This window comes from Planctomycetaceae bacterium (assembly GCA_041398825.1).
Taxonomy (GTDB): Bacteria; Planctomycetota; Planctomycetia; order Planctomycetales; family Planctomycetaceae; genus F1-80-MAGs062.
The window spans coordinates 57672-115342 of sequence record JAWKTX010000015.1 but is presented as its reverse complement, the minus strand read 5'-3'; the positions used below and the strand labels follow the sequence as shown (position 1 = coordinate 115342).

General features: G+C 54.2%; 39 protein-coding genes. 18 read left to right on the top strand and 21 right to left on the bottom strand.

Features of this window, described 5'->3' with window-relative positions; genetic code table 11:
• Positions 1-47 precede the first annotated feature (47 nt).
• The 4 genes from R3C20_22520 to R3C20_22505 all read left to right on the top strand — a co-directional run bounded on the left by R3C20_22520 (position 48) and on the right by R3C20_22505 (position 6404).
• Positions 48-3653: a DUF1553 domain-containing protein gene (locus tag R3C20_22520; protein ID MEZ6043281.1), complete on the top strand. Its 3606-nt coding sequence runs from the start codon at positions 48-50 to the stop codon at positions 3651-3653.
• Positions 3654-3699: 46 nt separating this feature from the next.
• Positions 3700-5196: a DUF1501 domain-containing protein gene (locus tag R3C20_22515; protein ID MEZ6043280.1), complete on the top strand. Its 1497-nt coding sequence runs from the start codon at positions 3700-3702 to the stop codon at positions 5194-5196.
• A gap of 537 nt (positions 5197-5733) precedes the next feature.
• The gene (locus R3C20_22510; protein MEZ6043279.1) at positions 5734-6045 is read left to right on the top strand and encodes a branched-chain amino acid aminotransferase; all 312 of its coding nucleotides are present in this window, start codon (positions 5734-5736) and stop codon (positions 6043-6045) included.
• 38 nt (positions 6046-6083) lie between these two features.
• Positions 6084-6404 (top strand): branched-chain amino acid aminotransferase, encoded by a 321-nt coding sequence (locus tag R3C20_22505; protein MEZ6043278.1) that lies wholly within the window; start codon positions 6084-6086, stop codon positions 6402-6404.
• 826 nt (positions 6405-7230) lie between these two features.
• Here R3C20_22505 and R3C20_22500 read toward each other — a convergent pair.
• A complete protein-coding gene (locus R3C20_22500; GenBank protein MEZ6043277.1) occupies positions 7231-8268 on the bottom strand; it encodes a hypothetical protein in 1038 nt (345 codons plus the stop codon).
• A gap of 200 nt (positions 8269-8468) precedes the next feature.
• Here R3C20_22500 and R3C20_22495 point away from each other — a divergent pair, with 200 nt between their 5' ends.
• Positions 8469-10007, top strand: a complete 1539-nt coding sequence (locus R3C20_22495; protein MEZ6043276.1) for a sulfatase — start codon at positions 8469-8471, stop codon at positions 10005-10007.
• 178 nt (positions 10008-10185) lie between these two features.
• On the opposite strand, the gene R3C20_22490 is transcribed toward R3C20_22495, so the two are convergent.
• The 10 genes from R3C20_22490 to R3C20_22445 form a co-directional block, all read right to left on the bottom strand.
• Positions 10186-10842, bottom strand: coding sequence for a LuxR C-terminal-related transcriptional regulator (locus R3C20_22490; GenBank protein MEZ6043275.1), 657 nt, complete (start codon positions 10840-10842; stop codon positions 10186-10188).
• 176 nt (positions 10843-11018) lie between these two features.
• Positions 11019-11660, bottom strand: a complete 642-nt coding sequence (locus R3C20_22485) for a LuxR C-terminal-related transcriptional regulator (protein ID MEZ6043274.1) — start codon at positions 11658-11660, stop codon at positions 11019-11021.
• 67 nt (positions 11661-11727) lie between these two features.
• A complete protein-coding gene (locus R3C20_22480; GenBank protein ID MEZ6043273.1) occupies positions 11728-12747 on the bottom strand; it encodes a hypothetical protein in 1020 nt (339 codons plus the stop codon).
• 176 nt (positions 12748-12923) lie between these two features.
• A complete protein-coding gene (locus tag R3C20_22475) occupies positions 12924-14990 on the bottom strand; it encodes an ABC transporter ATP-binding protein (GenBank protein ID MEZ6043272.1) in 2067 nt (688 codons plus the stop codon).
• A complete protein-coding gene (locus tag R3C20_22470; GenBank protein ID MEZ6043271.1) occupies positions 14953-15480 on the bottom strand; it encodes a helix-hairpin-helix domain-containing protein in 528 nt (175 codons plus the stop codon). The genes R3C20_22475 and R3C20_22470 overlap by 38 nt, the downstream gene beginning before the upstream one ends.
• A 97-nt stretch (positions 15481-15577) precedes the next feature.
• A complete protein-coding gene (locus tag R3C20_22465) occupies positions 15578-16537 on the bottom strand; it encodes a hypothetical protein (GenBank protein ID MEZ6043270.1) in 960 nt (319 codons plus the stop codon).
• Between the two features lie 286 nt (positions 16538-16823).
• Positions 16824-18923, bottom strand: a complete 2100-nt coding sequence (locus R3C20_22460; protein MEZ6043269.1) for a PPC domain-containing protein — start codon at positions 18921-18923, stop codon at positions 16824-16826.
• A gap of 230 nt (positions 18924-19153) precedes the next feature.
• Complete coding sequence (locus R3C20_22455) at positions 19154-21694, bottom strand: DUF1549 domain-containing protein (protein ID MEZ6043268.1); 2541 nt, start codon at positions 21692-21694, stop codon at positions 19154-19156.
• A 275-nt stretch (positions 21695-21969) separates the two neighbouring features.
• Positions 21970-23505 carry a beta-ketoacyl-[acyl-carrier-protein] synthase family protein gene (locus R3C20_22450; protein MEZ6043267.1) on the bottom strand — a complete coding sequence of 512 codons (1536 nt, stop codon included), beginning with the start codon at positions 23503-23505 and terminating at the stop codon, positions 21970-21972.
• Between the two features lie 139 nt (positions 23506-23644).
• Positions 23645-24667 carry a DUF1559 domain-containing protein gene (locus R3C20_22445; protein MEZ6043266.1) on the bottom strand — a complete coding sequence of 341 codons (1023 nt, stop codon included), beginning with the start codon at positions 24665-24667 and terminating at the stop codon, positions 23645-23647.
• Between the two features lie 297 nt (positions 24668-24964).
• On the opposite strand from R3C20_22445, the gene R3C20_22440 reads away from it, so the two are divergent.
• Complete coding sequence (locus R3C20_22440) at positions 24965-25915, top strand: histone deacetylase (GenBank protein MEZ6043265.1); 951 nt, start codon at positions 24965-24967, stop codon at positions 25913-25915.
• On the opposite strand, the gene R3C20_22435 is transcribed toward R3C20_22440, so the two are convergent.
• From R3C20_22435 to R3C20_22425, 3 genes are all read right to left on the bottom strand, one after another.
• On the bottom strand, positions 25902-26969 hold the full coding sequence (locus tag R3C20_22435; GenBank protein MEZ6043264.1) for a hypothetical protein: 1068 nt from the start codon (positions 26967-26969) through the stop codon (positions 25902-25904). The two genes, R3C20_22440 and R3C20_22435, sit on opposite strands and share 14 nt — an antisense overlap.
• A gap of 145 nt (positions 26970-27114) precedes the next feature.
• Entirely contained in the window at positions 27115-30660 is a 3546-nt protein-coding gene (locus tag R3C20_22430; GenBank protein ID MEZ6043263.1) for a DUF1553 domain-containing protein, read from the bottom strand.
• A 186-nt stretch (positions 30661-30846) separates the two neighbouring features.
• Positions 30847-32589: a hypothetical protein gene (locus R3C20_22425; protein ID MEZ6043262.1), complete on the bottom strand. Its 1743-nt coding sequence runs from the start codon at positions 32587-32589 to the stop codon at positions 30847-30849.
• A gap of 196 nt (positions 32590-32785) precedes the next feature.
• Between R3C20_22425 and R3C20_22420 the strand changes: the two genes are divergently transcribed.
• Both R3C20_22420 and R3C20_22415 read left to right on the top strand, forming a co-directional pair.
• Positions 32786-33199 carry a GNAT family N-acetyltransferase gene (locus R3C20_22420; protein ID MEZ6043261.1) on the top strand — a complete coding sequence of 138 codons (414 nt, stop codon included), beginning with the start codon at positions 32786-32788 and terminating at the stop codon, positions 33197-33199.
• 20 nt (positions 33200-33219) lie between these two features.
• Entirely contained in the window at positions 33220-34185 is a 966-nt protein-coding gene (locus R3C20_22415) for a hypothetical protein (GenBank protein ID MEZ6043260.1), read from the top strand.
• On the opposite strand, the gene R3C20_22410 is transcribed toward R3C20_22415, so the two are convergent.
• From R3C20_22410 to R3C20_22400, 3 genes are all read right to left on the bottom strand, one after another.
• Positions 34182-35936 (bottom strand): SulP family inorganic anion transporter, encoded by a 1755-nt coding sequence (locus R3C20_22410; protein ID MEZ6043259.1) that lies wholly within the window; start codon positions 35934-35936, stop codon positions 34182-34184. The genes R3C20_22415 and R3C20_22410 overlap by 4 nt on opposite strands.
• A 786-nt stretch (positions 35937-36722) precedes the next feature.
• Complete coding sequence (locus R3C20_22405; protein MEZ6043258.1) at positions 36723-36926, bottom strand: hypothetical protein; 204 nt, start codon at positions 36924-36926, stop codon at positions 36723-36725.
• A 60-nt stretch (positions 36927-36986) separates the two neighbouring features.
• Positions 36987-37439 carry a nuclear transport factor 2 family protein gene (locus R3C20_22400; GenBank protein MEZ6043257.1) on the bottom strand — a complete coding sequence of 151 codons (453 nt, stop codon included), beginning with the start codon at positions 37437-37439 and terminating at the stop codon, positions 36987-36989.
• Between the two features lie 897 nt (positions 37440-38336).
• On the opposite strand from R3C20_22400, the gene R3C20_22395 reads away from it, so the two are divergent.
• The 5 genes from R3C20_22395 (at position 38337) to R3C20_22375 (ending at position 44025) form a co-directional block, all read left to right on the top strand.
• Complete coding sequence (locus R3C20_22395) at positions 38337-39953, top strand: serine hydrolase (GenBank protein MEZ6043256.1); 1617 nt, start codon at positions 38337-38339, stop codon at positions 39951-39953.
• A gap of 87 nt (positions 39954-40040) precedes the next feature.
• On the top strand, positions 40041-41165 hold the full coding sequence (gene ppk2 / locus R3C20_22390) for a polyphosphate kinase 2 (GenBank protein MEZ6043255.1): 1125 nt from the start codon (positions 40041-40043) through the stop codon (positions 41163-41165).
• A gap of 222 nt (positions 41166-41387) precedes the next feature.
• Entirely contained in the window at positions 41388-42233 is an 846-nt protein-coding gene (locus tag R3C20_22385) for a glycerophosphodiester phosphodiesterase family protein (GenBank protein ID MEZ6043254.1), read from the top strand.
• Positions 42234-42691: 458 nt separating this feature from the next.
• The gene (locus tag R3C20_22380) at positions 42692-43897 is read left to right on the top strand and encodes a hypothetical protein (GenBank protein MEZ6043253.1); all 1206 of its coding nucleotides are present in this window, start codon (positions 42692-42694) and stop codon (positions 43895-43897) included.
• Positions 43882-44025 (top strand): hypothetical protein, encoded by a 144-nt coding sequence (locus R3C20_22375; GenBank protein ID MEZ6043252.1) that lies wholly within the window; start codon positions 43882-43884, stop codon positions 44023-44025. Before R3C20_22380 ends, R3C20_22375 begins: the two co-directional genes overlap by 16 nt.
• Positions 44026-44081: 56 nt before the next feature.
• On the opposite strand, the gene R3C20_22370 is transcribed toward R3C20_22375, so the two are convergent.
• Positions 44082-45722 carry an AAA family ATPase gene (locus R3C20_22370; GenBank protein ID MEZ6043251.1) on the bottom strand — a complete coding sequence of 547 codons (1641 nt, stop codon included), beginning with the start codon at positions 45720-45722 and terminating at the stop codon, positions 44082-44084.
• Positions 45723-46077: 355 nt separating this feature from the next.
• Between R3C20_22370 and R3C20_22365 the strand changes: the two genes are divergently transcribed.
• The 4 genes from R3C20_22365 (at position 46078) to R3C20_22350 (ending at position 51114) form a co-directional block, all read left to right on the top strand.
• Entirely contained in the window at positions 46078-46647 is a 570-nt protein-coding gene (locus R3C20_22365) for a hypothetical protein (protein ID MEZ6043250.1), read from the top strand.
• 56 nt (positions 46648-46703) lie between these two features.
• Entirely contained in the window at positions 46704-48413 is a 1710-nt protein-coding gene (polX, locus tag R3C20_22360) for a DNA polymerase/3'-5' exonuclease PolX (protein MEZ6043249.1), read from the top strand.
• Positions 48414-48417: 4 nt separating this feature from the next.
• On the top strand, positions 48418-49638 hold the full coding sequence (gene ribD, locus R3C20_22355; protein ID MEZ6043248.1) for a bifunctional diaminohydroxyphosphoribosylaminopyrimidine deaminase/5-amino-6-(5-phosphoribosylamino)uracil reductase RibD: 1221 nt from the start codon (positions 48418-48420) through the stop codon (positions 49636-49638).
• Positions 49639-49836: 198 nt separating this feature from the next.
• A complete protein-coding gene (locus R3C20_22350; protein MEZ6043247.1) occupies positions 49837-51114 on the top strand; it encodes a hypothetical protein in 1278 nt (425 codons plus the stop codon).
• Positions 51115-51125: 11 nt separating this feature from the next.
• Here the strand turns inward: R3C20_22350 and R3C20_22345 are convergent, their stop codons facing one another.
• Positions 51126-51533: a hypothetical protein gene (locus R3C20_22345; GenBank protein MEZ6043246.1), complete on the bottom strand. Its 408-nt coding sequence runs from the start codon at positions 51531-51533 to the stop codon at positions 51126-51128.
• A 280-nt stretch (positions 51534-51813) separates the two neighbouring features.
• Here R3C20_22345 and R3C20_22340 point away from each other — a divergent pair, with 280 nt between their 5' ends.
• Positions 51814-52791: an SIMPL domain-containing protein gene (locus tag R3C20_22340; protein ID MEZ6043245.1), complete on the top strand. Its 978-nt coding sequence runs from the start codon at positions 51814-51816 to the stop codon at positions 52789-52791.
• A 157-nt stretch (positions 52792-52948) separates the two neighbouring features.
• Here the strand turns inward: R3C20_22340 and R3C20_22335 are convergent, their stop codons facing one another.
• Both R3C20_22335 and R3C20_22330 read right to left on the bottom strand, forming a co-directional pair.
• Positions 52949-54217, bottom strand: a complete 1269-nt coding sequence (locus R3C20_22335) for a lactate racemase domain-containing protein (protein ID MEZ6043244.1) — start codon at positions 54215-54217, stop codon at positions 52949-52951.
• A gap of 286 nt (positions 54218-54503) precedes the next feature.
• Positions 54504-57389 (bottom strand): Calx-beta domain-containing protein, encoded by a 2886-nt coding sequence (locus R3C20_22330; GenBank protein ID MEZ6043243.1) that lies wholly within the window; start codon positions 57387-57389, stop codon positions 54504-54506.
• Positions 57390-57671: the final 282 nt, after the last annotated feature.

The window sequence follows — 57671 nt, the reverse complement described above, 5'->3', positions numbered from 1 at the left end:
CGTGATTTTCCGGTCTGCTGCTCAACTTCTGAAACGAAAGCTGTTTGATGCCGCCTGTCAATTGCAAGCCGGTTCAAATCCACCCGTTGCCCTTCCGGCGATTGTCTTCAACGCTCATCAGCAGACGTGCAGGTCGGGCATGTGGAGTGACCCCATCGGCGTCGTCCTTCCGATTCGGTGGATGGGCGGTTGCGTTTTGGGTGGCTATGGTCGTTCGACTGATGCCTGCTGTGGCACAGGACGTCCCCGTTGTGCAGTTCGAAGAACAAATTCGTCCGCTCCTCATTCAATATTGTGCGGACTGCCATGGGCCGGACGATCAGCAAAGCGGCCTGCGGCTGGATGCTCGCCATTCCGCATTCAGGGGAGGAAGCAGCGGGGCAGTCATTCTGCCCGGAAAGAGTGATCAGAGTGAATTAATTCGAAGAATTACCACCAGCGACTCCGACATGCAGATGCCGCCGGATGGAGAGCGACTTTCGCCGAAACAGATCAATCTTCTGAAGAGCTGGATCGATACTGGCGCGAACTGGCCGGAAACTGAGTACGACCGAGAAGCTGCCATCGACAAACGGCTCAGCCATTGGGCATTTCAGCCCATCGTGCCCGGTGAACCCCCGGCGTCGGACGATCCCCGATTCACTGCCGTGGACAGGTTTCTCGTGTCTCGTCTGAATGAGGCACGGCTTGAATATTCTCCCAGGGCGGATCGCCGGACACTGATTCGGCGAGCGTCAATCGTGCTGACGGGCCTGCTTCCTGCGCCGGAGCAGGTCGAAGAGTTCTGCAATGATCGCTCTGTGGACGCATGGCCGAGACTGATCGAACGTTTGCTTGCAAGCCCTCGCTATGGTGAACGCTGGGCTCAACACTGGCTCGATATTGTCCGCTACGCAGACACGCACGGTTTTGAGGTGAATACTCCCAGAGAAAATGCGTGGCCCTATCGGGACTATGTTATTCAGTCATTCAACGCAGATCTGCCGTACGATCAGTTTGTGCGCGAACAAATCGCTGGTGATGTGTACGGCGCTGATGCGGCCACCGGGTTTCTTGTTGCCAGCGCCGTGCTTTTGCCGGGGCAAATCGGAGCAGATGAAGAGTCGAAACGCGCTGCCAGGCAGGATGCGCTGGATGAAATGATCGTGGGAACAGGCGGAACCTTTCTTGGATTGACGATCGGATGCGCCAGATGCCACGATCATAAATTCGATCCCATCAGCGCTAAGGACTATTACTCGATGCAGGCGTTCTTTGCCGGCGTCGACTACGGGGATCGACCGATTCGAGATGCTGAAACTGAGCATCGACGACAACAGGCAAATGATCTTGCGGTGAAGATCAAAGAACTGCAGGATCGTCTTCTTCAATATGAACCCTTCGCGCTGAATGTTCGTACGCTGGTCATTGATGAACAGGACCCTCAGTTCACAACCATCCTTCAACCAGCCAATGGCCCGGGGACAAATCCCGGTGGTGTCCAGCGGGGATACCGAGACGATGGTGGGTCAAAGGAGCTTGTCGGCAATATCAGTGGCGGCCAGTACACATGGTGGAACAATCAACCCGGAAAAGACGGTCAGCCGGGCGCCGACATCATGACTTACAATCCGGGGGCTGCCGGTGTTTTTGATCTGTGGATAAGCTGGGGGGCTCACGGGAGCGGTGTGCACACTCGTGATGCTCGCTATATTCTGGATCTGGATGGCGACCTGCAGACGCTCGACGATCAGCGCGAGGTCGCAAGGATCGACCAGTATTATCTGGCAGGCATTAGCGAGGGAGATTCAGAAAAGAAGCCGCTGTGGAGCGGACTCTATCCCGTGGGACGTCTGGAATTGCAGCCTCGCTCGCGTTTGATTCTTCGGTCCGGACAAACCGGTAGCGGAATAACCGCGGATGTTATTGTCCTGCAGGAAGTTTCCCCTGACATGGCTGGTTCATTGCAAACGGCGCAGCCGATTCTGCGGCCGCCCTTGAACTTTGCAGCTAACTCGGAGCGATTCGCTCCCGTTGAAGCCAGGTTCGTTCGGTTCTCGATTCAGAACACACACAATAACGATCAGTACGAACCATGCCTCGACGAACTGGAAGTGTTTGCGTCGACCGATTCTCCTGACTTACCCGGCCAGAATATTGCACTCGCCGCTTTGGGGACAGAGCCGACCTCAAGTGGCAATCTTTCCGAAACCGGCCGCCATCAACTCAGGCACATCAACGATGGCTTGTATGGGAACGAACACAGCTGGATTTCCAATGAACGAGGTCGAGGGTGGGTCCAGCTGGAATTCCCGCGACCTTACCTGATCGATCGCGTCTCCTGGGGCCGCGATCGTACAGGCAAGTTTCGAGATCGATTGCCAGTTCGTTATTCGATTGATGTTTCTCTGGACGGCCAGGAATGGAACACCGTCGCGACAAACAGTGATCGCGCGGTAATGGATGCTCCATTTGACCTGGTGCAGGCGATGCTGCGTTCAAAATGGCTTACCTCCTCAGATGCAACAGCGACGGCCGATGGCTCAGTCACCGATCTCAATGCACTTTCGGAAGAACTGCGTCAGCTCAGTGAGCAGAAGTCCAGTTTGGAAACACCTCGCATGGTTTACGCCGGAGTGTTCCATGAGCCCGAAAAGACATTTTTGTTGCGTCGAGGTGATGCTGAACAAAGGCTCGAAGAGACAACGCCAGCGATTCCCGCGGTCTTTGTCAGTCATCCGGATGCCAAAGCGACGGGTATCGATGTGTTGATCGACCGGCAAACGCATTCTTCGCATTCGCTTGCTAAACCGCAGGTTGAGGAGTTTACTGCCGACCAGCAGCGACGATTCGCGCTGGCGAACTGGATTGGGTCAGGAAGAAATGTCCTGACCGCGCGGGTCATGGTCAATCGGATTTGGCAATATCACTTTGGTCAGGGGATCGTTGGAACCCCCAGTGATTTTGGTCTCAATGGAGAACGCCCCACACACCCGGAACTGCTGGACTGGCTCGCCAGCGAATTCATCCGCAGTGGATGGTCCGTCAAGCACATGCATCGCCTTTTGCTGATGTCCACAGCATGGCAGCAATCCAGTCATATTGAACCTGAAGCGGCAGCCATTGATCGGGGAAATCGATTGCTTTGGAGATTTACTTCTCGAAGGATTGAAGCCGAAGCGATCCGCGACGGAATGCTGCAGATTACCGGCGAGTTAAACCTTCAAACCGGAGGCCCGGGATTCAATTTCTTTAAGACCCGTGGCGGACTAAACGGCTTCCCTCCGGTTGAGAAGTTCACGCCCGATCATATGCGGCGTATGATTTACGCTCACAAGATCCGCATGGAAAAGGTGCCGGTCTTCGGGTCCTTCGACTGTCCGGACGCCGGCCAGGCAATGCCACGACGGAGTTTGTCTACAACGGCGATTCAGGCTTTGAATCTGTTTAACAGCCCGTTCGTCTACGATCGATCGACGAAACTGGCCGAACGAATTGAAGGTGAAGTTGGTTCTGACACACGGCAACAGATTGACCGCGCGTACTTGTTGACGCTTTCCAGGCTCCCCGGGGAATCCGAGTTTCAACGGATCAGTCCAGTCGTTCAGGAGCATGGATTGAAGACGCTTTGTCGTGTCCTGCTCAACAGCAACGAATTTCTCTTCCTGCCATAGCCTTCGTTTTACCTGATTGACCTTTGCCTCCAATTCGAGTTGCCGCATGAAATCGTCTTCAGAACGTATCACGAACGCTGGCCGTCAGCTGCTGGATCGGCGGAATTTCTTTGGCCAATCGGTTTCGTCTCTCAGTGGGATCGCATTAACGCAACTGCTTTCCTCACAGCAACTTCTTGCCAGCAATTCCGAAGATCGACCACAGCGAATCGAACCCAATATTGATCCTCGACATCCACACGCACCCCGGCACGGGCATTTTCAACCTCGCGCGAAGAATGTGCTTGTCGTTTTCTGTGCCGGAGCGTGTAGTCAGCTTGAGACCTGGGATTATAAACCTGAACTCATCAAGCATGATGATCAGCCATTGCCTGGAGGACCGTCTGTTACATTTCAGGGACCTGCCGGAAACCTGGCTCGGCCCCAGTATGGATTTCGGCCCCACGGGGAATGCGGCAAAATGGTTTCGGACATGATTCCGCACCTCGCCGAACTCGTTGACGATTTCGCTTTCGTTCATTCACTAACAAGTAAGTCGAACACACATGGCCCGGCGGAAAATTTCCTTTCGACTGGCTTTGTTCAGGATGGCTTTCCAAGTATCGGAGCCTGGGTGACATACGCCCTGGGAACCGAAAATCAGGACCTGCCAGCGTTTGTCGCTATCCCGGATCCTCGAGGAATCCCGCAGGCCAGTATCAACAATTGGGGCCCCGGATTTCTTCCGGCTGTTTTCCAGGGCACCGCATTCAACGCCAGTGATCCGATTCAAAACCTGACACCTCCGCCAACTGTTTCTCGCGACGCAGACATCGCTGCGCGGGATCTCCTGCGGAAAATCAACAGCGAACACCTGATGCAGAACCCCGGTGACAGTGAGCTTGCTGCCAGAATCGCCAGCTATGAGCTGGCCGCAAGAATGCAGCTTTCTGTCCCTGAAATCAGCGATCTTTCAACCGAGCCGGCCCACATTCTGAATATGTATGGTGCGGACGACACGGAAGATCGCCTGAAGGCCGACTATGCACGGAATTGCATTCTGGCTCGACGGCTGATTGAAAAGGGCGTGCGTTTTGTGCAACTGTTTAACGGAGCCTATGCGAGCGGTGGAAAACTCAACTGGGATGGACACTCCGCTCTGCGCGAACAATATGATGAGCATGGACGGATCATGGATCAGCCAACGGCTGCCCTCATTCGGGATCTGCGTCAACGAGGGCTACTCGACGACACTTTGGTCGTTTGGTGTACCGAATTTGGCCGAATGCCCATGTTTCAAAAAGGTGCGAAGGGAAGAGATCACAACCCCAATGGCTTTACCGCTGTACTGACAGGAGCCGGAATCAAGTCTGGTATCAGCCATGGTGCAACTGACGAACTGGGCTTCAAAGCCGTGCAGGACGTGCTCTCGATCCATGATCTCAATGCGACCATCCTCCATCTGCTGGGGCTTGATCACGAACGATTGACCTTTACCCATAATGGTCTTGATCGTCGTCTCACAGATGTTCACGGGCATGTGATTGAAGCCATTCTGGCGTAAACTCGCTGCAAAGTTTGCCAGCCTGATTCCGTTGATTCTGGCAGCTTCTCTCAATCGCCCCGTCTCTCACTCCTGTTCACGGCCGGGAATTGCCTGCCGCAGCCGGAAATGGCCGTGCGCGCTATCTGCACGGGACGCGACAGAATCCTGTCGCCTTTTCGCATCAGATGCTGCCGGGTGTTGCTTTTTCCCTAACGTGTTTTTGCACCTGAGTTTAACTGCTTTGTGCGGGAGTTCTTCCGGAAGTGGTGTTGCGTCGGGGCATCATGGCTTTGAACGGGCTGAACAGCTGGTGTTCAGGGTGTTGAGTTTTCTGGAATCTTCGCAAGTGCATTGTGGGTATGTGCTTGCGTCTCGCAAGGTGAGGCGTGGGTTTACATTTTGTAAAGCGATTGGCACTTTGGCATTCCGTCTGCTTTACAGATGAGGCATGAGCCAACCGTCACCGTGACGGTGGCCACCATCTGACTTCCTGATCCCGAAACAATCAGGTCGTCGCCGGACTGAAGAGTCCAGACCGATACAGGAGAACTCGACATGAACTTGCTGAATGCTTTGAAGAACGACAACAACGGTTTCGTGGTCTCTGCTGAACTGGTTTTGGTTGGAACGATCCTTGTCCTTGGGATGATCGTTGGCCTGACAGAACTGAGTTTCAATGTGAACCAGGAACTTGAAGACGTTGGTTCGGCGATCGGCGGTATCAACCAGACTTACTACTACACGCTTGCGAGCGGTCGCAAAGGTGAAGCTGTTGGCAGCACATTCCTTGACTTCGAAGACGAATGTGACAACGCATGCGACATCAACTGCAACTCAGTTGGTCAGCGTGAAGTTCAATCGTACTGATTTTCACACCAGAGTATTTTAGAAACCGGAGTCCGAAGATGAACTTGTTGAACAAACTATCGCACGACGAACACGGCTTTGTCGTCTCTGCCGAACTGGTCCTGGTTGGCACGATCCTTGTGCTTGGGATGATCGTTGGCCTGACCGAATTGTCTTATGGAGTGAATGAAGAACTGGAAGACGTTGGTTCGGCGATCGGCGGAATCAATCAGACGTATTACTTCACTCTTGCGAGTGGTCGTAAAGGTGAAGTGGTTGGGAGCACGTTCCTTGACTTCAGCGACGAATGCGACAGCCAGATGGATCTGACGTGCAACAGTGGGGCTCGCGGCGAAAAAACATACAGCCACACCTACTAACAAGGGCTCCGCCCTTAACCCGGATTCGAGCTATCGCTCGGATAAGCACTGACGCTTCCGTTGGTCGCTTGCAGGAATGAAGATGAACAGGATGTTCAGAACAAGGGCTTCGCCCTTGAACCGGATTCGAGCTACCGCTCGGATAAGCTTTGACGCTTCCGTTGGTCGCTTGCAGGAATGAAGATGAACAGGATGTTCAGAACAAGGGCTTCGGCCTTGACCCGGATTCGAGCTACCGTTCGGAAAAGCACAGACGCTTCCGTTGGTCGCTTGCAGGAAGAAGATGAACTGGATGTTCAGTGACGTCACGGGGGCCCGTTGAATGGGCCCCGTTGACGACTTCTCTCCGAAAGCTTGATCGAGAGCTATGAGATCTGCGATTTTCTGAATGGAAATCCTGGATCTGATGTCTCCGCGATCGACAACATAGTTCTGTCGAACAAAGTCCGTTAGTTACCTGAGCTGTCCCTTAAAAAACGGGGACAGGCACGCAGGACGACTGGAAACCATCGTGTTTTCAGGTCTCCCGTTCGAGCCAGTCCCGTTTTTCAACAGGCTGTTCGTGACATCATCGTTCAGTTGATCAGAGTGCCCCCGGAACCCTACTCTGAACTGAACACCGCTCAAACCCCCGAAACACCTGTGATCTCCTGTTTCGGAAAGCACGGCACACAGCAATCCCCGTCAAGGAAAACTGTGTGCCGTGTTTTTCTTTGCGCTGCATCAGGTCTGTCTGATTTCTGTCAGGTATCGGTGGCTGTGATATGTCGGGATTCGCTATTTGGGCAAGAGTGTGACGGAGCCTGGCGATTCGCCAGTGCAGACTTTATTTTCGGAGGTTCATCCGGCAATCAGGATCTGCAGCCGTCGGATCGCCGGTTTGATCCACAGGATGGTTGAACAGGTAGTGCCAGACCGCTTCGTGGACGAATTCGCCGGCTGTATTCTTCACGGCCGCACCACCCGGGACAACGGAACTGTGTGCGCGGCGAGTATCACCGCTGACGTCCGCATCTGTTATCAGGCTGCGTGAATTCATGAAAGGTGGCGACGTCTTGTCGACGTTGACAATCGGGCCAAATTCGTTGAGTCCCAGGAGTTGCCAGCTGCGGCAATAATGATCACCGCTCCACCCGGTATCCAGAACATGCGTAAACGCAAAGAATCGATTCTTTGGGGTCGCTGAAGGAAGCCCCTGCCAGCTTTCATATTGGTCTCGAGGTCCGCAGAACATTACGACTCGGTCTACTTTCTGGTGCTTGGCGAAACGCGCGGATGTTGTGGAACCGTGCGAGCTTCCTGCCATGATCACTCGATCCCATCGCAAACCATCCCCGGTATCGTTAAGGAACTGCCCCCATTTTCCTTCCGGGTTCTTGTCATCCAGCCAGCGGACAAACTGGAAAGCTCGTTCCATCATGCCATCTGGTTTGGGAATGCTGACCACTTCGCTGAAGTCTTCTCCCGTGGCGGCTTCGAGGCGAATCTTGCCCAGGAAAAATTCATCCGCCGGGGCCGGTTCCCGGCCAAACTGGCCAAACCAGCCATTAGCATAATGAACTCGAATGGCATGCAGTCCGTAGCCGGACACACGATCGAACAGAGGTTTACTATGCCCCATCATCCAAATCACGAGTTTTCCCTGCGAAGGAACTCTGGTATCAACAACAGCGTGCTGAAGGTCCTGCGGCTTGCCATCTTTCTCTAACAGAAAGTTGATTTCCTGATGGGACTGAGTGCGTGTGTCAATTTCACTCGCTCTGGCAGTGAATTCAAAGCGCTGTGGGGACTCTTCGAACGCATTGCTCACAGTTCCGGTTAATATCGCTCCCAGGACAGCCAGGCAGCAGACAACTGGTTTCATTTGAATTCCTCGCCATGTTTGTTGTTGAATAGGGTTCCAGGATCAGGGTGTGCAATGCCCCGGCGAATTGCCTGGACGATTTGAAGCTGCTACACCATTCGAAAGATCATGCCGAATTGTTGCGCATGTTGATCCCGTCTGGAACTATCAGAGGCGGGCAAAGACCTGCTGAACCTTGAGAATCCCGGAGGCACAATTTCATGAAAGCCAACATCGGTAGGTTGGTCCTGCCTGCTCTGCTCTGGAGTATGGCCTTGTCGTTCATCTCTGTCTGTTCTGCTGCAGAAACGCAGAACGCTCGGACTTTCAATCGCCCCAATGTGTTGTTTTTGATCTCTGATGACCTCAACAACTTCCTGGGATGCTATGGCGATCCTCGAGCCAGAACCCCGAATATTGACCGTCTCGCGGCCCGAGGAGTTCTTTTTCAGCGCGCGTATTGTTCCTATCCTTTATGTGGTCCCAGTCGAAATTCGCTGCTGACCGGGCTGTATCCCAACTCGACGGGTATCCTGAACAATGCTCAGATCTTTCGACAGACGATCCCGTCCCAGCAAAGCATGCCCCAGGCGTTTCGATTGGCTGGGTATTTTGCCACGCGAATCGGCAAGTTGTATCACTACAACGTACCGCTGTCCGTTGGCACGAATGGGCACGATGATCCCGGCAGCTGGGAAATGGAGATTAATCCGGCAGGTGTGGACCGACTTGAGGAACATCCAAAGATCTTTACTTTGACGGAAGGTCGGTGGGGCGGAACTCTTAGTTGGTATGCGTCGCCCAAAAGCGACGAATTTCATACAGACGCCATCATGGCGAAGGACGCGGAATGGGTTCTGGATCGTTGTGGAAAGGATCAGACGCGCCCTTTCTTTCTTGCCGTTGGTTTCTTCAGACCCCACACACCCTATGTGGCACCCGAAGTTCCGTATTTCGGGTACTACCCGGAGAACGAAATGCCTGTCGTTACCGGTGTGGAAGAAGACCAGGCCGATATCCCACCTGCGGGACTTGCGAGCTACAAAAAGGAGCAGGACAAGCTGACCGATGATCTGCGACGCAAGTGCGTACAGGCCTACTATGCGAGTATCAGTTTCATGGATGCTCAGGTTGGGAGAGTCGTGGGTGCACTGGAACGCAACGGCCTGGCCGACAATACGGTAATTGTCTTTACCAGTGATCATGGCTATCACATGGGAGAGCATGGTCTTTGGCAGAAGATGAGTTTGTTTGAAGAAAGCTCACGAGTACCCATGCTGATTGTCGCTCCTGGTGTGGGTACACCTGGAGGTGTTGTTGAAGCTCCCGTCTCCCATATCGACGTATTTCCGACACTGGCAGAACTCTGTCAGGTCCCGACGCCCGAAAATATTCAGGGGCAGAGTCTTGTTCCTATGCTGAAGGACTCAACCGAAGCCGGCCGCGGATGGGCGATCACGCAGGTTCGGCGCGGGGGACAGCCCGGCAATAAGTCTAATCCGCCATTCTTTGGGTACAGCCTTCGAACCAGACGATGGCGATACACGGAATGGGGCGAAGGTGCTCAGGGGCGAGAGTTGTACGATCACGATGCGGACCCGCGAGAACTGACAAACCTGGCCAGTCGCCCCGAAATGGCAGGTACGGTGAAAGAGCTTTCTGAAAGAGTTCGCGAAGCCACTCGGTCAACCTTCCCCGAATCCGGAGAAACTCCGCCGCTGCGAGATGGACTTTGGTCTCCGAATCTGACGGATCCTTAAGCGGTCCCGCGGGCAGGGCACAACTGCTGGCGGCCTGTTGAAAACGGGACTGGCTCGATCAGGAGACCTTAAAACAGGACGGTTTCCAGTCGTTCAGCGTGCCTGTCCCGGTTTTTCAGCGGATAGCTTTCTTCAACGGATAGCTAATGGGTGGACTGCAGAAATTCAGTTCACCCGTTTATGTTTGAATGGCAGGTGCGTTCGCTGTCAGCCAGATTCTGACAGCGTCCGTTATGCATCGAGCCCGTAGTTTCTTCATGGCACTGCCACGGTGTTTTTCAATGGTCTTGATGCTGATCTTCAGTTCGCGTGCCATCATCTTATTGGATGCCCCGTTGACCAGCATCTGCACGACGCTTGTCTCGCGTTCCGTCAGTGTTTTCAGTTGTTCCCGAGCATTCCGGGCATGGCAGATTTCGGAGTGCAGTTTCTGTTCGGCAGTGATATCCCGCACCAACATCCAAACTTCGTCATTGACCTTTGCCAGGCTCAACTGAAGAAACTGTCTATTGCAGGGAAGCGTTGCGTCAGGAATCCCAATTGTGCAGTCCTGCGGATCCGATGAATTGCGGCAGCAATTGAAGAACGTCGCGAAACGCGTTTGTTCTTCGACTGGCAGTATTGAGATAATCGCTGCTCCCGGACACAACGCACGTATCCACTGACCAGCGATTTCAGATGGGCTGCACATTCGTGCAATGCGGCCATGTGCATCAAGAACAATCACCGTTTGACGCCACTGCTGCATGATCTGCATTCCAATGGCACCTGCATCTCGCTTCTGACAACGACGGATGGGGTTCTTCTTTTCCGTTTCCCTTTCTATTACGGACATCGAATCACCTCGCTGAAATCTTAATCTTGATGAATTGCACAGATAGATCAGCAGCGGCCATTGGAGCTCGCCTGGCCGGGGACAACGACTACTGATGCCTGGCGCGCAATAGTAGTCAGCCTGACACAAAAGCGTACGACGGGTTTCCGACGGGTGTGCCCCGGAAACATCAAACGTCAGTCTGTGTTGCCCTGCCAGCGACGAATCCGGGTTAGCGAGGCGTCGGTGCTTTCCAGGCCTGCCGCCTGAACAAGACAAGCAATTTCGGCAAGAGTTGCAACGTGCAGTTTGCGGGCGATGTCGGTCCGGTACCGTTCTATCGTCCGCAGCGTAACTCCCAGCATGCTGGCAATGGTTTTGAAGGGGATACCATGCCCAATCAGTGCCATCACTTCCAGTTCACGCCGCGTCAGTACATCAAGTGGCCCAAGGTCAACCAGCCTGGATTCGATGACACGGTAAGCGACTCCCGGCTCGACGTCATCAATTCCCTGACGAGTGATCGCGATGATTCGGCGTTTCTGCCCTTCGACTTCACGCATGGGCCAAATCATGGACTCGGTATTACGGCCACCCCGAATATGCCGGATCTGGATGGGAACACCAGTCCGGATCACCTCGCGAATCAACGGCATCCGCTCCGAAGCAAACTCAGGGCCTTCTATCTCTTCAATGGTTTTACCGACGGGATCGAACTGACCACCGTAATAAATCTGCCGCGACTGCTCATTGCAGAACACGACAGACCCATCGATATCGATAATCAGGACACCAACCCCGGGCTGATTTTGCAGCAACTGCCAGAATTCGTCGTGCATGCAGCGTCACCCAGCCGGAAACAAGGTTCGCTTCTGGCGTACCAATCCGGACCTGTTCAGAGGCTCGTCAGGTCGTTGCTTTTCGAATGGCCCAGCCAATTCCGGAGGCGATCAGCGCGAACAGCCCAATGACTCCCCTGATCATACGCCCGGTCGAACGGACTGACGTCCCCGAGGTGTGCGACCCCGAACAGTTCGGACATGCGTCGCCCTGTTTGAGACCGCTGGAGGAATCAAACTCTGCACCACAGTTGTCGCATTGAAAGACCCATTCGAATTGAGGAATGTCGGGCATCTGTGGGGGAGCAGGAGGCTCAAACGACGGTGGAGCGAAGCCTCCTGAATTGCCCGATGGAAACCCTGAGCTTGCCGAAGGATCGTGGCTTCCAAATCCTCCGTCAGAGCCGAACTCGCCGGGCATGGGATCGACACCTCCGGAGAACGAGGATCCGGGAGGTTGATACCCCGGATTCATGTTACCTGGATTCATAAGACCCGGATTCATGTTGCCGGGCCCGGTTGATCCCATTCCGTAGCCGCCGCTCGATCCCGCGTCGTGTTCGCCGGACGAATAGCCACCAGACCCACCGGACGAATAACCACCTCCCGAATCATGACCGCTATTACCTGATGCCCCCGGAAACCCGGGAGGTATATTCCCGGAACTTGACGATCCACCGCTGGAGCCCGGGAAGCCTGGCATACCGGGACCATTCGGCATGGAAGGCATTCCGCTCGAGCCGGAAGATCCAGAGCCGGGAAAACCGGTACCCGGAAATCCGCTTCCCGGGGAGCCCATACCTGGCTGCCCGGTTGCGGGCGGTTCATCCTGAGGGATCACGTCCTTTTCATGAGCTTTGATCCATCGTCGATCCGTCGCGACAAAACCAGTCTTTGGGAACGGGCGAGCGGGCTGACCGTTGATCTTCAGCAGTACCTGATCACCCTGAACACCTGCGAACTCGGCCTTGATGCGATTGCCGAAGACATCGGTCCAGGTGCGAAAAAGTTCGTTGTCAGTCGACTGCCCGAAAGCATTCGTGCTGATCGCCGAACACACAACGATCGCAAGGATGGTGGATTTCATCTTGGTCTCTTCCGCCTCTGTTCGATCGGGTACGAAGATCGTCCGGTGATTGCTTTGCAGGCCAACGAGCGCTGCCAGTCTGCCAGAAACCCTGGTGTGCGTCAATATGCGGCTATTTAACAAAGTGTAAACCGAGTCAATTGGATTGTTTGTTCAGGTTTCGACGGATCAGAGCACTAACTCTGCGCCATGTTGCCGAGTGTCATTTGGACTTGCTGCTCGACCATGGATCGATACTTGCCGCCTTTCTCCATGAGCTCAGCATGTGTGCCAGTCTGGCTGACGTGACCGTTCTCGATCACAACGATCAAATCGGCCCGAGCGATTGTGCTTAGACGATGAGCAATCACGAAACTTGTACGTCCTGTCATCAGCTGACTTAAACTGTTCTGAATCAGCTGTTCACTGTCCGTATCCAGATTGCTGGTCGCCTCGTCCAGAATTAGTAAACGCGGATTTGCCAGAATGGCTCGAGCAATCGCAAGACGTTGTCGCTGCCCGCCACTCAACTTCACTCCCCGTTCACCAATCACCGTACTCAGCCCGTCGGGTAATCGTTCAATGAATTCCCAGGCGTTGGCTGCTTCTGCAGCCTCGCGGATCTGCTGCTCGGTCGCATCCTTTCTCGCATAGGAAATATTCTGCCCAATTGTCCCATCGAACAGAAAGACGTCCTGCTCCACGACACCCAACAGCGATCGAAACGATTCGACGTCGTAATCCCGAAGATCACGGCCATCCAGTAGAATACGACCTTGGGTCGGGTCATAGAATCGAGCGACCAGATTGCTGAACGTTGTTTTTCCGGCTCCACTGGGGCCAACGAGCGCAACAGTCTGCCCGGCGGCTACTTGCAGATTCACATCGCTCAGAGCCGCGTGATCTGTGCCCGGATAAACAAACGAAACGTCTTCGAACGTGATTTCCCCGCTCACCTGTTCGCGGATCGCACGAATCGACTGCTCAGTTGATTCCATCTCTTTTGGCTCAGCCAGCATGTCAAGAACTCGATCGAGCCCGCTGAGACTGTTCTGAAACTGTGTCGCACTTTGAGCGAGTGCAGCCAGTGGCTCCAGAAGCATCAGCAGATAAACCAGAAACATCATCAGATCGCCGACGGTCATTCGCCCGTCCAGGACCCGCCAGCCACCGTAAAACAACAGTCCCGCGCTGGCAATCGGAATCAGCGCCTCCCAGACCATTTCCACCGCGCGCATCCACCACCATGCGTACAGCTCCTGTCTGGCCATCAGATTGTTCTCAGTGGTAAATCGCCCGGCTTCGCGTTTTTGCCGACTGAATGCACGAACGATTCGCATGCCGGCAAATGACTCAGCGGCACCCGCATCAATTTGTTCTCGCTGCTTTCGAATGGCTCGAAACTGAGGGCGAATATTATTGATCCAGGCGCGATGGGTGATGACAACCGTTGGCAGCAGGATCACGGCGCCCAGCAAAAGCGTCCAGTCGACCCACGCGAGAATCACAAGGCTTCCCAGCAGCTGAATGATGGCTCGCCATGGATTAAACATCATTCCGAAGACAAGTTCACCGACACTTCCGCCGTCTTCGCGAAGAATGGATGCAACACCTCCGGACCGCAGCTCCTGAATGCGATGCAACGGCAATCGAACGGCATGCTCAAAAACGTGTCGACGCACATCCAGCTGGATTCGCTTGGAAATGCGAGTCGCGTACCATCGCCCCCAGATGTGGATGATGATCTTGAGCATCGACACAATCGAAACCGCAATCACTGTGACCAATAACAAATGCCTGGGCTGGGACAAGGCGGGCATTTGACGCAAAAGCCAGTCAGGAACGGCCTCTCCATTCAGACCGTAGTCAATAATGAACTTTGTGCCAGCGGGCGGAATCAATCCAATCAAAGTCGACAGGGTGACAGAAAGGAGAATACCTGCAATCTGCCATCGCCACGGTTTGAGCAGTGCAAAGAATTCAAACACCAGCTGTGTTGCCGTTCGCACACGCTCTTTCGCTGTGCGCGCATGTCCGGTGGAATGGATACTTCCTCCCGGAAGTTTTCTCTCGCGGACTTTTTGTCGATAACGATTGAAACGCGTGTGGCTTGACCGGAAGAGGACATCGGTGTCTTCCACGTCCCGCGGGCGTGATCCGGAAGACACTGGCCCGGCCGAATCGGATGCTGGCCCGGCCGATTCGGATGCTGGCTGGCCCGACTGTTTATCTGGCAAATTCTGGATAGGTTTCTTCGTGTTCATGGCTGATTGTAAGCCACGGACGGATTTGTTCGAGGGTTCGTTCACCGATTCCGGAAACTCGCCTCAGGTCGTCAACCGAAGTAAATGGCCCGTTCAGTTCCCGGTCCGCAACGATGCGATGCGCAAGCGTAATCCCGATTTGTTCCAGTTGCATCCATTCGATCCATGATGCCGTATTCACATTCACGCGAAACGCATCTTCGAACTTCGCTCCCCGTTCGACGTCCAGAACCGTTGGTTGGTCGCGTGTCGCCATAAGCCACTGACAGCCAAACACCGCAGCAAACACAGTCAATATGATTCGCAGAAATCGAAGATCTGCGGCCGCTGGCGCGTCTGGATTCTTGTCCGAGGAGATCGTTGATGTGTCACTGGATTCGGGAACAAAATGTGGGACCGGGTTTTCGTCGCTGTCGGCAGTGACGTCCGTTGCCGAATCTGCCTGCAAATTGCTCGATACTGCATTGTTCGACACTGCATTGCTCGACACGGGGATTCCTCCGGAATGGCCGCAGCGACGCTGCCTGGCCAGGACCGCCGAAGTCTGGTTCGTTTCCTGGTGCATCAACCAGCGATGCTCGCCTGTCTCAGAACAGACGACTCTTGCGGCTGCGCCACGGCTCTTCCAGTTCCTTCAAGTTCTTCTTGAAGAACTCTTTGATCAGCCGAATCGTTGTTTCTGCTTCTTTACCTTCAATGAATTGTTCCGCCGACTGAGCGATGGGGGCTCGAGTGATCTTGCGGACTTCATCGAATTCCTCACCCTTCAGTTCGAGGGATTTGAACAATTTGTCCGCATCGCGGATTTCTGCCTTATCCTGAGTCGATGCCAGAATGTAGGCGGCAACGGGCAGTGCCCCGAGGGCTTTCATCGCGCGAGCACTGTTGAGCCCCTTCACGTTACCTTTCGGGCTGAGCATCACAATTGCCCGCACATCCTGTCCGCGGGGAGTCTGCTGGGCCAGGAGCGGTGCATCTTTATACGGTTTCTTCGCCCAGTCTTCGACAGCGAAAGCAGACGCGACGATGCAACTGGAACCCGCTGCCACGATGCCCATTTTTCGCACGTTCAGCTGTTCCGCCTGATGCTGTTCCATAAGAAACGATTTGACAGCTTCTAAATCCAGTGCTGCCATCGCCGTATGATCCGTCGGCAGGAGTTTGATTGCCGATTTGTCTTCCACGTCCGGGATGCTGTCGCCGTGCTTTCGCAGATCGACCGTCACAACCGCGTAACCGTCTTTCTGCAGTGCAAGTGCCGTGTCCTGCCATGCGCGTCGGTTTCGGGCATTGGCTGCATCCGGACCTTCCGTGGACGGCAACAAAACGGCCACCGGAGATTCCTTGCCGCCATTTCCCGCGAAGTAGGTAATATGAATCGGGAAGCCATCGCCGGCACGCAGGACCATGTCTTCGCCGGGCGTTTTTTTTGCCGCACTGCCAGTGTTCTGAGCCAGCACTTCGGATGAAAGCAAACAAAGCACCACTGCGGGCACGATCGTGCGGATCTTGCGCTGAACGTTCTGGAAGGATCGTGTATCTGACATGGAAAAGTACTCCTCATCCGGGTTCTGGCAATCAATCGAACAAATGGGGCACCCATTCCTGTCCGTGAATGACCAGTGACAAAAGTCTCCCTTGATTGTGGCAGTCAGTTCACCGGGGTCAAGTCAATCACCAGCATCGATCCACGGAACACACGCATTCACTCGGACGTCGTCGGCAATCTTTTCCATTTCACCTGCCCGTATCTCTATGGATGCCCTTTCGACGCAAGTGGTTCCAACGTTTGCCAGCTCGACCGCTTTTGTCATTTCAGCCGCAGCTGGCTGTTTATTCAGAGACACTGATTAACACCGGCTTGCTGCTGTAGGTCGCTTTCATTACGAAATTGATCGATACATTGGCCATGATGCAGCATTGATGCCGGGAAATGGCCGGGGCGTTCCCTGCGGCCACCAATGTTATCGCACCTTTGGTATTTTTCCCTGTCAGCAGTGTCTGACTGTTTTTCGCATCAATCGTCACACCTTCGGGCAGTGTGTTTGCAAATTTGCTGGAAAGATGTTGATAGAGCATGTCGAGAGTTACGTTCTTGTCAAAGCCCTCACTGCGGACGATCTCGACGTCAACTGTTGTGGATTCGCCGGGCTTCAGATGAATGTCGTACGTATTCAGTTTGACATCCAGCAGATCAGCTGGCCGACCAACCGCGACCGTATGCATCGTGACCGGCCAGTGGTTTCTGCCTCCACCTGGCATGTAGATTTCCTGCATGGAATGAGCATTGACGTCCAGTTCTACAGGTTCCTGTCCCTCGATCACGCGCTGGCCGGTGCCTCGAACGCGGATATTTGCCGCCAATGGAACAGCAGCTGGATCCGCGGTAAGAATAATGCAGCCGTCGACCCCCTTCCCTTCCTGAATGATGCCGCAGGCAGCCGTGACTCCATCGGGAAGTCCATCCACGTGCAGTTCGATGGGGCCTGTGAAACCATTCTTTCGAACGGCTCGCACAAACAGAGCAGCATTGGTTCCGGGAGTCAGCCAGCTCTTATCGCTGTCCATGACAAGTTCAAAATCCGGTTCGGCTCGCAATACTTTTAATCCGTAGACAAATTCCGCGCCGCCGCGCAGATGAACATCGCGTACTTCCACGGTGTATTTGCCATCGGCCGGGACAGCCCAGTTTTCGATGATCGAATCCTGAACCGTCAGCCTGCCAAGCAATCTGCCATCATCGTTTTCGGTGAGTGATTTTCCGTCGGCATTCAGAATGCGTACAACGGAATCCAGACCAGACCAGTGTCGGCGTGCAATGACTTCGACCGTGACACGATCACCTTTCTTTGCTTCGAAGACAAAGCAATCGCTGTCTGCTTCCTGTTCAATACATCCGGCTGCCGCGCCAGGAAATGACATGGCCTGAGCATCTGAGACGGTTCCGTTCGCTTCGTCTGTTTCCACGACCAAAGGCAGGTCCGTCACGACAACCGGGACCGGATTGGTGACTTGTTCATGGATCGGCAATGCAACATCAATTGCTTCCGGTGCACACGATTCCGGAGCAACCCATGACACGATCGCGTTCTCAGGAAGATTGGAACCAACAAGTTGTAATTTCGATTCTGTGCCTTTGGCGACAAGCATTGGCATTACGTTGGAGACAAACGGCCGACTGCTGATTTCGATGGCATAATTCCAGTAACGATTGCCCTGATATCGGACGTCGCGCACTTCCAGGACGAACTCCCCGGCAGGCAATTGCACCGAAAGAAACGGATCAGCTGCAAAGTTATTATCAGCTGCGGCCAGGGTGCTGCCTGTCTTCGCGTTTCGGATCGAAATGATGGGGTCGGCGTGCGTTTGCAGATCGTGAATTTTGTCCTGCAATCGCATAGCATGACAAACAAATGTCAGCGACCTGGGCTCCTGAAGTGCAAATCGAAAGAAGTCAACATCCTCCGATTTCTCGATCGCTCCGCAAACAGTGGCCGGAATGGCGATTTCCTGAGCCTGTTCGATCGTATCGTTCTTCGCTGTCTCCACAACAACGGGATCTCGCACCACAACGATCTGACCGAGTGTGCTCGCACCTGTGGGACCAACAATCCGGAAGTCACGAACGCCAGGCATCGCCTCGGAAGTCGCGGTGAAGCGAATTTTTATTTTCGTCAGTGAAGGTTCCTTGCCGTCCTTTCCCGGTTCCATCGGGGTGATGATTTCCCCGGTGACGCCTTCACCCGTCGTCAGCACCTGATAGGCACCAAACATGCTGTATCGCGATTCAAGTTCATGTTCCGAAGACTGTCCCACCTGAACTGCGACGGGCGACAGACTCATCAGCATCGGGTAAGAAGTCTGAGCTGTTCCCGACGGCATGAACAGCAAAACCAGAATGACGGCGGCAATTCGGTGAAACTGAATGAGCATCTCAACACCCTCGATTCCAAAATCGCTTTTCTGGTGCTTCCGTTGAGCGACCAGTTTGCTTGTTCTACCACGAAGTCTTCATTCCGGACCGGAATACCCTGTGGACCGACAAACTTAACAGCCTGTTAAAAAATGGGACTGGCTCGAGCAGGAGACCTCAAAAAAAACACGGTTTCCAGTCGTCCTGCGTGCCTGTCCCGGTTTTTCAGTGGACAGTTAAACCCTGTCGGTTATCGAATGAACAGGAACTGTTTGCTGTTGATAAGACTCCACAACAAGTCTTCAAAAAACTCCTGTCGTGAACCGCTTTCCGGTAGGAACTTCAGGGCTGTTGCCACTTCGTGTTCTGTGGGCCTGCGGCACAAAGTCACGCGATACAGTTCTGCAATGATCTGCTCATCTGTCATTTCAGTCGCCAGTAGTTGTGCAACTCGCCCGGTCTTGCTGCTGATTTTGCCTGCGACAATGTCACCATTTAAAGTGTGCAATGCCTGCCCAAGGTTCTCATCAGGCATGCGTTCGCATTCACACACACTTGCGCGACGAGGCTTGCCAAATGTATTCAGGAAATAATCGGGATACTCTGCATCGGGCAATTCAATTGCCCGCGTACCAGGTGGCAGTCCTTTGAACTTTGTTGTCGACGCTGTGACATAGTCAACTGCATCAAGCAGAGGCTCGGCCGAAAGTCGTTTGACCCTGAAGTGGGTGTAGAACTTGTTATCCGAAACGTTGGCTTCGGTTGGCTGAGACTCCAGTTGGTAGAGTCGCGACTGCATGATGACGCGAACAAGCTGCTTCAAATCGAATTGATGTTCGATCAGGTGATCTGTCAGAGCTTCCATCAACGCGGGATTGGTTGGGGGATTCGTAGCTCTCATATCGTCCACCGGTTCGACCAGGCCTCGCCCCAGCAGGTAAGACATATAACGATTGACAACAGAACGAGCAAAGTCGCGATTCTCCGTGGATGTCAGCCATTCGGCCAGCGGAATTCGACGATCCAGTTCGTGGTCTGTTTCATCACCGTCGAGCGGTCTGGGATTCATAATCTGGCCGGTGCGCGGGTGCCGCACATCTCCTGATGACTTCACCATGACAACCGTTTCGCGACCAAACAGCCCAAACTCCTGGCTGCTCTTGTTTCCAACGCGGGAAAAGAAGGCTGCGAAAGAGTAATAGTCGGCCTGACTGTATTTTTCGAAGGGATGGTGATGACACTTGGCACACTGAAGCCGCGCTCCCAGAAATAATTGCGCAGTGGCTTCGGCCAGGTCCGCAGAGTTACTGTTGATCTTGAAGTAACTGGCCGGGCCGCTGGAGTAAATCGACCCCTTTGCCGTTATCAATTCACGCACAAACTGATCAAAAGGTTTGTTGGTTCGAAACGACTCTTTGATCCAGTTGTGCATAGCCCACATGCGTTGTTCATCGGCTGCCTGGCCACTGCTGGTGTTTCGCAGCAGATCGGACCACTTCAGAGTCCAGACGGCTGCATACAGATCGTTGTATCGATCAAGCTCCGGGTCACCCGTCAGGCTCAGCAGTGAGTCGACAAGCCTGGCTCGCTTTTCTGGATTGGTGTCGGCAAGGAATGCGTCAGTCTGTTGAGGTGTCGGCAATGTGCCGACGGCATCAAGAAAGGCCCGACGAATGAATGTCGCGTCGTCACAAATGCCGGATGGAGACAGACCGAGTTCACGGAACTTGGCGGCAGCAAGTTCGTCCACGAAATTCTGACTGATCCAGTCTTTGAGTTCCGGGGGAGATGCATACGGGGACACAAACATGGCAATGTTGGCCTGCCCCTCAAATCGCACCATGATCGGTGCCTGACCACGTCCGACCACAGTCACCAGTCCATCAGAAGTGACAGACAGCACAGAATCGTCCGTGGAATCAAACTTCGCGACATGTGTCACATCTCGTTCTGAACCATCACTGTACTCCGCGATCACTTTCAGTTGCTGAGTCGCCTGTGGTTCGGTAATTCGCTCACGCGGATAGGCTGTCACTCGCCGGACTACGGGAGCGTCCTTGACGGGGCCGGCAGCACCAGTTGCCAGCCACGCAACGAGGGTCTGGTGATAGATGGAATTCGCGACAAGACGCTGGCCGCCACCGTGCGGCACCTGCATCAGTGGCTTTTTCAGAAACAGACTTTCCTCGGGTTGAACCAGATTTGTTCGGCGCTGCAGCCGGTCTCGAACGATGGACTTGTAGTCCAGATCCGGATCAAAACCGACGACGGATAAAACAAAACCACCTTTGCCAAACTGGCTCGCGTGACAGGCCCCGGCGTTGCATCCCAAACGACTCAGAATCGGGCGGACGTGGTTATCAAAAGTCACTGCGGGAACTTCGCCAATACCACTGACAGTCACATCCACTTGTTCTTCCAGTCCGGCGGCCTTCACGGTGATTGTGGTCCGGCCGTTGGAAACGGCAGTCAGTCGCCCCGAGTTGGATACCGAAACGACTGCCGAATCATGCGAATGAAACTCGGCCTGCTGTGTGAGATCGACTGCCGCCTTACTTTCGAAAGAATGGCCCGACGCGACCAGAATCTGTGCCTGATCAAAATGGCCACTCAGAGAGATCGTCTGCGGGAAGACCGCGATCGCACTGACAACAGATGCTTCGCTGCCCTGAATGAACGTCGTGCCCACATGCGCCAGAACAGCAATGGCAATGCTTGTTGCGATGACAGCACAGTTCCTGACGCAGGACAGCCAGCGAGCGAAACGCCGATCATGACGCGACCGATTCATGGTTCTACTCCTTGCCGGATGATTCGACTTGGATCTTGCGAGGAAAGTGGATGGGTGGGATTTCAGAGAACGCTTGCGAATCCAGTGGGATAGAATTCGAAAGTTGTCAGGCAGGTCAACGGGCCTGGCAGTCGATCACGAGAATCAGGACTTCAGAGGGCTGCCTGAATTCGGATCGGGGCCAAAACCCGCGGAAGGAGGGACATCTGAGGCTCCAGATGGCCCCGTCTATTATTGTCGACCATTCCCTGTCCTGCCATCCTTAACAGCAGATTTCAGGGCTTTGATTCGCGATCAAAAACCGCACAAGCCACATGACCGCCGAAGCCCAGTGATAATTTTAAGGCTCGCGATGAATGCGAAAAATGGGTTGCCGTTTTAAGTAAAGGCAAATTACAGCTGGGATCAACAGTCGTCAGATTTCGAGTGGGTGGGCAAACGCCATCCCGAAGTGACAGTAGCGTTAAAGCCGATTCCACACTTCCGGCGCCGCCAAGAAGATGGCCGGTCGCTCCCTTCGTCGCCGAGCACATTGGCAGTTTGCCCCGGGTCGCAGGGTTGATTTGCCGCCATGCTTTATGAATTCCCCGTGCTTCAGCGAGGTCGTTTGATTCGGTCCCCGTGCCATGAAGATTGATATGGTCAATCTGAGAGCCCGGCTGCCCCGTGCTGTGGCCGGAAGGGATGTGGTTGCTGAGATCAAGCGTGCGTACAAGAAGCTCTGCAACGATATCGCCTGACGTATCAATTTGCGTCATACCGGATGGATCGCTCAACCAGCCGCCGGCAGTGACTCGCGCCAATACATTCGCGCCGCGTGCTTCTGCATGGGCGCGCGATTCCAGCACAAACACAGCGGCACCTTCGCCAATAACAAATCCATCACGTGTGACATCGAACGGGCGACATGCTGTTTCCGGATTCTTGTGTCGAGAGGTCACTCGAAGGCGATGAAACGAGGACATCACCGAAGATCGCAACGCTGCATCGGCACTGCCAGCCAGACAAATGTCGAACTGTCCATGATGAATGGCCGACGACGCCTGCAGGAGGCTCACCAACCCCGTTGCACAGGCTGCAACCGGACAGCTGGAAGCCCCACGTATTCCTGTCATTGCGGATACGGCACGACAGGCCGCGTCTGTCGGAAAGGCATGCTGCCACAGCATATTGGAATCTGCCGAAGTATCGACGACTGCGGATGCGGTGGCAATGCAATCCATCAGCGGCGATCCCGGATCCGCATTGGTCGCCGCCTGATTCTCAGCGGGAAGGGTTGTCTGCAGTAGCGACGTTACGGCTTTATTGGGTGCATGGGGTGACGTGACAGCGCGATGAACAAGCCGTTCTGTCGATCGCAATCCGCCCTTGCTTGCGCCGAGAAATGATGCCGTCCGGAACGGATCCTGAAAGGGGAGTTCCAGTCCGGACTGCTCGATTGCCTCACGACACGCAACCAGAGTCATCGCCACAACAGGCTCGTCCAGCCAGGCGCTTACTATTCCCGCATCGACTCCCGTGTCTGCAGGATGATCCGAATGTCGTCCAGACAGCAGGCGACTACGAATAGCTTCGTGATTCAGCGGGCAACCCGCCAGGTTGAGGCCGCCGACATTGAGCAGTTGCTTGTAGTGGTCGATGTCCCGGATGCTGAGGTGTCGGGCAGCGGTTTCTCCTCGAAGAAGTCGCTGCCACGTCTGATGACAATTAAGTCCCAGCGGCGTTACGAGCCCGATACCGGTCACAACGACATCCAGCGAGGGATCTTTTTTTTCGACGAATGAAAGCACGGGGCGCGACAGGATTCTCAACGACCAACGATAGTCCGGTCATTGCTGACGCGGTGAACAAGTGATCCAATGGTCGTCATTGTATCACCGTAGCTCGATCAGATGGCAGCGAAACCCGCAACCGGCAGAGGATTTGGTTGGGGTCACGCGGCCCAAAGCATCAAAGTTCACCGACGATCTCTCCCCCGTTTCGCGTGCCCAGAGCTCGCCAGATGGTGAGAGCCACATTGCTTGAGATATTTCGAACCGAACCGTCGACCAGCAGGCTCTGGACAATCCCCGTATGGTGGCTGCGGGATGTCATCACGGCATAGGTCGGTGCACTCGCGCTTTGCCCTTCTCGTACGTTGACCCAATCGACATCCACTTCCGTCGATCCGTCGTTGTAGGGGACAACCGAGTTTGGCGTGAATGTGGTTGTGAAGCCTGTCTGATTGCTCCTTGCATCTACCCATTCCGCGTGTCCGGAAGTTTTGAGCACCCCTCCCAGTGACTGGATTTCGCTTGTTGATGTCGGCGCCGGGCGGGGCGAAATCGGTCCGGAATCCCGAAGGTAGTGCTGAAACGCTTTCACTTCTGACATCGCAAGCGTGTTGCTGGTTCCATCGGTGAAGTCTCGAAACGAAGTCCGGCTGTTGGGCCCGAAAGCCCCAACTCCGGTTCGATTGCTTGCCGGATCCCACACCAGCCACTCTCCATAATTTGCCGCGTAATTCAGTGGCCAGTGCTGCAGTGCCCCGTCGGGGTAGGCCTCGTCACGAACTTCGCTGGGGCAAAGCAGTACGGAAACTCGGGTTTTCGTTACCTGCGGTTGGCTGGAATACCCTCGACTGAAATCAATCAGACTCTGCAAATTGGCCTCCTCCACAAAAGGAAGCAACCGCGCCTGAATGGACCACCCGGCCGGATTGGTGGTTCCCTTCGTGTAGGTTCCTGCGGGTGGAAACACAGAATAGACATCGCAGTAATTGTGAAGGGCAAGCCCCAGTTGCTTCATGTTGTTTTTGCATTGGGTTCGCCTGGCCGCCTCGCGAGCCTGCTGGACCGCAGGCAACAGAAGGGCGATCAGAATCGCAATAATCGCGATGACAACAAGGAGTTCGATGAGCGTAAAGCCACGGTTTTTCTGCTGGCAGGTCTTCCTGTGCGTCTCAGGCTGGCAGGAAGTTGTCTTGAAAAGCATCGTCGTGAACCCTTATGGAGATGGTGAAGAATTCGTTTCGTGGGGGCGGTCACGGCATGCCGACGGCGGCTACTGCTGTGAAACTGAGACTCAGTATCATAATGCGTTCCGGAGGCTGCGGAAGCCGCTGTATGTTTTGGCACAAAAAAATGCCAAAAATACACGAGATGAGAATGAGTGCATTCGGGCCGTTCTCCAAACAGTCCAGCGTGCGTAAATTGAGGCTCAAAACCGCCACGATTCACTCGGGGCAGCCCCGTTTACCCAACGCCGACACCAAATGGACGACCGATTTACATGACGCTGCTGTATCTGGATGATCGTTTTCTACTTCATGAAACCGGGCAGCACCCGGAATGTCCCGGGCGACTGCAGGCTGTTCATGCAGCGCTGACTGCCGGTCCACTGCTGGATCAGGTGGAGCTCAGGACCGCGGTGACGGCACTGGACGACGATTTGTTGCGAGTTCATTCTGCCCGGCATCTGGAGATGCTCCGCGAATTTGCGTCCAGCGGAGGAGGTCGTATCGAAACGGATACTGTGATGTGCCCGCAATCCGTTGATGTGGCGTGGCTCGCAGCGGGTTGTTTGATTGATGCCGTTGAAAAGCTCACTTGTGGCTCGGAGCGGAACCACCAGCAGGCACTCTGCCTGGTTCGTCCACCTGGGCATCATGCCATCCCTGATGGCCCCATGGGTTTCTGCCTGTTGAGTAATGCTGCAATTGCTGCACGAACGGCCATTCAGAAATTTCAGCTGAATCGAGTGTTGGTTGTCGACTGGGATGTGCATCACGGCAATGGTACGCAGGATGTCTTTTACGAAGATGAACAGGTCACGTTTTTCTCAGCGCACCGCTTCCCATTTTATCCCGGGACAGGACGCCATTCCGAAACCGGTCGCGGGGCAGGACTCGGGACAACCTTTAATCTGCCCATGTCGTTTGGGATCAGTCGAAAGGACTATCTTTCGTCCTTTGAGCAGATGCTTTACAAAGCCGTTGAAAAATCGCGGCCGGACCTGATCATTGTCAGCGCGGGTTTTGATGCGCATGCCGCCGATCCCGTGGGGTCACTTGGTCTGGAAACGGAAGACTTCGAGACTTTGACGCGTCTCGTGCAGCAGGCCGCATCCGTTCACAGCAGCGGACGTCTGTTGAGCGTGCTTGAAGGTGGGTACAACGTGGACAAGCTTGCAGAATGTGTGACTCTGCACCTGAAGACTTTGTTGTCACCTAAGCAAAGTTGACCAGTCGTGACTGTTCGAGCAGGTTCTTTGCGGCAAGAACACTGCGAATTGTTTCGCGGCTGTCGTCACCATCAAACAACAGCACATCGATGAATGCTTCGTCAGGACCGAAAGCGCCGCCCAGAGTTCTGCCACCAGCCGAATTCCTGAGCGCTATGCCCAGTGCGTCCTCAATTTCGCCACGAAAATTCACTTCGTTACCCGAAGGAAAGACGGCCAGATCAAGTGCGACAAAAACAAATTCTGCACCGGTCCCTTCGAGAGGGTCTTCCGGAAGTGTTCCGTCATTCTCGATCAAATCATAGATGACCCCCGGGATACAGGTTGAACCGAATCGGCGAACTGGTCGATGCTCGTCAAATCCTTCTGGTATTTCGTAGACGGAATACGCATCCAGTGGTGAATACTTCTCCCAAGAGTAGTACTTCGCGACGCCGTCCACAAACGATGGCAGTTGCAGTAGTGTCGTAGATTGCTCACCGGGCTCGATCGGTTCGACGCAGATCCCACCAACCCAGTTTTGTGTCCCGAATTCTCCCATCGTTTCGTCGAGCAGCAGAAACGTCAGCTGCAAATGGTGTTGATCCGGGATGTGTTCAAAGGATGGATGCCACGCAGTGATATCAAGACGTTGTCGTTCAGTATCAACCTGTGTCCGCAGGATGAACCCATCGATCGTCACCTGATGCTTGTCACCGACAGCAAACTGCATGCCTCGCAGCGCCGTCGTATCTGACGGCTGCCGCGATCCGTGGAAGGTCCATCGCTTTAGCTCCGGGGCATGCCAAAGCCAGTATTCGGCCAGTAACTGATGGACAATCTGGCCCTCACCGGACACCGTGAAGGAGTGACCACCGTCTTTTCCCGGACCGAATACCCAGCTCAGGGTTGGAAGGAGCCGGTCACAAACTCTGGTCATTTCTGATGACAGATCGCCACAGCGATTCTCTACAATCGCCTGATCGAAATGATCTGCCTGACTGGCGAACCAGCCCCAGAATTCTGCGACGCGACGCCGGAAAGAGGTTTGTTTTTTCTTTCTTGGATGTCCCACAGTTCGTCAGCCGTCTCTTCTCAAGCGAATTCAAAACCGTCGTTCTGTTGTGGAGTCGACAAGAACGTCGCATCCGCGATTTATTTTGCCACCGCTGCATTAGCCACCACAGCATCGCAAACGGCTGCATCACGGTGTCAAAACGCTAATCCACAAACAGGAACTCATTCGAGCACAACAGCACCTGGGCCAGCTGCTCCAGGGGGCTCAGGCTTTGTATCGTGTCATGCGTGAAATCTGTTTCAGAATTCCACTGTTCGCCCTGGTTTTTCGCGATTGCTTCCGACGATGCGCCGACTTCGTGGAGCTGAATACGCCAGAAATGCTGATCACTATTCAGGACGTCGCCAATATCGCAGATAAAGTCGATCGTTTCGTCGGCTTCAACACTCAATGGTTCACAATTCAGATTTGCGGTCTTCTGATGCAGGATGGCTGTTTGCAGCAGTCCATGCCGTGAACTGACAACGAAGACTCGAATGCCGTCGCCCGGGGCCGCTTCGTGAACCGCCTGGGACTGAATCTGAATAGACATGGCTCGCGGTGCAGTCCATCGACGGATACTGGCATGCTGACGGTCATTTCCCGGATGTCCGCCTGTCGCGGTCAACTGAACCCAGCCCAGTTTCGGATCCGGCCAGGCTGCCCCGCCCTGCCACGCCGTGCCTGTGAAGTGCGGAAGAGGCTTGAAATCTGCCGCTCGTTGCGTCACTTCGTCATACCGGCCATAACCGTATGACCAGTCTTTTGCGGTCTTCGGTGGTCCATCAGAAGAATCCGCCGGTGACTGCGTCAGGAATTCCACCGCTTCGGTGAGCTGCTGCTGCGAAGGGTCGCGCTGTAACGCCAGTCGGTATAATTGCCGGACATTCGCTGCCGATTCTGAAGCCCCCTGATTGTTTGGATCGGTATCCCCTCCGGCAGCTTTCTGCATTGAAGTGACGCGCGACGCCAGGCTTCGAGCGTGCTCGATGGTTGACGGGTGATTCATCAGGTAAAGCGCCTGTTGTGGAACAGTAGTGTCGCTGCGCTGGGGAATATGCAGATCCGGATTTGCAAAATCGAACATGCGCAGAGTTCCTGGCAGAAACTGACGATCGATCAACCCGTACAGTGTTCGTCGCACTGGATAAGGTGCGGTAAACAAATTGACGGGCTTGCCGCCTGAAGTTCGATCGAGGCGTCCGGAAGCCATCAACATCGAATCCCGCATTTCCTCAAACGACAGCCGATGAGAATTCATGTGCCAGAGTAACTGGTTTGCCGGGTCCTTACGCAAAGCCGCATTGACAGCATCTTTGTCAGTGGGTCCCGTGGACGTCTGCTGAAATGTACCGGAAGACAGAATCAACCGATGCAGTTTCTTCAGACTCCAGCCTTCCTGAATGAACCAGTTGGCAAGCCAGTCCAGAAGCTCCGGGTGGGACGGTGGATTCGCACGCGTCCCGAAATCGCCCGGCGTCGAAACAAGACCCTGGCCAAAATACTGAGCCCAGACGCGGTTGACGATCACTCGTGCTGTCAGGGGATTTTGGGGATCTATGATCGCTTGGGCCAGTTCGAAACGCCCGCTTCCATCCTGAAAAGGCTGCCTGTCTTTACCGCTGAGCAACTGCAGGAATTGTCGCGGGACGTCGTCGCCTTTTTGAGCCGGATTGCCTCGCCGAAAAATTCGAGGTGTCGTTGGAACGGCGCGATCTTCCAGTATTACGGCGTAGGGCACCGGCTTATTCGCATTAATGACCCATCGATCCACTTCTCCCTGCAACTTCCAGAGTTCGTTACACGTGCCGGAATCGAAATCATATTCCGTATGCACGACCGGCTCATCCGGGACAACGCATGGCGATTCGATTCCGTAAAGAACTGTCCGAATTGCTTCGGCCTCCGGATTGGGTAGTGATATCGGTGCCGGTTGATTCTGTTCTCTGGGCTGCTCGAGAAGTTCCAGCCACTGCTGGTCAATCTTTCTGAACAGACCTGCGTAACGTTCAATCATGTCCTCGCGCGATGTTGGTTGGGGAGTAAACGCATCGGCAACCAGTGAATTTGTATGTTCGGGCAGCGTCAGACGTTGAGCCGGGTCTGCAGATGAATCGCCACGCTGAGAATCCAGCTCCAGCCACGCATGCCAGGCGGTGAATACGGGGTCATTGGTTTGTTTTGTGTGGCGCAGAAACGACTGCCAGCGGCGCACAAACGATGGAAGAAGATCACTGGTTGAGATGACCTGGTCGAATCCTTCTTCCGGATATTTTTCCAGCTCGAATTGTGCCTTCAGATAGTCTCCGATTCGTTTGCGGATGCGTTCGGATGTTGTCCGGCGACGTTCCTGCAAAGTGTCATTGAGCTTTTTTAGACGCGCGTTCAGCTCCGTCGTGAATGCATCATCCATCGGCTGGTCCGCAAGCGGAACGATTCGTTCCCGGCAACTTGCAAAGACACCATACAGTGAATAGTAGTCCGCCGTCGGGATCGGATCGTACTTGTGGTCGTGACATCTGGCGCATCCAACGGTCAGCGACATTGTTCCTCGAGTCACGACGTCGATTCGGTCATCGTAAATATCGCGCTGGACGCCCAGAAAACGCCGCCCCAGGGTCAGAAAACCCATGGCCGCCAGATCACCTTCTGTCCTGTCAGTCACCTGATCCGCCGCAATCTGAAGCAGGAGAAATCGATCGTACGGAAGATCGGCATTCAGCGATCTGACGACCCAGTCACGATACGACCACGCATGCACCCAAAAGCGTTCTTCTCTCGCATAGACGTAGCCTTTTGTGTCGGAATATCGAGCAATATCCAGCCACTTCCGCGCCCAGTGTTCGCCGTAGGCATCGGAGCCAAGAAGGCGTTCAATCAGCCGGTCAATTGCATCGGGGGCAGTATCCGTCTCGAAGGCTTCGACCTCATCAATTTCGGGCGGCAGACCGGTGACGGCATAAGACATACGGCGGATCAGTGTTTTGCGATCGGCCAATGGCGAGTGCTGAAGTCCATTCTTCACTAATCGGTCAGCAACAAATGCATCGATGGGATTCTGCAGAAACTGCGCCGATATCAGCTTGTTGCCACCAGGCAGCTCCGGGGAGATTTCAGGAATTGGCGGAACCTGAATTGGTTGAAATGCCCAGTGTGTCTTTGCAGCATCTTTCGCAGTCGAAGCAATCGGAGACTGCCGACTGGGCCAGTATGCCCCCGTTCGAACCCATGCTTCCAGTGCTTCACGCTGTGGCCTGGTGAGAGGACCGTCGGGTGGCATCTGAACGTCACCATCGTAGCGAATTGCCTGAATGAGATGGCTGGCCGCGACATCACCCGGCAGAACTGCTGGCAGACCGGATTCACCAGGTCTCCGTATCGACTCTGCAGAATCCAGTCGCAGTCCGCCCGATTGTTTCTCAGGTCCGTGACACTGAATACAATGCCCGGCTAACACGGGGCGCACATGTGTTTCAAAAAATACCTCGGCATCCTCTTCGCCGTCGTCCGTAATCAGAGGCTGCCCCGAAGCGCGAGCGCTACCGGGGAACAGAGCGGCTGCATCTGCCAGAAGGATCCAGGCCAGAATCAGGCCGCGGCTCAGCTTGAAGGGAACCGTGGCCTTTATCGCTCTCGCACCCCCGCGAACCCATGCCATCCATTCCGGAGATCCATTGATATCAGGATGGGATGGAATCGCAGATTGCATTTTTGAACCGGAGTTTCGAGTTACATTGTCAGGCTGGCGATGGTTGACCATAGTCTACAACTCCCAAGAGGCAGGACCTGGAAGATACCAACCGCGCAAAAAGAAAGCACCCAATTCGGAAATTCGAATCGGGTGCTTACTGTTTTGTCTGAGCGACAGGAGCTTTAACCAGTCACAGGTACAACGTTAGTTGCCAGGTTTCAGTGAGAACTGCTCCATCAGCACGCCGTTTTCGTCACCGACCCAGTAGCCACCAGCTGGAGCCAGATATTTTTCAATGGCTTCGAATGGAGGCAGACGCGTGAAGTCGATGCGTTCAAAGATTTCATCCATGCCTGGGAACTGATCTGCCGCACTTCCGCTCTTGAGCATTTCGTACAGAGAGCGATACTGGGCGGCTGGATGGCTGTAGCTGACGGCAACAGCGCCAGGTTTGAAGTGCTCAGAAATCTTCCTGTAGTCCGCAGCTTCGGCCAGTGACGGAGTGTCGGTGTCGTTTCTCAGTGCCTGTTCAACCATTGTTCCACCAACCCCAATCATCAACTGATTATTGGCGACTGTGAAGGTGACAGGCTTATCGCCTGTGGCTGAAATTTCGTAGAGCGTGACGCCCTGAAACTCTCGTGATTCACCCGGAAATCCGGGTTCTGATGTCAGCCGAGTCAGCAGGTCGGTCATGGCAGCGTTATCACGGACGCCCAGTGAAAACAGCATTTGGTCATTGCCAGCTTCTTCGCCGGGTGCCGAGACAAACTGTACAGTTCCATCCAGTTGATCGATCACATCTGTCTTGATGTGAATTTGAGGTCCCTGTGTCGCCAGACCATCAATCATACCCGCCAGAGCACCAGCACCCTGAAAGCCGTCTACGAGTGACTCAATTGCGGCGTAGGCTTCCGTGATATTCCATTTGGTCGAAAGATACGCGCTGGTTCCTTCTTTGACCCAGGCTGGAGGCGCAGGATTAACTTCGTCCAGCATGAAGACTCGCATCAGTGCCTGAGGGGGTTGTTCGGAGTAGATGAAAGAGCGGGAAACCGCTTCAAATCCATCAACGTTCATCTGTCCGACAGAACCAAAACCTTTCAGCTGGTTCAGTCCAAACGCTGGCAACATCATCAGACCCATGCTGGCCTGCGGTGTAATCTGCGGTCCCAGTGAACCCGACTGAATGACTTTTGTTGCAAGGCCCAGTGGATCGACAAACGCTACGACCATATTCTTGTCGTCGTCACTGTGACACTTTTCCATGACATAGCTGAAAACGTTGTTCGATCGAAGCCCGTCTTCACCTGAAGTCCAGTTGGTCAGAATCGAATCCATGATGGCGCTGTTGGTACAGAACACCAATCGGCCGTCCTTCTGAAACCATCCAAATTCCTTTGCCAGCGGGGTTGCCTGAGCAGCTTTGCCGGTAACGGTGTACATCGTTACTTCTGTACCATCGATCGTGGTCGGATTGAGTTCCAGGTTGGGTGCCTGAGACAGCCCGGCCTGAGCTTTTTCAAGCAGTCCGGTGACCTGAGATTCGTGGTCGCCGTAATCAGCAATCAGTACGATGCCAATGTTGTTGCCCACAGAAGAAATGGCAAAACTGAATTCTCCGGATGGAATCTCCAGCAGTTCTTCCACAGTCAGGCCCAGAGTATCCTGAACATTTGCAAATGCTTCATTGACCTCAGAAGAGAACGCGGACTTGAGTTCTGCTTTGAAGTCGTCAAATGCCGGGTCGGCTATCATCTGACCGGTGGACGAAGCGTTGAATCCCTGCTTCATTCGTTCCATGCTGGGTACCGCCACGTAGATGTAGGTGTCTTTCGGTAATACCTGATCGCCTGACAGCAGCGTCTGGCCATGAGCTGTTCCGAACATGCCTGCCAACGCCAGCGTCGATGCCACCAGCGCGCAGGTGAATCGAGCTCGAATCATGGGAAGTCCTTCTTGATTTGGTAAAGTGAGAGTCGTTGAAGCGACTGAATCTATCGAAACAGCTTGCAAGCGTACAGGCCGCTTGGCGATTCCTGTCATGTAGAGTAGCAGTCCTGCCGCTGTTCTGCTCCCGGTTCGCCCAACGCTCAGGAATCCTGGCAAATTTCTCTAAACCAACGAAAACCCGAAATTACCAATGCTGAACGACATCACCATTCAAATCGAGCCACAGCTGTCGGTCACAGACTTTGTTGATGTTCTGCGTCGATCGACACTGGCAGAACGCCGGCCCGTTGACGATTTGGCGCGAATGGAAATGATGCTAAGAAACGCGACCACGATTGTCACGGCCCGACGGAATGGGCTGCTGGTCGGGGTCAGCCGCGCGATCTCCGATCGGGCTTACTGTACCTATTTGTCGGATCTGGCCGTCGACCGTTCATGGCAAAAACGGGGGATTGGACGCCTTCTGATCCAGAAAACACACCAGGCGGTCGGCCTGAATACAACACTCATCCTGCTGGCTGCCCCTGCTGCTGAAACGTACTACCCGCACATCGGAATGGAACAACACCAGTCCTGCTGGCTGTTGCGCCCGTCCGAAATGTAGTACCTGAAGAAAGAAACAGTATGTCTGTCGAACAATCCAAGGGAAAACCAAATCAACCGCTCAAACCCCCATCCGGCAGGCGGATGGTGAAGCGAATCGCGGCCACACTAGCCGGACTTTTGATCGGCGGCATCGCTGTGGGATTGATTGAATCCATCAGTTCCGCGATCTATCCGCCTCCGGAAGGTTTCGACTTTAACAATCCTCAGCAGCTTGCGGAATTCGCTGCGCAGCTGCCGACGGGAGCGTTCGTCATTGTACTTCTTGCCTGGTGCGCGGGAGCCTTTATTGCGGGATTTGTGGCCAGGCGTCTTGCGCCGTCACGCAGTCTGATGCCGCCAGTCATTGCCCTGTTGATTCTGCTGGCAGCTACCATTTTCAACCTGGCGATGATCCCGCATCCGATCTGGATGTGGATCGCTGGTGTAGTCGTCTGGCCCCTGTTCGGCGTTGCGGGAATGCTGGCGGCTGGTAATCCGCCTGAGTCTCTGATCTTCGAATGTTCACGAACGGTGAACGCACCTTTGGCAAAGGTGTTTCAGGTAATTTCGAATCCTGACAAATTCCGTCAGGCCGTGCAGGGTATTTCCGGCATTGAGTTTTTGTCGGAATGCAGGCATGGATCCGGAACGCGATTTCATGAGACGCGTACGATCAATGGCCGAACATGCCGCACCACACTGGAAGTCGTCGACTTCCGGGAAAATCACATGGTCCGCATGGTTAGTGATGTGGGCGGTGCAGTTTGGGACACAGTCTTCACTGTTTCTCAGCCACGAGCGAAGGATACTCAGCCTGATGGTTCGATGAACACATCCACAACGCTCACGATGCATATGGAATCCCGACCACACAATGTGATTGCCAGATTACTGGCTCCCACATTGGTTCGCCTTTGCTCCGGCACAATTGAATCGGACATGGATAGCGTGAGAGATTACTGCGAGTCACTGATCGATGAATTTCCGCCAGGAATCCTGCACTAAGTTTCAGCCATCGCAGGTGCCGGAATCATGGGCCCGGTTGTGATGCGATCGGTGGCGATATGGTATTGCGGGTCTTCTGACAGGTTGACTTCCACGAGATCTCCCGCCCGATCCAGCAGCGATCGACATTCCGGACTCAAATGAGTCAGGTGAAGCCGTTTGTTAAGCTGCGCGTACTTTTCAGCCAGGGAATTGATCGCTTCCAGTCCGGACTGGTCGTAAACGCGGGTATAGTAGAAATCGATGACGACGTCGTCCGGATCGGATTTCGGGTCGAACAGATCCCGGAAAGATGTCACGGACGCGAAGAACAGTGGCCCATGTAACTGATAGATCTTGCTGCCGAATTCATTGAACTTGACATCCGCTCCCACATGTTTGGCCTGCTGCCATGCGAACACCAGAGCGGAAGCGATAATGCCAATCACAACGGCAGATGCCAGGTCGTGCATGAGAACTGTGTAGCCGGCCACAATCACCATGACCAGATAGTCCGATGCGGGCACCTTGCGCATCATTCGCAGAGAAGCCCATTCGAATGTGCCGATCACCACCATGAACATCACGCCAACAAGCGCTGCCATGGGAATCATTTCGATCAACGGACTCAGAAACAGCACAAACAATAACAGACAGACTGCGGCAACAATTCCGGACAAGCGTCCGCGTCCACCGGAATTGACATTGATCAGTGACTGGCCAATCATCGCGCAGCCCCCCATGCCTCCAAACAGACCGCACAGGATATTTGCAAGTCCCTGCCCGAGACACTCCCGATTACCGGATCCACGTGTTTCCGTAATCTCATCGACCAGAGTCAGTGTCATCAGAGACTCAATCAAACCGACGGCTGCCAGCGTTAATGCATAAGGCAGGATGATGAAAAGCGTGCCCGGTGTGAACGGTGGCAGAGCAAAGTCCAGAAAAAATGGTCGAGGTAATCCGGCGCTCAGGCTGACGGCCTCCGGTGGGACTTCCGGCAATCGCGTTGCAGTCGCCATTGATCCTTCCGGAAGATCATTGTCAGTGAGAGGATCTGTTGCAGGTGTGTCTTCGACAGAAGATGCCGCATTGGCGATGGCATTCGTGTAAAGCATGTCGCCGACCGTCAGAACAACACGTCGCTGGTTCTGTGCTGCCAGGCTCGGATCGAGCGTCGCATTCAGGACCACGGATAAGGCGCTGACGAAAAGAATGGCTGTGAGTGAGGCGGGTATGGCTCGTGTGAGTTTCGGCAGCAACCAGATGATAGCCATCGTTATGCCAATCAATCCCAGCATGATCCACAGCGCTGGTCCCTGCATGTAGGTCAGGCGCCCAACATTGCTTACCGTTTTGAAGCTGCCGAACTGAGCCGTGAAGATGACGATTGCAAGTCCGTTGACAAACCCCAGCATGACCGGATGGGGAACCATACGAATCAGTTTGCCCAGGCGACACAACCCAACAACGACCTGAAGCAGCCCGCAGAGGATGACGGTGGGGAACATGAACTCAATGCCATGTTGTGCAACCAGTGTAACCACGACAACAGCCATCGCGCCGGTGGCCCCGGAAATCATGCCCGGACGGCCGCCGAAGATCGCGGTGATCAGACCCAGGAAGAACGCCGAATACAGACCTATGATCGGTGAGACGCCCGCAACAAATGCAAACGCTACCGCTTCAGGGACAAGAGCCAGAGCAACCGTGATTCCGGACAAAACGTCGTTCTTAACGTTCTGTTCTCCGGACGCAAACAAATCAAGCATTGACTGAATTTCACAACAGAAGGGCATGGTGTTCTGCCGCAGGACGGGCAGAGGACAAAGGCCGGGACAACCGTAAATTTCCGTCATTCATGAAGCCAGTGTTCGCCGCAGGAAAACGCCTGAGGCCGAACCGGCACTTCCGGCCAAACGCAGGTGAACGACTGGATTCAACGTTCGTCCGGATCGCGAATGGAAGCGGAATGCGGAACCAACAGCCGGGCACAGCAAATTCTGTCCTGTGTTTCGAGCGGCAACGCAGATCGCGGAGTCACCGCAAAACAGCCCGTGAGTTTCTGGAAGCTGGATGTCCGGACGAACTCTATTTCAGGAATTCCCCACCAGCAACGCTAATCTGATGGACCTGTCCAGAATGCGATGTTTGGGAAGCAGACTTCGTCGGAATCGTCGGTCAATCGGATTCCGGACCTGATATTTCCAGGTGTTGCGCCCCTTTGTGGGCCTCCAGCATCGTTCACTCAAAACGATATGGTCATGAAACGATGGGGTTATGCGTTGCCACACGCGGCAGGTGTCTGTGGTCGTCAAAATGATTTATGTCAGGTCAATCGCTTCGACGATGCTCGGCCAATGTAACAAGCGTTCGTGCAGGAACGGCGATCTTCACGTCGTCATAAGCCGCTGTCGCATTTGTCGCGTGCAACCCGATTGGCTCCGAAGGGGCTGTTGGAATTGCAAAGTTTTCTCAGCGCAGTGCGACTGCGTTATCCGGGTTACAGTCAGGCAGTTCGCGAGATTCGAACGATTGAGGTCAGGACGCCTGAGACATTACGACAACCCGGGAACATCTGAGATGGTGGTTGCCAGTGCCTTGAGTCTGGCGTAGCGAATCACATGGACAGTTTCGACTGCGTCGCGCAATTGGATCCTGACGTCACCTCCTCCGAACAGGTCATCGAACGAACTTGACTCTCGCTGGCCATTGCGAAAAACCAACAGTGGCCGGCCGACCAGCACGATTTTCAGATGCACGAGCCCCATTACCGCACAGTGATTTACCGCACAGTGATTTTCCAGGCTTTCGGTTGAATGTCAGTTTACTGTTTCAGAAAAGACTTCAACATGACAGATCTGCCAACGGCCATCTGTCTTTCGGTAGGTGTATTTTCCGCGGCGATTGATGTTCCAGGTTCTTGTGAAGAATACGAAAACCGAAAGTGTATAGATGCCTGTCTGGTTCAGAATTGGAGTTGCGGTTCCGTTGTTATTTACAGCAATGGATTCGCGAGTCATTTCAGAATCGACAGTTTTGAATTGGGACAGTTGTTTCCTGACGTGACGCAAGAGTTCATCGCGGTTAATCTGTTTCCCATCAGCCTGAATGTAGCGAAGGTCTTCCGTGAAGAACGTTCTGTATGCATCAATGTCCCTGGCGCAAAACGCCTGACGTGCACTGGCGTGCATCGAATCGAGTTCTGCGGCGATCGCGCTGAGGGATGGATCTGTTTCCATGGCAGCCGTTGCATCCTTTTGAGAAATGAACACGATGTTCACGCTGCGGACATGTGCGATGTTGACGATCAGTCCGGCTCTTCCGTCTCCTCGCGTGCAGCGCGTGGTTCGCCGGAATCCTGAAGTGAACAGAAAGCTTCTTCCAACAGACGATGTTGCCGGGATCGCAGTTTGATCCCGGGTCTGACATCTCGTAAGGCCGTGATTGCGTGGATGTCTCCGGTTCGACTTCCTGTTTATTCGGCACGTCCTGTATGAGCTGTCAGGAAACTTCGTTGTTGCTTTCCCCGCGAATGATCTCGCGTGGAACCTCTGAAAATGGTTCAGGCATTGCGCAAGCGAGAGACGTGCGACGAACTTCAACGAACAGTGAATCTGCTCTACCGCAACGATACTCAATTTGTGATGTCTGTGATACCAGCGAAACGAATCTGAGAATGTCCATGGTCACATATGTGACGCAAACAGAATTCGCTTGCCTTTGTCGCCCAAAGAAAGAACTCTTAGCTTAATTAGCAGCCTATTGAAAAACGGGACTGGCTCGAGCAGGAGACCTGACAATACGATGGTTTCCAGTCATCCTGCCTGCCTGTCCCGGTTTTTCAATGGACAGTTAGGTTAGACCATGCTGCCTGATAGGAAAAGTTTTTGACGAGCGACTGTGCAGTGCGCATCGAAGACGTGTTTGCTGCCCACCGGAGAAGCATTGCTGAGCCAGTGATTCGCTGGCCCATTATTCGACGTCGATAAGTGCGGATACGAATTCCAGAGCAAGGAGAGTTCCTGACAAATTCGAATTCCTGTTGTTTTTGGATCCTGTGTGGCGTGCGGTTGGACGGCGATTCAATGCTATGATGTTTGGCCTGTTTGGTGTTGCAGCCGAATAAGTTCGTGTTCCAAATACTGACTGGTGACGATTCGAGGCGTGGAATGAAGAACTGCGTACTTCTTGTGATGTGGCTGGTTGCCTTGTGTGCTTCCGGGCCGTCGTTCGCTCAGGTCGAAACAACTCCAGCGCAATCGCAGGTCTTGTCAGTTCCCGTTGGTTCCGCGGGGCAGGATGTTGATGTCGAAGCGATTCGTTCAGCAATTTCCGAAGCGAGGGTTCGCTGGGGCGTCCCCGGTCTGGCAGTGTCCATTGTCAGGGACGGGCAGGTGATTTTCTCCGAAGGATTCGGCGTGCGGGAGCTTGGCAGGGAGGAGTTGGTGGATGGGGATACTCTGTTTGCAATTGCCTCAAACTCCAAGGCGTTCACATCGGCTGCATTGGCGATCCTAGAGGAAGACGGCGTTCTGGATTTGAGTGATCGGGTTCAGAAGTATCTTCCGTGGCTTCAATTGTACGACCCCTGGGTCTCCTCGGAGCTTCGCATCGATGATTTGCTTTGTCACCGCAGTGGCCTTGGGACTTTCAGCGGCGACCTGCTTTGGTGGGGCACTCCGTATTCCCCGGAAGAAGTTCTGCGCAGAGCCCGGCATTTGAAACCAGAAGGACAATTCCGTGCCAGTTATGGATACAGCAATCTGATGTTTCTGGCAGCCGGTGAAGTGATTGCCAAGGCGAGCGGAAACAGCTGGTCGGACTTTGTTGCTCAGAGAATCTTAAAGCCCGTTGGAATGAATCGCACGCTTGCGTCTGTCTCCGCCCTGCAGTCGACCAGCAACATTGCAACGCCGCATAAACCGACACCTGAATCCGTCACACCCATCCCCTGGGTCAACTGGGACACAATGGCGGCAGCCGGCGGGATTATTTCGAGTACGAATGACATGGCAAAATGGCTGATCGTTCAGCTCAACCGTGGAGAGCTGCCTGATGGGACGTCATTGTTTTCCAGACGATCATCAGATCGAATGTGGAAAGTCCACAACGTGATGTCTGTAAGTTCCGGTTATCAGAAGCGATTTCCGTCGACACACTTTCGTGGATATGGATTAGGCTGGGTGCTGTCCGATTACAAAGGACGAATGACGGTGTCGCATGGTGGCGGCTACGATGGCATGTACTCGCATGTGCTGATGGTGCCAGACGAGAATCTTGGCATCGTCGTTCTCACCAACAGTATGACCGGTATTTCGCCTGCGATTGCGAATACAGTCATGGACCGTTATCTGGGCGGTTCGCAACGCGAATGGCTGACAGAAGATCTGGTCACTGACCGAAAGGGACGACTGGATTTCCATGATCGGATTGAAAAGACGGTTGCTGCAACTGTCACTGGAACACAACCTTCGCGGTCGCTGGATGCCTATGCCGGTGAATTTCGTTGTCCACTTTATGGCGATGCGAGTGTTACAAAAGAAGGACAGGGGCTTGTGCTGCGTCTGCTGCCCAATGAACATCTGATCGCGGACCTGGAGCACATTCAATTCGACACATTTCGAATTCGCTGGCGAAATCAATTTGCCTGGTTTGGTGACGGGACAATTCAGTTCGTGCCTGATGCGAAGCAGGTGTTTCAGCAACTGCGGCTGGATGTACCAAACGACGATCTCTGGTTCTACGAACTGGACTTCAGACGAATCGGATCACGAGAAGACGAATGATATCGAAACAAGTGATGAAGTAGAGAACCAATCGGCTGAGTGACACGAACGAGTGCGACGCAGAGTTTAACGCGGAGTGGTGAGAACATGGCAAATCAAACATTTGGCGACATGCGGAAGCTTGATGATGACACAACACCCCGCGAAGTGGTTGCCGGCGATACGGTGCCCTCAAAGTCGAAGTCGGGAATTGAGAAGTACACAGTCGCCAGCGCCATCAGTGCGGCTCAGGAGGCCAAGATCAACGCGGTAAGGGATATCGTGGCCGAAATCCCGCCGCATGATCCCGAAACCATTGCCAAAGTTCTGCATGCGATTATGGATGGAACATCTGCCGACGATGCAAACGTAATCCGCAACGCACTCCTCGGCCGCGAACCAGCAGTCAGTTCTGAAAAAATATCTCCCGATGATGTCCTGTCAGAAAACTGGCGACAGGGTGGGTATCCGTACAAGAATCTGATGTCCAGAAAGTCTTATGAAAAGCAAAAATACAAACTGCAGGTCGAACTCCTGAAGCTGCAGGCCTGGGTTAAAAAAACAGGAGCGAGAATCGTAATCCTGTTTGAAGGCCGTGATGCGGCAGGTAAAGGAGGCACAATCAAGCGATTCATGGAACACCTCAATCCCCGCGGTGCTCGAGTCGTCGCACTTGAAAAGCCAACGGAGGCAGAATCCGGGCAATGGTACTTTCAGCGATACGTGGAACATCTGCCAACGCGTGGCGAGATCATTCTGTTCGATCGTTCGTGGTACAATCGGGCTGGTGTCGAACGAGTGATGGGGTTTTGTTCGGATGATGATTACGACGAATTCATGAGGCAGGTCCCGGAGTTCGAACGCAACCTGGTGCGAAGCGGAATTGTCTTGATGAAGTTCTGGTTCTCCGTCAGCCGTGATGAACAGCGAAGACGCTTCAGGGAACGCGAACGACACCCGCTCAAGCAATGGAAGCTTTCGCCGGTCGACCTTGCGTCGCTTGATAAATGGGACGAATACACAAAAGCCAAAGAGGCGATGTTTCATCACACCGATACTGTGGATTCGCCGTGGACTGTCGTTAAGTCTGACTGCAAGAAAAGAGCCCGACTGAACGCATTGCGACATGTACTTCACAACATAAATTTTGACGGTCGGGACCTTGCCGCCATCGGACCGACTGATCCTTTACTGGTCGGCAGGCCGCAGGTGCAATATGCCGATCAGGATTGACCAAATCACCTGATCTGACGGAATGACCATACCTGGATTCCGCGGAAGATTGTCCGGTATGCTGCAGAGCGAGCATCATGCATGTTCAGCGAGCATCATGCATGTGCAAGGAATAAACATGGAGTCGTCGTGGCCTGAGGCAAAGCGCGGCCAGGACGACTCCATGTTGTTTGGGGCGGAACCCAAAAAGACCATTGACGCATTCTTTTCCGAGGTAACGGCATGTTTGCAAGACTCTGTTTCGTCGTCCTGGCTGTTTGCTTCCCCGCCGGTTTGATGAAGACCAGTGCCACCGAGCCACCTTATGTTGTCGCTCACCGGGGATTGCTGCTTCATGCCCCCGAAAACACACTCGGTAACTTCCAGGCCTGCCTCGAACTGCGGCTGGGGTTTGAATTTGATATCAAGAGAACACGTGACGGGCATTTGATCTGTATTCACGACGACACCGTCGATCGCACAACCAATGGAACGGGTAAAGTCGTTGACTTAACTCTTGAAGAAATTCGTCAAATGGACGCCGGTCGGTGGTTTGATCCCAGATTTGCTGGTGAAAAGGTGCCAACAGTCGATGAAGTACTGCGACTGATTGCTCAATATCGACAACATGATGTGCTGATTGCTGTGGATATCAAAGACGGTGGTGAGCAGGAGGTTGTGCGAATGGCTGAAACACATCAGGTGCTGCATCGCTTGCTGTTTATCGGTAAAACGATTTCTGAGCCAGCGATAAGAGACCGCATCAAACAAGTTTCAACGGCCGCACAGACGGCCGCGGTCGCAAACACTGCAGAAGAATTTCCACAGGCTCTCGCGTCTGCAAATGCAGACTGGGTCTATTTTCGTTATCTGCCCCCGGAAGAACAAATGAAGGCCCTTCGGAGTGGGGGCAAACGAGCTTTCATTGCCGGAGCGACGGTCAGTGGCCAAGTCCCGGAGAACTGGGGACATGCTGTTCAGGCTGGTATCCATGGCATTCTGACGGATTACCCGCTTGAACTTTTTCCTGCGCTGAGAAAGTTCGATGCCTCGTTGAATGACCACACAAGTCGAAACCTGGAACGTTAGCTTGGCAGTTCGATGAAAAATCGGGACAGCAACGGAGTTAGCAGAGATCAAGTTTCAGATTGGAGATTTGTATTTCGAATTCGCCGTTCTTGTGTGGATGGGTGGGCGCCGCTCAGCTCGGGATCAGCAAACGGGGGCCGGGCCCCTTTTCGCCTCACCATCGCATCGCCTTTTGGGGTGAAGGCGATCACCCGCTGATGCGCCGGGCTACCTTTCCCAAAACTGTCGTCAGCCCAACCGCGCCGGGCCTGATGAGTGGGGCTTCCGGCGTTTTGAACACCTGTGATATTCGGCCGCGGATTTCCGCATTCCTTTGCCCGCGCATTCCACACGCTTTTCGCTGATTGCTCCGGAGTCGGGGTCAGGTTATGTTGTCACTGAAAGCCGAAGACAGCAGGCTTATTCGCGAATACACGTGTAGAGCCCTTCAAAACCGATGACTCGGGAACCAGCAAGCCATGGCCATTTTTAAGCGGAACCTGATGCGATGGAATGAGCCGATTTTCTTTGTCCCGCGGATGCGTACTCGGAGTGAATGGCGCGGGAAAATCATACTCGCAATTGTTGTTGCAGTGGTGATGTCGGCCGGTCTGATGGCAGCCCGCTTCGGGATCGATGCCGGGGGGCCCAGGCTTTCCGTCCCACTTGCCATTCTGGCTGGTATGGGAGTTGGCGTTCTGTTGGTGGCTGTTCGCGAACTGGTCTGGTTTCAGCGAGATATTTCTATCGACGAAAAGAACATCACTTGTTTTGCAAATGCCGGCATGATGACAGCGTTGACGACCGTCCCCCTGGCCGGCATTGCTCGCGTCATTATCCAGCGACCAGAAGAGTGCGAACTGAAATTCGGGCTGATGACTGTGAAGGCGCTGAATGGCATCGTTCTGGTTGGTATTCCTGGATCGGTAGCCTGCGAAAAGCTGGCACAGGTTCTGCATGATCAGGGCGTCACGGTCGAACTGAAGGACTGGGAGCCGGTTACCATACGGCGTTCCACGGCGCCGATGACTCTGGAAGAGGTGGAGCGGACGGCACCCAGAGTCACAGGGATGGCGCGTATCTGGGAATTCGATCAGCCCGCGGACCAGCGTGTTCTTAGTCGTCCCGTGATCATTTGCTGTACAGTCATCAGTTTAGGTCCGCTGGTGGCTGCGTTGATTTCGTCAATTGGCATCTGGATCTACACCTGGATGCATCGTGCTGAACTTGACACCTTATCCGTTGCACTCTGGATTGGTGGTGGGTTCGGCTGTCTGGTTGTTCCGTTCGTGCTGGTCGCAGCCTGGGGCGACCATTTGCCCAACTTGTGGATTCGCAGCCTGATGCGGATTCGCCTGCGCCATCGACCCGATGCAATCATTGATTCAGAAGATACAGAGTCTCATTACATTGACATAGTGCCTCGAAAGAACTGGGGCAAAGTGATGCTGATGAGCAATTCAGATTCCGGGTTTCTGAAGATAACTTCGGATGCGCTGCTTTATGAAGGCGACGCGGAGCGATGGCAGGTTCCGTTATTGAGCCTGATGGGATGTCAGGTTGAAAAGGTGTCTCGAAATCCGGGTGCGCCAGATACGGATGAAGGAGCGTTCAGCTACTACCTGGTGCTTCAGGCAAATCCAGGACCGGACTCTGGGAGGCTCCGATCATGTTGCCCCCTGTGACGCTCGCTCCTTCAAATAACAGGAATCGCGAACGTATGGCACACCAACTTCGGAATGAGATTCTTGAGAAGCTGCCGGAAGCTCGTCGAGACCATTTTAAGAACCTGCAACAACAGGTGAATGTCTGACAATAAGTCGATGTCTGAGGAGCGACTTTTGATGTCCTCAGATGACGGAACACAAATCAGTTTCCGTTGGGTGTTTCGTTGTGTGAATCTTTGTGCCCGTCCAGAGAAGATCCGCAACCGAATCTCAGTACGTCCCGAATTCCCGCTTTGTTGACGAAGCCGTCGGGAAAGAGGATTCGCGCCAGGCGAGTCAGGTTGCGGATTTGACGTCCATTCAGGTCGACGCCGCCAAGCTTTTCGAAGCTGCATTCCTGAAGATGCAGTCCGGCCACTTCAAACATCGTCTTCCAGATCATGGCACGCGTATGGGCGTCCAGTCGCGGGTACTGCAATCTGAGCATCACGCGACTCAGGACAGCATCATCCAGCACTTCGGGTCGGTTGGTGGTGAGAAACAACAGGCCTCGGTAGTAGTCCAGCAATCGCAGGAAGATTCCGACAATGGCCGATCGTTCCAGATCGTTACCACGCTGTGCGAGAAAAATTTCGCATTCATCAAACTGCAGGACGGCATTCCAGCGGGTGACGCGAGCGAACACACATTGAAGATTCTCCTCCACTTCTGAAGCACGTGTGCCAAGTTCACCGAGTTCCAGTACATACAGCGGCCGTTCAGTGATTTCGGCATAGATTTCTGCCGTCAGAGTTTTTCCGACCCCTGGTTCGCCCGATGCCAGCACAACCGCTCCCCCGTGTTTGCCCTGCAGAAGATCGCCGAACATGTTCTCGATCGGCGTGCTGAAAACTCGCCGCAGTATTGAATGCATATCTGCTGGTAGCTGAAGTCGAGTCAACGCTTCCGTGTCGAACTGGTATTCTGTGATGTCATCGATGTCCGCGTAGACGTACGACTTTGTTTCCAGGCAGAAGATGCGAACGAACGGCAGGCGGGATTCGGATTCGTCATCGCGCGAAAACATGTAACGATGATCGTGGTCCACTTCCAGTGCGGGTTCCACGACGCATCGGGACGGCATCTCGGGCGAACCAAGCGATTGTGTTTCAAAACCTTTCCACCATGAAAAACGCGACGGTGCAATGACCGAACCCGTGACCAGGACCACTTTGCCGAACGAAGCCGCCATGCGTTCGGCAGACACCAGTCGCAGATTGAACTCTGTCGCTGTCATCATCAATCGCTGGTAACCCAGACGCTCCAGGACTTCGATGACCTTCACCGTTCTTTTCTCGCTGGCCTCGTCCAGAAACAAGTCTCGGGAAACCATGTGCCCAACGCCGAAGGCCCGATCACCAAGTTGGACGGCGCATCGCAGTTCGACACCGCGAGTCACCTTGTCGCCGTCTTCGATAAATCGGATCGTTGCAACGACCGGATACCATCGTCCGTTGAGCTGCATTTCGCAGTTGGGACTTCGACTCCCGGAGAGCTGCAGCGAAACTCCGAATTCCACCGGGTCCGCCACTTCCAATTCGTAGATGGAATCCAGGTTACAATCGGACTGCCGGATGCCGAATACATGCAGAGCGATTCCTGTGCGGGTCGTTACAGGAAGCTGCGCCTCGCGCAGTATGGCTCGCCAGAATGCCCCTGGGAACTTGTTCAGTTCGACATGGACCGAATGCATCCCGTCAAGACTGGCAAGAAACTCGGCTACGGCAGAACGGTCAGTTGATGTTAACGCGGCCGAGTCCAGCGCGCGGCGAATCCACATCTTCTTCAGTTCGTATTCTCTCATGAGTGGCTCACAGGTTGATAGCTGTGCGTCAGCCCCCACTCAATCCTGGAATTGAGTGCAGTGGCTGATCGGGTTCGCTCGCCATGATGCTCCGCGTGCATTTGATGAATCTGACACCATTACGGCAAGTGGACACGACCATCGCCCGCCAGGAAAAACCATGTCTGAGGTGGTCATTTCAGGCACATCAGGAAAAATGGTCTCGTAAAATCGGACCCCAGGCTCGCCTTCGATCCCGATTCTGACTCATCATTCAGCTCCCTTCTGATCGAGAGGCGTCGGTGGTAGGATGTCCGAAGTTTTATCCAGTCAACGACAATCTGACCGTCCGAATCAGGAAAGTAGAGAATATCATATGAAGGGTTATCTGATTCCAATTCTGTTCGCCCTGGGCACTGCGCTTTGCTGGGGAATGTACGGGCCAACTCTGGGAAAGGCGCGAGCTCCCGGAGGAGAATGGAGTCCGTTCAAGCCGTACGTGTTTATTGGTGTAGCGTACCTTGTCATCGCGATCGCCGGGGGTTTGATCGCAATGAAGCTCAAGGGAGACACATTTAGTTACGGTGGCAGTCATGCGCCTGCGATGAACTGGGGTTTCCTTGCCGGGACTCTTGGCGCAGCCGGGGCTTTGTTCCTGACCAATGCTGTGATCTCAAGCAGAGGGAATACAGCGTTGGTGATGCCGATTGTTTTCGGGGGCGCGGTCAGTGTGAACGCTGTGTTCGCCTGGTCTCAGCTTCGCAAGGTGCCGGATTTTCATATCAATCCGCTGTTGTGGGTCGGAATGGCGCTGGTTGTGACCGGCGTAGTTCTTGTTGCGATGAATACTCCCCATGGTGCACCGAAGCCTAAAGCTTCTGCCGCGGCTGGGACGGAGAACAGCTCAGTCCCGGCTCCCGCCGAAGCGGAACAGTCCAACGGTTAATCTCCTCACGGACCGAATACGAACAAGAACGCCCTTCAGACTCTTCGCGCCGGCCCATGAAAAACGAACAGATTGCTGAATGTTTTGAGACGCTGGGTGACCTTCTGGAAATTCAGGGGGCGAACCCGTTTCGAATTCGTGCGTATCGCAATGCTGCGCGAGTGGTTTCGTCCACAGCAGAGTCATTCGTTGACCTCTGCGCGCAGGACTACGATCTCACTCAACTGGAAGGGATCGGCAAGGATCTTGCGAAACAGATTCGCGAAGTCGTTGCGACGGGTCAGCATGCTCAACTGGAGGAACTAAAGAAGGATGTGCCTTCCGGCGTGCTCGACATGCTTAGGATTCCGGGCGTTGGTCCGAAGAAGGTGGCCGTCTTCTTCAATGAACTCAAGCTGAAGTCGCTTGATGAGCTGAAGGCGGCGGCGGAAGCCGGTCAGATCGCAAAGTTGAAGGGGTTCGGCAAAAAAACGGAGCAGGCGATCCTGGAGAACATCGCTCAGGCCGCGACCGCTGCCGAACGGATTTCCATTGCCGATGCAACGGCAGCAACGGATATCGTTGTGGCAGATATGCTGAAGCTTCCGGGTGTGAAGCAGGCATCCGCTGCTGGAAGTTGTCGGCGTCGTCGAGAGACCTGTGGCGATCTCGACGTACTTGTCACCTGCGACGATGCCGCTATCCCCATGGATGCCCTGGCGTCTCACGCATTGGTGGAATCGGTGCTCCAGCGTGGTGAGACAAAACAGCGAGTGCGTTTGAAGTCCGGTGTGGAAATGGATCTCCGCGTTGTCCCGGAAGAATCCTTTGGCGCTGCTCTGCAGTATTTCACGGGCTCCAAAGAACACAATGTTGTCGTTCGGGGGCGTGCTAAGGATCAGGGACTGAAGGTCAACGAATACGGCGTCTTCAAAGGTGATGAGCAGATTGCAGGACGCACGGAAGAGGATGTTTATGCGGCCGTGGGACTTCCCTGGTTTCCACCTGAACTGCGGGAGAACCGGCATGAGTTCGAATGGGCAGACGCCGGGAGCCTTCCCGAGCTTGTCTCGCTGACGGATATCAGGGGCGATCTGCACATGCATACCACCGCATCGGATGGTGCGGCGACGATCGCTGAAATGGCTGAAGCGGCGAAAGCCCGCGGCTTGAAGTATATTGCCATCACCGATCATAGCAAACGGGTCTCCATGGCCAACGGCCTGGATGCAGACCGTCTGCGAACGCATTGGGAAGAAATTCGCAGAGTCTCCGCTTCCATCAGCGGAATTGAAATTCTGTGTGGCATTGAATGCGACATTCTTGAAGACGCCTCTCTTGATCTGGATGACGACGTCTTGTCCGAAGCCGACTGGGTGATTGCGGTCCTGCACTATGGATTGAAGCAGCCACGAGATCAGATCATGAAGCGACTGATGAATGCTGTCCAAAATCCCAATGTTGATATCATCGGGCATCCAACCGGGCGACTGGTCGGCCGTCGTGAAGGAGCGGATGTCAACATGATGGAACTGCTGAAGGCAGCTGCCGACCACAATGTCATGATGGAAATCAATGCGCATCCCAAGCGGCTGGATCTGGACGATATCTCTGCCGCGGCTGCGAAGGATTTGAAGATTCCGATTGTGATCAGCACCGACTCTCACAGTGTAAACGGTTTTGATGTCCTGCCTTTTGGTGTTGACCAGGCTCGACGGGCGGGACTGACAAAGAACGATGTGGCAAACACCCGAACACTGGCTCAGTTCAGAAAGATGCTGAAATAGGCTCATGGAATCGCCCGCGTCCTACGAAGACCCGGCATGGCGGATTCTTCCGTCCGGCCATCAATTTGCCGACGACGAAGCGGTGATGCGATACGCCATTGAAATCGCAGGACGCGGTGAAGGTTTCGTCGAACCCAATCCCATGGTGGGCGCGGTGATTGTCGATAGGGATCGGCGGCTGGTGAGTTGCGGATATCACCAGAAGTTTGGGCAGGCCCATGCTGAAGTCAATGCGATTGCAGCCGCGACTGGTTGTTGCCGGAACGCGGTACTATTTGTCACTCTGGAGCCATGCAGTCATCACGGCAAAACTCCACCCTGTGCTGATGCCGTGATTGCAGAAGGCTTCAGTCGAGTTGTTGTGGGGTGTCAGGATCCGGCTCCCCATGTTGCGGGCCGCGGTCTTGCGAAGATTCGGGAAGCGGGTATCGATGTTGTCGTCGGCGTATGCGAACCTGAATCACAGCGGCTCATTGCGCCATTCCGCATGCTGTACAGCCAGCATCGGCCCTGGGTTCATGCGAAATGGGCCATGACGCTGGACGGAAGGATTGCCGCCGCAAGTGGACATTCGAAATGGATTTCCAGTGAAGAATCACGGACTCGTGTTCATCGGCTTCGGGGGCGCATGGACGCCATCATCACGGGGGCTGGTACTGTGCGAGCCGATAACCCGGAACTTACTGCGAGACCGCCGGGTCCACGGCAGCCAATTCGTGTCATTCTGGATTCTTCGGGTAACAACGTCCGTATCGATTCGCAACTTGTCCGGACTCTCGACAAGGCACCGGTGCTTGTTTGTGTTCGTCAGGATGCCTGCGTGTCGACTGATATGTCTGCTGGTTTCAGATCACTGGTGGACGCAGGTGTGGAAGTCCTGCCTCTTCCGGCAGCGCAGGCAGATCACGATAGCGACTCATCTGCTCTGCGTGGGCTGAGTCTGGAAGCCCTTCTGGCAGAACTTGGGAGGCGTGGTTGTACCAACGTCCTGATAGAAGCCGGCAGCCGGGTCCTTGGATCGTTCTTCGATCGCGGGCTGATTGACGAAGTGCACGCATTCGTCGCACCCAAACTGGTCGGTGGTCAGAATGCCCCCGGGGCGCTTGGGGGAAGAGGATTATCACAGATCCCACAGCAGCCCGATCTGACAAATGTAATCTGGCAGATCTCCGGGTGTGACATTTATTGTCGCGGTGACGTTTCGCGAAACGAACAATCGTCCTGACATTTTCCCGCAGTCCGATTTTCCGTCAGCCAGCAGGTCTCGTGTTGGCAGAAGCTCTGGAGTTCGAACCACCCGCGGACGAACCACTTGTTTGCAGTTCGTACGGTTCGTTAGAGTGTGGTGGGGATTTAAAACGTGATTTCAGGACAGACGGCATTCGTGAAACGCATGGGATTCTCGCGAATTCGGGAGCAACCGGTGTCACGAAAGGCCATCCTGACAAACCCTCAGGAATTTGAGAACTCGTGGAGCGTGTTGATGGCAAAAAAAGACGTGCCGGGTGATGAAGTCCCCGACTTTAGTTTTCTGGGCGATTCGGGAACAGCTCATTCTGAACCTGAATTTGACGGCATCGAATCGACGCACGCCGATTTCGGAAATGATTCCGAACGCAGCGCCGCTTCCAAAGCAAAGACACCCGTCTCTAACTCACCTGCAGCCAGCTCCAGGGCCAGGGGTCCGTTGAACGACGAAGCAGCAGTGTCCGCCGAAAAGCCCTCGACCAGGACAAAAGCTGCTCTGCCAGCGAAGCCCGTGTCCCCACCAAAGCCGGCATCATCAGCGAACGCGGTGTCAAAACCTGCTTCGGAAGCAGCGCCTGCCTCTGCAGGAAGAGCAGATCGGTCCAATCCTTCCGGACAGACCACCGCAAATCAAGCCAGTCGATGGCAGCAGTACGTGGTTGGTTATGCCATTGCCATGACATGCTTGCTGTTATATTTTCTGGTAACGGGACGGCTGTCCCTGTTCGGCAGTGGCACGTTAGATAACCTGCCGGACCTGAAGCCATTAGACAGCAACGAATTCCGCAAGGTCATGATTCCGGATGAGGGAGGTTTACCAGAAAGCCACGTTCTGATGCTGGGGCAGTCGCGGAGGTTTGGGGATATCGGGGTCAAGCCAACCCGGGTGACCCGAGAACCTTTGACGTTTGCTGGGTTTCTGAACAATCAGGTAGACGATTCCAGGACCACCAGGCCGCTGCTAAAGCTGTGGCTGGAGCTCACAAGTTTTGCGGACGGATACGTCTTTCCGCCACTCGATTCCCATCTGATGTCGTCGCGTTCCCCGGCTGAAGGCGTTGATGACTCGACGCTCGCCAATTCATTTTTGGTGGTCCGTAATCTTTCAGAAGAACCCGCAAGCCGTCGAGTGTTGAATTTTCTGCACCCTCACACCAGCAATTTTGTGATGGTGGGACAGGAGGCAGGCAGGTCGATTGCTCCCAACGAGACGTTGTTGACCTTTATTGCCTGCAGCGAGCAGATCGACGACATCCAGACGCAGGACGACACCGAGTATTCCTGGCGGCTTCAGATTCGAAAGGGGGTTCATGTCGAATCGGGCCATGGCGTTACGACCCTGGTTGAAGTCCGCTTTACAGAAGCGGACATCCAGCCGCCGGCAGAATCTTCCGCAATGGAAGACCAGAGTACTGCCAGAATCCGTCTGACTTCTGAAAGAACAGCGGGTTAATTGCATCAAAGTCAGACCTGATCGCCGACTTCGGTTTTTGCGAACTCGTGAACCCAGACGGGTTGGTCCTGATCCCATTCCATGCCCTGATGCATGCGTTCAATTAGCGCGCGGTACATCGCAAGATTCGGGTAACCCTCTGCCTGTGCGTCCACTTCGGAAATATCACCCCACCGTTCGGTACGCAGGCCGGTAATCACAAACTCTGTCCCCTGCAAATCAAACAGCTCACCGGGATAACCGTAGACTCCTGCTCGCCGCTGTTGAGTCTTTGCTCCTGAAAGGGCGGCTGAAACCAGCTTGTCGTGAGTTACAAGTCGGTCGATGGAACAAGTCTTTTCGGGGTAGCTGTTCGACATAATATTCCTTTGAGAATGCAGTGCCCGCCGGGAATTCGGCCGAGCTTCGAAGTGACGCATCTTATGAACTTCGTTGTGAGGAGCAATGACGGTAACAATGTCATGTTCCGGCGACCGCTCCACAGCGGCAGAATAGGACCGGCCGCCGTCCGGGAACAGCAACGTCTGGCAGGACGTTGAGAGTCCAATCTTGTAGAGCCCGGCACGACACAGAGATTTGCACGGAGAATTCCCGGCAACTAACGTTAGTACCCGGGGAAGCCGGGATCAATTACTGCCATCCTGCGCGTGCAGACCTCAGTTTCTAAGAATTCGACCTTATAGAAAGCGGACCGCGATCATGAATCAACGAATGTACTTGACGGGCGTCTTTGCTGTGGTGTGTCTTCAATTTGCGATACCCCATGTGTGTGCGCAGGGTATGGGAGGATTCGGTGGCGCTGGTGGCTACAATTCCGGTTCGCGTGAGTATCCAGTGACCCATCAGTGGATCAATGGTAAAGATGACAAGCCATTGAATGCTGAATCTGCCCTCAGCGTCATAAAGATCTCCGGAACTGCAGAACTACGCGTCGTGCCGACTCAGATCCGTGTGGTACTGGCGTTTACGAGTCAGGCTGAAACAGCGTCCGAATGTCGTGAGATGATTTCGAAGCAGATTGCAGATGTCGTCAAAGACTGGCGATCTCAGAATATTCCAGACAGCGACATCGTGGAGGACTTTATCTCTGTCCTGCCGAAATTCGAATGGGGATTTGTTGAGGAGTTCCGAGGGCGCGATGACGTCGAGGTGCAAGAACAATCGGGTTACCGCATGCAAATCAATCTTCACGTTGCTGTGAAAACAGAAGCGGAAGCAATGGCGGCTATTGATAGCGCTCTGCGACATGGCCACGCGGAAGTAGTGACCTTTGATTACTGGAGCGACAAGCTGGATGAAGTAAAGGAAAACGCAAGATCGCAGGCCGTTGCTGCCGCCAGAAAGAAAGCGGATTTGCTGCTGAGCGTGTTGGAACAACGTCCGCCGGCAATCAACATTCAGGAAGCCACGGAAGTGTTTTTCCCGAATACGTTATACATGACTTACGAAAATGTGCTGGAAGAAGAAATCCAGGATACTCGTTCGGGGCGTGTCTACGTCAAGGCGTTTCGACCGAGAATGACGTTCTTCCACGGTCTCAGTAGCCGCGCAGACGTTCGGCCGACAACTCTGCCAATGCGCCCCGATATCGCTGTGGTCTCTACGGTCACGATTTACTATCGCTCGCCAGCCCAGGGAAATGCTGTTCCTGGATCTCAAGCCAACGGGTACTGGTAGCCCATAGGCGAAACGAATTGCAGCCCGAGATGGATGGATACGCCATGTTTGTTGAGCCTGCTTCGGCCGAGCTGATGCGGTCGCCCGTACCGCCTGCAGACGCGGTACGGGAATCAGCATGTGGGCCCGGGGCAGACAGCGGGAAGAACCAAACGGATCATCCAACGGGGTAATCATCCGGCAGAAGAGTACTGACACCTTCGTTCAGCCGATAAAGGTGTTCGCCCGCTTTGCGGACAAGCAGAATTCCTTCCTCTTCCCGATTAGCAAAGCTTTCCACATCAATTGTGGCCGGATCCCGATAGCCGAGATTGATGCGTTCACAGACTTCGCGCGGGATTTGTGACGCCACGGTGACCTGCACACGCGGCTTTTCAATTCCGTCATCGAAGGTTCCTGATCCTCGCACATGAGTCGAATGAGCAAGAACACCCCATGGGATGTCCTTGAATCGGTCCCATTGTTTTGTGAAGTAGTCGCGGACATGGTAGCCCACCTGCTCAATGCGTTCGCCGTGCGTCAGTGAAATTTCTTTCATGTGGGGTGCATAAATGATGAGTTCGCCCCCGTCGGCAACGACAGGTTCCAGTTTGTACATGCACTTACCCGCCACCCAGAGTTCGTCGTACATCAGTGGCGCGCAGCTGAGTACCTGTCGATAGGGTCGGGGCTGTCGTTTGATGTGAACCTGCCCTGACAACTGCGATGCTCCCTTCCACGCTTCCTCTGGTGTTCCGTAGAACAAGCCATAAGGTGATGCATCTGCGGCTACGACGAATGCCAGACATCGGCGTTCAACAGGAATTAGTTTTGCCGCTCGGTCGACAACGCGTCTTACGGGAGTATCAGGGACGCCGATGATGCCAACATTCGTAATCAGCGCGCCAAGCCAGTGAAAGAAATTCAGGAGTTCCGGACCAGAAATTCCAGGGAAGAAATACTTGTTCCCACCACTGAAGCCAACAACTTCGTGAGGAAACACGGGCCCGATGACCAGGGCAACGTCATAGTCCATGATCCGTTTGTTGATTTGAACGGGTACATCCATCGTCAGGACGCCATCACTGATTTCTGCCGTATCATCCTTCGACAGCGATCCGATCGTGACGAGTGCGTCTGGGTTGTCCCATTCGTGATTGAACAACTGAATGTCAGCACAGGGGTCATCCGCTGCGATGCCCAGCATGGACTTGATCTTTTCCTGAGGCATCGGCTGGTGCGTGCCGAGTGCGACAATCGCGTCCATTTTCGCCACGACAGGTCGCAGCATTTCGCGAATGGCAGGAAACAACACAGGCAACGGCGCCGTGCGCGTGTTGTCCGGAAGAATCAGCAGGACTCGTTTACCAGCATAGTCCGCGGCAGGAAAGTGCAGCTGCAGCCACGCCCGAATCTGGCCTGCATCCATGGTTGTAAGTGCGGTCATTTTTCCAAAACCCTGAAGGAAACGGTCGATCGCGCGGAGTGTAGTCGAAGCCACCCCACAGAAGGAAGCGCTCCATTCGAGTTGTCATTCAGACCGGTGAGAGTGTCGTAAAACGGGCAGGCAGAGAAACACGCAATGGAATGAAACATTGATCCGGAACGCGGGCTGTACTGAAATTCCGCCGATTTGGTCGGTCGTTTTTCATGCTCTGAGTGAATTGGTTTTTCAGACAGATCCGCCTCCGGATCCCCTTGCGGGCCGAATCGTTTGCAGCAGATTCTGAAGGTCAGGCGAGGTTCACCCACACGTTGAGCGTTTCAAATGCGGTTGCCAGTCCATCGGTGACGGAGATACGAAGTGAGAAGTCCTGATGAAAACCCTGCGGGACACTGATGGACAGGACACCGTCTGTGATTGAAGCCACCACGGGCAGAGGCTGAGAATCTGCGATCAGGTTCGGGTTGTCGTAGTAGCCGGTGTCCAGTGATTCCAGAAGCTCGCTCGATTCGAAGGTGCCCATCCATCGATAGAACGAACCATCCTGCAGAATGTAGAACCAGTCGCCACCGGAGCTCTGCAGCCATTTTTCATTGTGGCCTCCCCAGTTTGTGTGAAAACTTGTTGCATGCTGCAGGTCCAGTTGAGCATTCAATTGTGAAGCGACGTCCCCCAGTACTTCAACGTTCCAGTGCAGTGTGTCACCATCTGCGTCAAATGCGGCAATTGGTATGTTCAGGCTTTCTTCAGTCATGGTGAGGTCACCGATGGGACCCAGCACGGGGGCTTCATTGGTTATTGTCACGGAAAACTGAACTGCCGATGTCGTTATTCCATCGCTGGCACTAATCGACACATCGACGGCGCCGATGAATTCGTTGTCAGGGACCAGAACGACTTCGTCGCCTTCGATGAATGCCGTCACAGGAAGCGGCTGTGCATCGGTTAGCATCTGGAGATTGCTGTAGACTGATTCATTAAGTGATTCAATCAGCGGACTGGATTCGAAGCTGCCTGTCCAGCGGTGAAGCTGACCATCCGGCAGAATGTAGAACCAGGGCTGTCCATCGGTCGTTGCTCGTACCCACCGTTCGTTTTGTCCTCCCCAGTTCTGATAATCATTGACGCTGGTCACGAAGCCGTATTGCTGGTCCAGCTGGTACTCTGCGGGCTGAATGACGGTCGCGAGCGTTGTCACCGTATCACCATCAGGATCCGATGCCGTGAACGGCACACGTAGTTCTCCGACGTTGTGAACGACCGTCTGGTCAGCGACGGGACTGATATCAGGAGCGTTATTGGGGATCTGTACGACCGAAACCATGATTCGCTGCGTGCCCTGGGCGTATCCGTTGCTGGTTGTGATATCGACTTCGAATGCTCCGACAAATCCGTCGACAGGATTGAACGTCACTTCGTTGCCGCTGGTACTGACTTCCGCAATTGCCGGAGCGTCAAAAATGAATGTCGGATCTTCGAAAACCTCGACACCGACATCAGCAACAGCTTCACTGGTTTCAAAGTTTCCGGACCAGCGATGAAGAATGCCGGACGGCAGAACATAGAACCAGGCATGCTGGTCACCGCGAAACCATTTCTCGCCGAGACCACCCCAGTTCAGGTAGAAGCTGCCTCCAGAAAAGAAGTCATACTGCTGATCCAGCTCATGCAGCAGTCCGCCCCCTACAAGCGATGCCGAGTAAACCAATACCGTTCCGTCCGGATGCGTTGCCGGCAAAGCAACGGTCAATGCATCCTGCAGGTCACCCATGGTCTGGTCCTCGACAGACTCGAAATCGTTGTCCAGCAACTGGACCAGCGCAGATCCCTGGCCGATCTCGTAAAAAACCTCATCGACAAGTCGTAGTGAAAGCGATTCCGTCCCCTCAACAAAAGCGTCATCTAATACAGCCACCTGAACTTCGATCGACGCAGCACCGGCGGGTATGATGATGGAATTCTGAATAGTGTTGTAATCCAAACCGGCTGTTGCCGTCCCATCGAAAGCAAACATCACTTCAAGGTCATCGCTCATGTCTGCACCGGTTCGACTGATCTGAAATGCAGCGATGTTTCCATCCTGTTCAAGTGTCGAATCTGCGACGGCCGTCACCGAAACGTTTGGCAGTATATCGGGGCCCGGAGTTCCCGGCAGATTCGCATGGTCGCCCAAGAAGCTCAGCAGTTGCTGATCTGTGGCCGTATTGACCAGATCAACGCCCACCAGCTCCGGGGGAATCTGCGGCCGGACGTAGCGAGCGTATTCGTAACCAGCCATCAGATCGGGGTTGTAAGGCTCACCCGGAGTGGCATCGAAGCCACTGCCATCCAGAGTATGTCCGTTGTGGTAGAACGGATCAAAGTCACCAGCCTTGCCCCAGTCCGAATACGAAACAATACCTACCTGCAGAGTTTCCGGCATGTCTGGTCGGCTGTATCGGCGATGGACAATCCAATCCTGCCCCGGGAGTTGGAGCATTGCAATCACGCTGTTGCCGATGCGAGCGAGTTGAATGGTTGCTGTGTGACTGCTGGTGGGGGTGAGTTCCAGCTGCGAGTTGCTGTTGCGAGTCGTCTTGACTTCAAACGTGTATTGCCCGTCCGTGCCGTGTCCCATCGATAGAAATACGTAGTTCTCTCCGTTGTTGGTGCCGTCGTTCGCCATTGACCCTGGTTGCCAGTCGATGGCCGGATCTGTGATGTTGCGGGGCGTGCGGATCATGGCACCTCCAAGCGAGAACTGAGCTTCATCAGGGATATCGTCCGCATCCGGAATGCCAATATCGTCTCGATCTGAAATAAACACTTGGGTTGTGAAGACAAAATCGCCCGTGACCTCTTTGAAGGCCATTGGGCCTCGCCAGTTCTGATACCAAACGACTGTATGTGGAGCCATGACCATTCGCCCAGCCTGAGTCTGGTTGATGTCAAAGATCTGAAGCTGATCCGCATTCCAGTTCTCTACCTCATTGATCCGCTGCCAATGTGTTGTCGTCCCGGCATCTGTAAATTCATCGCTCAGCGAAGCAAGATCATTCGCAGCAGATAACAGCAGTCTTTGTTCGGCTTGTTCCGTCCTGCAAAGGCCGTTGCGATGCCTCCGACGACGCGGCAGGCGACCTCGAACGTTCTCGGCTGAATTTTGAAACCTGGACAAGAGCGATTTGAGCGTCATGACGGATTTCCCCAAGTTGTCGTGATCGAAGTTTCGCCTGAATGAGCCTGCACAGGCGCGAATGCACTGGAGACGTTTGAAACAGAAACAGGCAGTGAATTTCGGCGTCCCGAAACGCAATTGACGCCGGCGACAAAGGGAAATGGCAGACGGCCGCAGAATCTTTCAGAAAATCACCCAGGAATGTGAAAGTCGCGAAGCATCCAACCGGAGGCTCGCAAATCCGGTCCGTTGAGAATTTGGCTCAAAAGCACGACCGCAGCACAGCGTGTTTACGCGCCC

Bases quoted from the DNA above. Each gene is read 5' to 3' on its own strand.
- R3C20_22520 (MEZ6043281.1), top strand. From the start codon at position 48: ATGCCGCCTGTCAATTGCAAGCCGGTTCAAATCCACCCGTTGCCCTTC.
- R3C20_22515 (MEZ6043280.1), top strand. From the start codon at position 3,700: ATGAAATCGTCTTCAGAACGTATCACGAACGCTGGCCGTCAGCTGCTG.
- R3C20_22510 (MEZ6043279.1), top strand. From the start codon at position 5,734: ATGAACTTGCTGAATGCTTTGAAGAACGACAACAACGGTTTCGTGGTC.
- R3C20_22505 (MEZ6043278.1), top strand. From the start codon at position 6,084: ATGAACTTGTTGAACAAACTATCGCACGACGAACACGGCTTTGTCGTC.
- R3C20_22500 (MEZ6043277.1), bottom strand. From the start codon at position 8,268: ATGAAACCAGTTGTCTGCTGCCTGGCTGTCCTGGGAGCGATATTAACC.
- R3C20_22495 (MEZ6043276.1), top strand. From the start codon at position 8,469: ATGAAAGCCAACATCGGTAGGTTGGTCCTGCCTGCTCTGCTCTGGAGT.
- R3C20_22490 (MEZ6043275.1), bottom strand. From the start codon at position 10,842: ATGTCCGTAATAGAAAGGGAAACGGAAAAGAAGAACCCCATCCGTCGT.
- R3C20_22485 (MEZ6043274.1), bottom strand. From the start codon at position 11,660: ATGCACGACGAATTCTGGCAGTTGCTGCAAAATCAGCCCGGGGTTGGT.
- R3C20_22480 (MEZ6043273.1), bottom strand. From the start codon at position 12,747: ATGAAATCCACCATCCTTGCGATCGTTGTGTGTTCGGCGATCAGCACG.
- R3C20_22475 (MEZ6043272.1), bottom strand. From the start codon at position 14,990: ATGAACACGAAGAAACCTATCCAGAATTTGCCAGATAAACAGTCGGGC.
- R3C20_22465 (MEZ6043270.1), bottom strand. From the start codon at position 16,537: ATGTCAGATACACGATCCTTCCAGAACGTTCAGCGCAAGATCCGCACG.
- R3C20_22460 (MEZ6043269.1), bottom strand. From the start codon at position 18,923: ATGCTCATTCAGTTTCACCGAATTGCCGCCGTCATTCTGGTTTTGCTG.
- R3C20_22455 (MEZ6043268.1), bottom strand. From the start codon at position 21,694: ATGAATCGGTCGCGTCATGATCGGCGTTTCGCTCGCTGGCTGTCCTGC.
- R3C20_22445 (MEZ6043266.1), bottom strand. From the start codon at position 24,667: ATGCTTTTCAAGACAACTTCCTGCCAGCCTGAGACGCACAGGAAGACC.
- R3C20_22440 (MEZ6043265.1), top strand. From the start codon at position 24,965: ATGACGCTGCTGTATCTGGATGATCGTTTTCTACTTCATGAAACCGGG.
- R3C20_22430 (MEZ6043263.1), bottom strand. From the start codon at position 30,660: ATGCAATCTGCGATTCCATCCCATCCTGATATCAATGGATCTCCGGAA.
- R3C20_22425 (MEZ6043262.1), bottom strand. From the start codon at position 32,589: ATGATTCGAGCTCGATTCACCTGCGCGCTGGTGGCATCGACGCTGGCG.
- R3C20_22420 (MEZ6043261.1), top strand. From the start codon at position 32,786: ATGCTGAACGACATCACCATTCAAATCGAGCCACAGCTGTCGGTCACA.
- R3C20_22415 (MEZ6043260.1), top strand. From the start codon at position 33,220: ATGTCTGTCGAACAATCCAAGGGAAAACCAAATCAACCGCTCAAACCC.
- R3C20_22410 (MEZ6043259.1), bottom strand. From the start codon at position 35,936: ATGCTTGATTTGTTTGCGTCCGGAGAACAGAACGTTAAGAACGACGTT.
- R3C20_22395 (MEZ6043256.1), top strand. From the start codon at position 38,337: ATGAAGAACTGCGTACTTCTTGTGATGTGGCTGGTTGCCTTGTGTGCT.
- ppk2 (MEZ6043255.1), top strand. From the start codon at position 40,041: ATGGCAAATCAAACATTTGGCGACATGCGGAAGCTTGATGATGACACA.
- R3C20_22385 (MEZ6043254.1), top strand. From the start codon at position 41,388: ATGTTTGCAAGACTCTGTTTCGTCGTCCTGGCTGTTTGCTTCCCCGCC.
- R3C20_22380 (MEZ6043253.1), top strand. From the start codon at position 42,692: ATGGCCATTTTTAAGCGGAACCTGATGCGATGGAATGAGCCGATTTTC.
- R3C20_22375 (MEZ6043252.1), top strand. From the start codon at position 43,882: ATGTTGCCCCCTGTGACGCTCGCTCCTTCAAATAACAGGAATCGCGAA.
- R3C20_22370 (MEZ6043251.1), bottom strand. From the start codon at position 45,722: ATGAGAGAATACGAACTGAAGAAGATGTGGATTCGCCGCGCGCTGGAC.
- R3C20_22365 (MEZ6043250.1), top strand. From the start codon at position 46,078: ATGAAGGGTTATCTGATTCCAATTCTGTTCGCCCTGGGCACTGCGCTT.
- polX (MEZ6043249.1), top strand. From the start codon at position 46,704: ATGAAAAACGAACAGATTGCTGAATGTTTTGAGACGCTGGGTGACCTT.
- ribD (MEZ6043248.1), top strand. From the start codon at position 48,418: ATGGAATCGCCCGCGTCCTACGAAGACCCGGCATGGCGGATTCTTCCG.
- R3C20_22345 (MEZ6043246.1), bottom strand. From the start codon at position 51,533: ATGCGTCACTTCGAAGCTCGGCCGAATTCCCGGCGGGCACTGCATTCT.
- R3C20_22340 (MEZ6043245.1), top strand. From the start codon at position 51,814: ATGAATCAACGAATGTACTTGACGGGCGTCTTTGCTGTGGTGTGTCTT.
- R3C20_22335 (MEZ6043244.1), bottom strand. From the start codon at position 54,217: ATGACCGCACTTACAACCATGGATGCAGGCCAGATTCGGGCGTGGCTG.
- R3C20_22330 (MEZ6043243.1), bottom strand. From the start codon at position 57,389: ATGACGCTCAAATCGCTCTTGTCCAGGTTTCAAAATTCAGCCGAGAAC.